Here is a 57,671-nt window from a genome sequence, read left to right as displayed (position 1 = left end):
GGGACTGTCCCGGCTTTCGGAACCGGAAAAGCAGGACGCCCCATTGCGCGAAGACGAAGATGCTCGTACCGTCGCGGCGCATCGCCCGCCGATCGAGAGCGAACGTCCCGCAGCGGCCCGGACAGTTTTCGCGGAAAGGCGTCCCGTAACCGAGACAATACCGGAGCAGGCAGACATGGCGGCCAGCCAGAAACCGCTCGTGGATCCGGTCGTGCTGTTTCGTACGGTCTGGCGGTGGCGTCTGCTGGTGGTTCTGACCACCATTATCGGCGGCGTTCTCGGCGCGATGATCGCCTTGTCGACGCCGCATCAATATCTTGCGATTTCCCAGTTCGTCTACGATCCGCGCGAATTGCGTCTGACCGAGACGGATTTCCTGCCGCCGTCCTATTCTTCGGAATCGACGCTCGCCCTCGTCGACAGCCAGGTGCGCATCGTCAGTTCGGTCCCGGTTCTGGAAACCGTTGTCGCGGATCTAGATCTGACGAGCGATCCTGAATTCAACGGCAAGGGCGCGCCCGGATTCGGAAGCGTGCTCGGAACGCTCAGCCAATTGCTGTCCGGCAGCGAGGCTGAAGACTCCGAAAGCATGGTGATCGCCGTTCAGAACCTGGCGTCAGCCGTGAACGTGTATCGCGTGCCCAACACGTTTATCATCCACATCGCCGTCACCACCGAGGACCCGGTGATATCCGCAAACATCGCGAACGCGATTCTCGACGTCTACATCGAGAAGCGGCAGAGCGCGCAATCCGCTCTGTTCGAGCGCACTGCCGAAGCGATGACAAAGCAACTCGCCGATCTGCGCCGCGACGTTGAAATCGCAGAGCAGAAGGTGGAGCAGTACAAGGCGGAGCACGACATCGTCGGCGCCGGCGGCAGCCTTATCAACGATGAGCAGCTGGTGAAGCTGAATGAGCAACTGGCCGACATCCGCGCCCAGAAGGTCGAAATCCAGGCAAAGGCCGAAACGGCGCGCAATCTCAATGTCGACGAAATCCTGTCAGGCACGTCGTCGGAAATCCTGGAATCATCCACGATCGGAGAATTGCGCGCGGCCTACGCCGCATCCAAACGCAGTTTCGACGCGCTGACGACAAGCCTCGGTCCGCGGCATCCGCGGCGCGTCGCCGCCGCCCAGACCCTGGAAACGGCGCGCTCCGAAGTCAGCAACGAATTGCGACGCATCGTCTCCTCGACCCAGACCGAATTGCGACGCATTGTCCAGTCCGAGCAGCAACTGGCGGCGGATCTCGCCGTTCTCAAAAGCCGCCAGATGGACACCTCGGAAGACCTGGTGCGATTGCGGGAACTCGAACGCGAGGCAAACGCCACATCCGCAATCTACGAATCTTCGCTGAAGCGAACGCGCGAGACCCGTGAGCAACAGAACCTCAACACGAGCAATATCCGCATCGTCGCCGAAGCGACAACGCCCATCGATCCCGTAGGCCCGTCGCGAAAGCTGATTGCGATCGGAGGCGCGATGGCGGGATTGATCTTCGGGCTTGGCGTTGCAGTGCTGATCGGGCTCTACCGGGGCCTCGTGGCCAACAACGCCGGTTTGTTCTCCAAACAACAGCCGCGCCCGCAGGAAAACCAGCCTGTTCCCGTCAGCCCCCCCGTGAGACGCTCTGAAAGGGAAGAAATTATCGAGGCATACCGCAGGCCGGCCGCTGCTTCCGAGCCGGATCCTGAGCCGCAAAGCGTTGCTACACCGACCTATCCTGAGCAGCGTTATGATGACGAACCCGTCCAGGATCGGCAGGTCTCGCAGCCGATCGGGCAGGAGGATTACGGCACGGACGATCCGGACAAGATCAGGGAAGACATACGCGACCTGAAGGAAACGGTAGAACGATTCCGCAAGGCGCGCGAGGAAGCCCGGCGCAATCGCCGCGTGGCGCTTTTCTGACGGGCGTCCGCCATGACCGTCAAGCGCATCGTCACGAACTTCTACTCCGCCGATCCCGCCCGGGCGCGCGCCTTTTATGAAGACGTGCTTGGCCTCACAATGGTGATGGACAAGGGCTGGATCGTGACTTTCGTCTCGGAGACTCAGGAGCGATCAATGCCGCAGCTGTCGGTCGCCAGCGAAGGAGGATCGGGGACAGAACTCCCCGATGTTTCAATCGAGGTGGACGACGTCGACGCGGTTCTCGCCAGGGCGATCGCCGGAGGGTTCGATATTTTGTATGGGCCGGTCGACGAACCCTGGGGCGTACGACGTTTCTTCGTGCGGGACCCGCACGGCAAGGTCCTGAATATTCTGGCTCACAGCGCGTGAGATAGCATCCCTTCTCTCAAATGCTTAGCCTTTTGGCTAAGTTTTTCTTGCATTTCACTCACGCAGGGTGATAGTTAGCCATATGGCTAAGCATGATCCAGACCTCTCCCTCCTTTTCCACGCCCTGGCGGACCCGACCCGTCGATCGATTCTCACTCGGCTCGCCGCCGGGCCGGCGCCGGTGAGCGATCTGGCGGAGCCCACTGGGCTGCGGCTACCCACGGTCATGCGTCATCTCTCCGTAATGGAGGAGGCGGGATTGATCTCCACCTCCAAGGACGGACGGATACGCACATGCGCCATCGTTCCCCAAGCCCTGGATCCCGCGAGATCATGGCTCGAGGAACAGCGCGCAATATGGGAATCCCGGTTGGATCGCTTCGATGCATTCGTAATGCGCGTAATGAAGGAACAGGAAAAATGACACGCAACATTCTGTCGGACAGCGTAACCCAAACTGGGTCCGATGAGGGGAATGGCCGCTTTGCGACTCTCACATTTGAACGGGAAGCGGCTGCGCCGGTTGATACATTGTGGGAAGTCTGGACTGCGCCGGCCGCCAGGGCCGTCTGGGCTGCGCCGTCTGATAAGGTCACCGTGGAATTCCTGGAGGCCGATTTGAGAGCGGGCGGACGCGAGGTTTCGCTCTGCAGGGAAGAGGGTCAGCCGGATATCCGCTGCGAGTGCGGCTGGCTCGCGTTGCAGCCGTCGCAGCGCAGCGTCAACTATGAGATGATATCGTCCGAAGGCGAGATGCTTTCCGCCGCCCTCGTGACGGCGGATTTCTCCGGCGCGAACGATCGCAGCCGGCTGGTCGTAACGGTTCAGTTATCCTCGATGGAGAGAGACATGGAAGCCGGATACCGGGACGGTTTCGGCGCCGGACTGGACAGCCTTTCCGGCGCGGCTGAGCGGACCATGATTTTGCAGCGGGTGATCAAGGCGCCGCGATCCATCGTGTGGGGCGCCTGGATGAACAATGAAACGCTGCCGCAATGGTGGGGTCCGGACGGTTTCTCCTGTCGAACCACGAGGATTGATCTGCGTGAGGGCGGAGAGTGGGTGTTCGACATGATCGGGCCCGACGGCACAGTCTTCGCGAACCATCATCTTTACAGTGAGGTTCGGCCCGAAGAGAGGCTCGGCTATTCGTTGCATTGGGGCGAAAACGGACCGAAACACGCCGATGCCTGGGCGTCGTTCGAGGTGCAGGGCGGGTACACGAAAGTCACGCTGGGAATGGTTTTCAGCACGGCGGCCGAGTTTCAGCAGGCCAAAGGCTTCGGCGCCGTGGAACTGGGATTGCAGACACTGGGCAAACTGGAGCGTTTCGTCCAGGACCAGTGAACTTCATAGTCCTTCAATTCGATCGGCGGCCGGTATTTCAAAGCGCCTTGTACATGATCGTGGTCGGATGCAGACGGTTTTCGATCGGGTCAACGCAGAAATCCGGGATAATTCCGACTGTCTGGTAGCCCAAGGAGGCGTAGAGCGGCTCCGCCTTGTCGCCGGTGCGGGTGTCGAGCGTGATGAGGCTTCGGCCAAGTCGCTGGGCTTCGGTTTCCAGTTCGGCCATCAACGCCTTCGCAAGGCCGCGCCGCCGGAAGTCCGGATGGACCAGAAGCTTGGTCACCTCGGCGCGATGCGGCTGGTTGGGCGGTGTGTCGTAGTCGAGCTGGACCGTCCCCGCGACCCGCTCGTTTTCCATCGCCGCCCAGAGGACGCGTTTGCCGTTTGCAAGCGCCGGCGCGACCTTGTCCATCCAGAAGGCCGCGCTGTCTTCACGGCTGAACGGCAGGACGAAGTTGACGTTGGCGCCAGCATGGACGCAGGCGTGCAGCACGGTCGCGAAATCGTCGATGCGCCTCTCGAAATCGTCGACGGTCATTCTGGTTATTGCAGCGGTTTGCGTGGTCATGGCTCTCACACGATAAAAAGAAGATACTTCGCGCCCTGGTCCTCAGGCGTCTCGAAGGCGTTCGGTCCGGAAAGCTGGAATCGCAGGCAATCGCCGGAAACCAGATGATGACGTATTCCTGCGACGACGACCTCCAGTCTGCCATCCAGCATTACGAGGTGGTGTTCCAGGCCAGGGCGGGGCGGCGCGTCGTACTCGATGCGCGCTCCCGGGTCGATCTCGCATTCCAGCACCTCGCCCGCCAGCGCGCCTGCCGGCGGCGACACGGATCGTCTGCGAAATCCGATCTCCGGGTCGCGCCAGACAGGCTGGTCCGATCGCGCAAGCAGGGCCGCAAAGTCATCCTCGATCATCAGCATCAGGCGCGACATGGTGATGCCGAAGGCTGAACACAGGCGTCCAAGCGCGCTGGTCGTCGGACTGACCTCCGCTTTTTCAAGTCTTGAAAGCGTGGCTCGGCTGACGCCGCTGCGCGAGGCAAGCTCGTCCAGCGACCAACCTTTTTCGGTCCTTAACCCTTTCAGCCGTTGCGCAATCCGCAGGTCCGTGGACGCGTCATCAATAACATCGCTCATATAAGGGAATATTTCTCTCAAATGAGAAATTGTCAATTGCGACGACGCCAATTTCTTCGACATTGGCGCGCCCTGCATTATACTCGTTCGCATGTCTCAGATCCCACCTCTTCGCGCCGGCCGGATCGGCGGATCGCTTCGTCGCTGGCGCGTGCTCAACAAGGTCAAGCAATCGGCGCTGGCCGCTGATGTCGGCGTTTCACAGACCACGATTTCCCGTTGGGAGAGCGGCGCGTTGCTGCCGGAGAAGCGCCATGTCGGCCGCATCGTCAGTCTGTTGACGGCGCGCCCGGTGTCGGCGGCTGACAGCGCGCTTCTCGAACTGGTGTCGACCAGCGCCGAGCGGGTGCATCTGGTGTGCGACGTAAGCCATCGCCTGCTTGCGGCGTCTCCATCGCGCGCCGAGGACTGGCGGGACGGCGTCGCCGGATTTCTCGGCAAGTCGCTGTGGCGCTATGCATCGAAGGACATTGTCACGGCGGAGCAAAGACTGGGCGAAGACGGATGGGACGAACTGATCGCCGACGATGTCGAATTCGCGACCGAACGGATCGAGCATCCGGAACTGGTCATCCGGGCGGGAAGAATTCGCTGGACCCGCATAGCGCTGTCCGACGGCAGCTTCGCGCGCCTGGTGCGCGATGGTCCGTGCAAACTCGACGCATAATTTATTCCGCCTGTCGCGCTGGGGCGCCGCCGGCGTTAATGTAATCGCGACATGACGGAAATGGATACTGCGCGCATCAGGGGGATTATCGATTTCCTCCACCAGGCGGAACGGCTGAAGGACACACTGCGCAGCGGCGTGACGTCCGGTGGACGCGCCGAAAGCACTGCCGAGCACAGCTGGCGCCTGTGCCTTCTGGTGATGCTGTTCGAGAAGGAATTGCATGACGTCGATCTGCATCGGCTGATCAAACTCTGCATCGTTCATGATCTCGGCGAGGCGATTTCCGGCGACGTGCCGGCGATCCATCAGCGCGAAGACGACGATCGGGCGGCGCGTGAACGACGCGACCTCGTCGTGTTGTGTTCGCCATTGCCGGAGGATTTGAAGGCGGAAATCATCGCGCTCTGGGATGAATACAATGAAGCGTCAACGCCGGAGGCGGTTATGGCCAAGGGCTTCGACAAGCTGGAGACCATGCTTCAGCATGTGGTCGGGAAGAATGCGCCTGATTTCGACTATGAGTTCAACCTGACCTACGGGCTTTCTGCGACCGATCGCCATCCGCTCCTGAAGCAGATCCGCGCCCTGGTTGACGACGCAACGCGCGCGCGACGGGACGAGCAGTCATCTTCAGGGCAGCGGAAAAGCATCTAGCCAGGTCGCGACGCGCGCTCTGTCACGGGCTTCATAGAGACGCATCGCCTCGGCGGGGTCGATCTCCGGCGCGACCTCTTCGTCTTCAGCCAATGCCGAGAGGCGCATCGTATACCAGGACGTGATCTCGCCGGGACCTGTCTTTCCAAATCTCGGAAATTGCGGATCGGCCGGTTCGGGTGTTTTCCAGCGATCTGCAAGATTGGGCGCCAGCGCGAAAGCGCGCGCCATGCCGACAAGATCGACCGCGCCGGATGCCACGGCGTCGATCGCCTGCTCTCTTGTCTTGAAGCCGCCGGTCGCCATCAGCGGCTTGTCCGTCAGTTTCCGCGCCTGCCTTGCAAATTCGAGAAAATACGGGCCGGATGCGGCGCTGTCGGAGCTGGCTTTAGCGCCCGGAAAATAGGTTCCGCCGCTGATATCGATCAGATCCAGCGATGTGGAATCAAGGCGTTCCACCACCTCCAGCGACTCCACGTCTGTCAGTCCCCCATCCAGCCCGTCGGTGGCGTTGAGCTTGACCGCCACGGGAAAATCCGGTCCGACCGCCTGTCGCGTGCTTTCAATGATGTCGACAAGGATGCGGCTACTGGCGCTGACCGATCCGCCGAATGCGTCGCTGCGGCGATTGAAAAGAGGTGAGAGGAACTGGCTGAGCAAAAACCCGTGCGCGGCGTGGATCTGCACGCCGCCGAATCCGAACGTCCTGGCAAGCGCCGCGGCCTGCGCAAATTCCTCCGGAAGCCGTCTGATCGCCGCACCGGACAGTTCGTCGCAGACCAGTCCCGGCAGGTCGAGAGCGCTCGGTCCCGCCGGTCGGCTGGTCGGGGGATACGCCAAGGCGCCAGCATGACCGAGTTGCAGCCATAGTTGCGCGTCGCACGTCTGCGCCCTTCGCGCCAGGTCGGCAAAAAGCCTGTTGTTTGATGCGGCGTTGAGCACGAGGTTGCCCGGCTTTTCCGCAAAATGCGGATTGATCTGGGCCTCGCCGACAATCGAGAGGCCAAGTCCGCCTTCAGCCCATCTCTCATAGAGCCGGACTTGTTGCGGCGTGGGGTCGCCGCGCCCGTCGCCGAGCGAATCGGACATGGCGGATTTCGCCAAACGGTTCTTGAGAATGCGTCCGCATGGCAGCGTGACGGGATCGAAGAGACAGGAAGGGGAAGGGCGCATAGGAGCACTCTATAGCCGGCGGGCGACTGTTTAGAAGTCGGGAAGGCGTGAAATCGTGCATGAAACGCCGTTTCTCGACCATTTTCCCGGCTGTAAATCTGCACACTGCGGCGGCGTGACGGCTTGCGCTTGCCGCGTCAGCGACGTAAGCGACAGGCGCGCCACAGCAAGTTGCAAGGGGAGAGCAGAATGGCCACGGTGATAGACGGCAAGGCGGTCGCGGCGGAAGTGATCGAAACGGTCAAGAACGCATCGCAGACGTTGCAGACAGAGACCGGCGTGACGCCGGGCATAGCGGTGGTGATTGTCGGCGAGGATCCGGCAAGCCAGGTCTATGTCGCCTCCAAGGGGCGCAAGGCGCGCGAGTGTGGATTCCATTCGGTGGAACACACGCTGCCGGAATCGACCAGCGAAGCTGACCTGCTCAGGCTCGTCGAGGATCTCAACAACGATCCGTCGATCCACGGTATTCTGGTTCAGCTCCCTCTGCCCTCGCATATCGACGAAAGCCTGGTGATCCAGAAAATCAGTCCCGAAAAGGATGTCGATGGCTTTCACGTCATCAATACAGGCAAATTGACAGTCGGCGACATCGATGAGGCTTTTGTGTCCTGTACGCCGGCCGGCTCCATGCTGCTGATCGAGCGCGTGCGGGGCGGGGACCTGTCCGGTCTCAACGCGATCGTCATCGGGCGGTCCAACATCGTCGGCAAGCCCATGGCGAGCCTGCTCCTCGCCGCCAATGCGACGGTCACCGTCGGACACAGCCGTACGCCGGATCTGCCGGCTGCCTGCCGCAACGCCGATATCGTGGTCGCGGCCGTCGGCCGACCCGAAATGGTGAAGAAGGACTGGATCAAGCCGGGCGCAACGATCATCGACGTCGGCATCAATCGCATCCCGGCGCCCGAGCGCGGCGAAGGCAAGACGCGCCTCGTCGGCGACGTCGCCTATGAGGAATGTTCGGAAGTCGCCGGCGCGATTACGCCAGTGCCGGGCGGGGTCGGACCGATGACGATCGCCATGCTGATGGCCAATACAGTCGTTTCCGCCTACCGTGCGGCCGGGCGCACGCCGCCGAAGTTCTGATACTCAGTACAGAACGCTGGCGCCCTGGTCGGCCGGACCTGCGGCGGCCCTGAGATTGGCGAACAGTTCCCGGCCCATGCCGTAGCTGCTTTCCGTCAGATCGGCGGTCTCAGGCGCGCGCTTGTCGAACTCCGCGTGATCGACAAGCACTTCCAGCGTGCCCGCGGTCGCGTCGAGCCGGATGATGTCGCCTTCGCGGATCCTCGCGATCGGGCCGCCGTCGACTGCTTCCGGCGTCAGGTGGATCGCCGCCGGAACCTTGCCGGAGGCGCCGGACATGCGTCCGTCGGTGACAAGCGCCACCTTGTGGCCGCGATCCTGCAGCACGCCGAGCGGCGGCGTCAGCTTGTGCAGTTCGGGCATGCCCATGGCCTTTGGTCCCTGGAAACGCACCACGGCGACGAAATCGCAATCCAGGTGGCCGGCCTTGAAGGCGTCCTGCAGGTCCTTCTGGCTGTCGAAGATTTTCGCAGGAGCCTCGATCACCCGGCGTTCGGGTTTCACGGCGGAAATCTTGATGACCGACTTGCCGAGATTGCCGCTCAGCATTTTCAGACCGCCATTCGGCTGAAACGGTTTGTCGATCGTAGAGAGCACCTTGTCGTCGCCGCTTTTCGCGGCGGCCGGTTCGCGCCGCACAGCGCCGTCTTCTGTTAGCCTTGGCTCGCTCGCATAGGCCGCCATGCCCTCTCCCCAGACGGTCCTGACGTCGTCGTGCAGCAGTCCGCCTGCCAGCAACTGTCCGATGAGGAACCCCATGCCGCCGGCGGCATGGAAATGGTTCACATCGGCCGGGCCATTGGGATAGACGCGGGCAAGCAGCGGCACGATGTCCGACAGCTCGGAAATATCTTCCCAGCTCAGGTGAATGCCCGCCGCGCGCGCCATGGCGATCAGATGCAGGGTGTGATTGGTGGATCCGCCCGTTGCGTGCAGGCCGACAAGACCGTTGACCACGCTGCGTTCGTCGAACATGACGCCCGCCGGCGTGTATTCGTTGCCGAGCGCGGTAATCGCCAGCGCCCGTTTTGCGGCTTCTTTCGTCAGGGCGTCGCGCAGCGGCGTGCCGGGATTGATGAAGGAGGCGCCGGGCAGGTGAAACCCCATGATCTCCATTAGCATCTGGTTGGAATTGGCGGTGCCGTAGAAGGTGCAGGTGCCCGGGCCGTGGTAGGATTGCGACTCGCATTCCAGCAGTTCCGCGCGACCCACCTTGCCTTCGGCGTAAAGTTGGCGAATGCGAACTTTCTCTTCGTTGGGAAGGCCTGACGTCATCGGCCCTGCGGGAATGAAGACGGCTGGAAGATGGCCAAAGGTCAGGGCCGCGATAACCAGACCCGGAACGATCTTGTCGCAGACGCCGAGAAAGGCGGCCGCGTCGAACATGTTGTGCGATAGCCCAACGGCCGCTGACATGGCGATCACATCGCGCGAAAACAGCGACAGATCCATGCCCGGCTGACCTTGCGTAACCCCGTCGCACATGGCGGGCACGCCGCCGGCGACCTGTGCGACGCCACCCGCGTCGCGCGCGGCGGCCCGGATCAGATCGGGAAAATGTTCGAATGGCTGATGCGCCGACAGCATGTCGTTGTAGGCGGTGATGATCCCGAGATTCGGCACGGCGTCGCCGGCAAGCGCGTCCTTGTCCGACAGGCCGCAGGCGGCGAATCCATGGGCGAGGTTGCCACAGGACAACTCGGTGCGGTGCGGCCCTTCGCGCCCGGCCTTTTCGATGCGTTCGAGATAGATTTCTCTGCTTGCGCGCGAGCGCTCGACAATTCGTTCAGTGATGCGCGTTATGTCGTTTCGTGCAGCCATTTCTGTCCTGCCAGGTTGGCGGTTAGAATTGTGGTTCCGGCCTATGGCGCCCAGTAAAGCTGGACTGAAGGCGCGTCTGAATTGAATATGGCGCGGATCGGCATCTCTTCCACCGCTTCGCCTGCAAGCGCCTGGTCGAGCGTCTCTTTTTTGTCAGCGCCTTCGATGTGCAACACCAGCAGACGCGCTCCGGCGATGCGGGGCAGCGTCAGCGTCAGTCGCGGCTCGGGCACGCCTGTGCCCTCGGCCGCCATGACCGGCTTTTCCTGGGTCGGCGACGTCAATTCGGGCAGGCCCTCATTTCCGGGAAACCATGAGGCCGTGTGTCCGTCGGCGCCCATCCCCAGTATCGCGACATCGATGGCGTCGCCCGCCTGTTCCAACTGCCGGGATGCTTGCCTTGCCGCTTCGACAGGCGTCTCCGCATTGTTGTAGAGCGGAATGAAGTGCGCCGGGGCGGCGGCGTTCTGCAGCAGGCACGCCGCCACAAGCCGGTGATTGGACCGGTCGTGTGAAGGCGGAACGAAGCGCTCGTCGACAAGCGTCACTGTGACCTTGCTCCAGTCGATCTCCTCGACGCTCAGCGCCTTGAACAGTTCGCGCGGCGTCGAGCCGCCGGAGACTGCAAGCAACGCCCGGCCTCTGAGTTCAATGGCGTCTGACAACGCCGTCGCAATACGGTTTGAAAGCGCCTGCGCAAGGGCCTCCCGGTCTTCAAATTCGTGCGGTTCTGGCTGGTTCATTGAATTCAGACGTCAGTTGCTCTCATGCCAGGTGCGGCCGTCTCTTTCTATCAGGGCGATGGATTGCGTTGGACCGGAGGTGCCCGCCGTATAGCTGTGGCTCGTCTGGGCGGTTTCCTCCCAGGCCTTCAATATCGGATCGATCCAGCGCCATGCCGCCTCGACCTCGTCGCGGCGCATGAACAGGGTCTGGTTGCAGCGTACGACATCCATGAGCAGGCGTTCATAGGCGTCCGGATTGCGGACGCCGAAGGCTTCGGCGAAGCTCATGTCCAGCGGCACGTGGCGCAACCGCATGCCGCCGGGCCCGGGATCCTTGATCATGATCCATTGCCGTACGCCTTCGTCCGGCTGCAATCGGATGACCAGCTGGTTGGCGATCACCCTGCCGGCGCTCTGGTCGAAGATGGAATGTGGTATCGGCTTGAAGGCGATGACGATTTCGGAAACGCGCTGGCCCAGGCGCTTGCCGGTTCTGAGATAAAACGGCACGCCGGCCCAGCGCCAGTTCAGGATCTCGGCCTTGATCGCGACGAATGTCTCCGTATTCGAGGTCTTGTCGCCGAGTTCGTCGAGATAACCCTTGACGGCGCCGCCGGCCGAGGCGCCCGCCCGATACTGGCCGCGCACCGTCAGCTTTTCGGCGTTGTTCTGATCGATCGGGCTCAACGCTCTCAGAACCTTGAGTTTCTCGTCCCGCACGGCCTCCGCGTCCATTGAAGGCGGCGCTTCCATGGCGACAAGGCAGAGCAGTTGCATCATGTGGTTCTGCACCATGTCGCGCAGGGCGCCCGCCTTGTCGTAATAGCCTGCCCGTCCTTCAAGGCCCACTTCCTCGGCGACGGTGATCTGGACGTGGTCGACATGCGCAGAGTTCCACAAAGGTTCGTAGAGCGCGTTGGCGAAACGAAGGGCCATGAGATTCTGGACCGTTTCCTTGCCCAGATAATGGTCGATGCGAAAAATCTGTTCTTCGTCGAAAACCCGGCCGATCGTGTCGTTGAGTTCGTGCGCCGACGCCAGGTCGCGGCCGATCGGTTTTTCCACCACAACGCGGGTTTGCGCGTTGACCAGCGCGTGCTTTGCGATCTGTTCGCAGATATCGCCAAAGAGTGATGGCGCGACGGCGAGATAAAAGGCGCGAATGCAGTTTTCACCGCCTTCGAGCACTTTGCCGAGTTTGTCCCAGCCCCGGTCGGAGTTTGCGTCGACAGAAACATATTGCAGCCGTTTCAGGAAGTCGCCGACCTCCTTGTCGTCGAATTCGCCGGGTTTGAGGTGCTTCGCCAGCGCCTCGCTGGCGAAATTGCGGTAGGCCTCGGTGTCCATTTCCGAGCGCGATGCCCCGATGATCCGGGTTGGTTCAGTCAGCTGACCGGCGATCTGGCGATGATAGAGCGCAGGCAGCAGCTTCCTCTCGGCCAGGTCGCCCGTGCCGCCAAACACGACGTAGTCAAAGGGATCAACGGGGATAGTCTGGCTGCTCATGACGAATTCCGACTGTTCGGGGGATATCCATGGTGCTTTAATCTAATCGATTTAAAAAGACCAGATCGAATTTGTGAACTCTCTGTGTCAGCGCCTCTAATCCAGGGCGGCCGGCGCTCGAATGAAGGCTCGCCGCATTGCTTCGAGGGTCGCCATGTCAGGCGTTGAGCAGCAAATATTGCCGCTCCCACGGGCTGATGACCCGCATGAACGTTTCGAACTCGCCGCGTTTGACGCCGGCATAGTTGCCGATGAACTCCGCGCCCAGGACTTCGGCGAAGGCGGGTTCGCTTTCCAGCAAGGCGACGGCCTCGAGAAGTCCTCTCGGCAGATCGACTGTCGTTCCCTCATTGGCGGTGTGCGACGTCGGGTTGCCGGGCTCCAGTTCCTGCATCATGCCGAGATAACCGCAGGCAAGCGATGCGGCGAGCGCCAGATACGGATTGGCGTCCGAAGACGGCAGGCGGTTTTCGACGCGCCGCGCCGCCGGTTCGGAGTTCGGAATCCGGAAAGCGGTGGTGCGGTTGTCGTATCCCCATGCGGTGTTGACCGGGCAGGCCATTTCAGGCGTGAGCCGCCGGTAGGAATTCACGTAGGGCGCCATCATTACCAGCGCTTTCGGGATGAAGTGCTGCATGCCGCCGATGAACGAGAAAAAGCGCGGTGAGGCAGACCCGTCCGGATTGCAGAAGATATTGGCGCCGCTTTTTGCGTCGATGATCGATTGGTGAATGTGCATCGCCGAGCCGGCCTGGCCCTGCATCGGCTTGGCCATGAAGGTTGCGTAGATGCCGTGCTTGAGGGCCGCCTCACGCAGTGTGCGCTTGAACATGAAGACCTGGTCGGCGAGCTCCACCGGATCGCCATGGCGCAGATTGATCTCGAGCTGGGCCGGGCCTTCCTCATGGATGAGCGTATCGATTTCGAGGCCCTGCGCTTCCGAGAAATGGTAGATGTCGTCGATGAGCTCGTCGAATTCATTGACGCCGGCGATGGAATAGGCCTGACCGCCGGCGATCGTCCGACCGGACCGTCCGACAGGCGGCTGAAGCGGATTGTCGGGATCGTTGTCGATCGCGATCAGATAGAACTCTATCTCGGGCGCGACGACGGGCTTCCAGCCCTGCTCATTGTAGAGGCGCAGCACGCGTTTGAGAACATTGCGCGGCGTATACTCGACAGCCTGGCCGTTGGTGTCGACGATGTCGCAGATCACCTGCGCTGTCGGGTCCGATTCCCAGGGAACGGCGGACAGGGTTGTCAGATCGGGCACAAGCTTGAGGTCGCCGTCGCGCGGATCGTAGCGGAAATTGCCGGTTTCCTCCGGATATTCGCCGGAAATCGTCTGTCGATAGAGCGCCGAGGGCAGCGACAGCGACGTATTGGACGTGAATTTGGACGACGGCATCATCTTTCCGCGCGGTATGCCGGCGAGATCGGGCGTGATGCATTCGATATCTTCTATTCCGCGCCAATTGAGCCATTCGCGAACCTGCTTCCAGCTCTTCACGCCGCGCACATTGTCCAGATAGCCTGGTTTGCTGCGGCTTTTTTTGGGTCTCAGTGAGCGTGGGTGGAGAGGGTCCTCCGAATTGTCGGGCAGATTCTGCTCGTTGGAAATGTTCTTCTTGTCCTCATGCCGCATGGGGTCCTCGACGGTATCGCTTTCCTTTGCCGAAACGGTTCAGGAATCTGATAACACGAAAAGGCCGCCGAGGAGAGGGGGCAGATAGCTTCCCTCATTCGGCGGCCTTTTCAGCAGTTCGCGAAGTGCGAAGCTGCCCTCCCAGATTATTTACCCTGCGTGACGATCACCGGAATAAGCAGGTCGCCCCAGTTGCCGTCGCCGCCATGATGACGGGCGGAGCGGACGAGTTCGACCGACACGCCTGCGTCCACGGCTTTCATCACGGACTGGTTGAGCCTGTGCAGGTCGTTGGCGACCATGCGGATCAGGGTCTGCTGATCTGCGCTCATGGCGGAAGACTGTTCTTCTGCCCGTTCCTTGACGCGTGTCTGCGGTGCCATTTCGGTACTCCTTTTCTGGCGTATGCAGATGACGGAAGCTCCGTCGGGGTGAAGGAGGGCGTTTCCCGCGCCCTCCGTGGTATTTATTCGGCGGCCGGCCGGAACTGCGCGGTTTCAGTCGATTCGCCCATGGCTGTGGTCGAGGACTGTCCTCCGGTGATGGCCATCGAGACTGCGTCGAAATAGCCGGTGCCGACTTCGCGCTGGTGCTTGGTCGCCGTGTAGCCATTGGCTTCGCCGGCGAATTCCGCTTCCTGCAGTTCCGAGTAGGCGGCCATCTGACGATCCTTGTAGCCGCGCGCCAGTTCGAACATGCCGTAGTTGAGCTGGTGGAAACCGGCGAGCGTGATGAACTGGAACTTGTAGCCCATGGCGCCCAGTTCGCGCTGGAATTTGGCGATCGTCGCGTCGTCCAGATTTTTCTTCCAGTTGAACGAAGGCGAGCAGTTATAGGCCAGCATCTTGCCCGGATGGGCTTTGTGAACGCCTTCGGCGAAGCGCTTTGCCTGCTCCAGGTCCGGCTTGGAGGTTTCACACCAGATCAGGTCGGCGTGCTCGGCATAGGCGATGGCGCGCGCGATGCAGGAATCCAGGCCGTTTTTGACGGTATAGAAGCCTTCCGCAGTGCGGCCGGCGTCGTAATCGACGAAAGGCTGGTCGCGCTCGTCGATGTCCGATGTCAGCAACTTCGCGGCTTCTGCGTCGGTGCGGGCGATCACCAGCGTCGGCGTTCCCATGACGTCGGCGGCCAGACGGGCTGCGTCGAGATTGCGAATGTGGGCTGCCGTCGGGATCAGGACCTTGCCGCCGAGATGGCCGCATTTCTTTTCCGAGGCGAGCTGATCTTCATAGTGTACGCCGGCGGCGCCTGCTTCGATATAAGCCTTCATCAGTTCGAAGCTGTTCAGGGGGCCTCCGAAGCCGGCTTCCGCGTCAGCGACGATCGGGGCGAACCAGGTGTCGACCGAAAGACCGTTGCCTTCGGACGTCTCGATCTGGTCGGCCCGCTGCAGGGTGCGGTTGATGCGCTTGGCCAGTTCCGGACCGGCGTTGGCCGGATAAAGCGACTGGTCGGGGTACATGGCGGACGCGGTGTTGGCGTCGGCGGCGACCTGCCAACCGGAGAGATAGATGGCCTTCAGGCCGGCGCGGACCATCTGCATGGCCTGGTTGCCGGAGAGGGCGCCCAGCGCATTGACGAAGTCTTCGTCCTGAATGAGCTGCCAAAGACGGTTTGCGCCCATTTCGGCCAGGGAATATTTGATCTGGACCGAACCGCGCAGCCGCTGCACATCGGCAACGGAGTATGGACGTTCGATGCCGTCGAAACGGCCTTCAGGCGCTGAAGGAACCAAGTTGTAAAAATCAGTCATAGCTTGCTCCGCTACTTCTTTGCTTCATCAGGTCTGGAGTGACCAGTGATCAATTTCGATGTGACTGCATTTACATCGCAACGCACAAAACGCCAGAAAATTCCCGGAAACGTGGGCGATAATCGGGTCACAGTGTTGATATTTTGACAAAGTACGATTGTAAATTTGTAAAAATTGTAATAGCGACAATGGGCGTCGGAACTGTCAAGTCTTGTAAAAAGGTGTAAAATTGGCAGAACAGAAGATATTCGCCGGTCCACGGCTGCGTCGCGTGCGCAACGAACTCGGCCTTACCCAGACGGCCATGGCCGAGGAACTCGGCATTTCGCCGTCCTATCTCAACCTGATTGAACGGAACCAGCGGCCGCTGACGGTCCAGCTGCTGATCAAATTGTCTTCCGTCTACAAGCTCGATCTGGAGGAGCTGCAGGGCGAAGCAACGGTGACCGTCACGGCGTTGAAGGAGGTCTTTACCGATCCCATGCTCGCCGATGAACTGCCGGGCGACCAGGAACTGATCGAAGTTGCGGACGCCGCGCCCAACGCGGCGTCGGGGTTCATCAAGCTCTATCGCGCCTACAAGGAATCGCAGTCGCGGCTTTCGGACCTGTCGGATCTTTTGGCGAGCGAGGGACGCTCCACATCTGTTTCAAGCGCCCGGCTGCCTGTGGACGAGGTGCGCGAAGCATTCGAGGGACGACCCAACTACTTCGAGAAGATCGAAGTTGCGGCGGAGGCCTTCGCCGCTGACAATATTTCCGGCGACGATCCGGGGTCGTCGCTGAAAGACTGGCTGAAGCGCGAACACGGTATTGTCGTCCGGCTGCTGCCTGTCCACACCATGCCCAACTGGCGAAGGCGGTTCGACCGGCATTCCATGCGGCTTTTCCTGTCCGAGCGGCTGTCTCCCCCGGACCAGCTTCGCGAAATGGCGGTCGAGGCCAGCCAGCTCGCCATGCGGGAAATCGTGCAAAAGGAACTCGACGATTTCGGTTTCGCCACGGACGAGGCGCGTCGCCTCGGACGCTTCGAGATCGCGCGTTATGCGGCGCATGCCCTACTGATGCCCTACAATGCGTTCCAGTCGGCGGCTGTTCGCGCGCGCTACGATATCGACGTCCTGTGCTCGCGCTTCCGGGTTTCCTGGGAGCAGGCGGCCAATCGCCTGACGATGCTGCAACGACCAGGCGCTGCAGCCATACCGTTTTTCATGCTGGAAATAGACAATGCCGGAAACCGGTTCAGGCGCGCCGGCGCGAGGGGGTTTCCACATTCAAGATTCGGCGGCGCTTGTCCGAAGCTCAACATCCACGCAGCCTTTAGCCAGCCGGGCCAGGTCTTCGTTGAGGCCGTCGAGATGCCGGACGGGGCGGAGTTCCTCACCGTTTCGAGAACGCTGGAAGGTCCGCGGGGCGCATTCAACGAGCGCGTGCGCCGGACCGCATTGATGATCGGCTGCGATATCGGTTTCAAGGACGATGTCGTCTACGGCGCTGCGGCGTCCGCTCCCGGCCTTCCGCCGATGCCGATCGGCCCGTCATGCAGGCTGTGCGAACGCCAGGCCTGCCCTGCGCGCGCCGAGCCGCCGCTCACGCGCCCCTCGGGGCTGGACGAGATGGTTACAGGGCTCAGCGCCTTCGATTACCAGTAAGGTGTTGCGTCTCTACGGCATGAAGATCGGCGAAATAACCGGCCTTGGCCAGGATCCGCCAACGAAGAAACGGGTCTCCGCCGGCGGATCGCCTGCTTCGGCGTTCTCTGACGCAGGCGGGCCTTCCGTCAACGTGCCGACCAGCGCCAGTCCGCCGCGCGCGTAAGGAATTACGCCGGTCAGTTCTATCGTGGCGTTGGCGGAAACGATTTGGCCGGATTTCACCAGCGCCTGCCCGTTGGAAAGATCGACATCGATCTCGGCCGTTTGAAAGGCCAGCGATCCGTCGGCCACCGTGCTGATGTCGAAAAACTGCTCGCTCGTGGCGCGCTTCTTGAATTCCTCCAGATTGAAGGCGGGAATGGCGCCGTTGGCGATTGAAAGCTTGAATTTGCCGTCAAGATCTGTGGCCGCCGTCGCCCAGGCCGGGTAGCGGGAGGCGAGGTTGATGTCGAAGGAAGCCTGCCCCTGCAGAATGGGGCCGCCATAGTTCAAGGCGTTCAGCGCCTGTTCGAGATTGATGTCTCGACCGGAAAACTTGATCCCGCCTCCGCCTTCGATGCCCTTTTCCGCGAGCATGATGCGGCCAAGCAGGCGGCCGCCATAGGCCGTCGCATCACCGACGTCGAAGGTGGCGCGACCGTCGGCGATGCGTCCGGCGGCGGCGACATTGGCGAGATTGAGCGGTCCAAGAGTGGCGGATTGCGCGGAAAGGCGCAGATCAAGCGAAAGCTGATGGAGAAAGGACGTGTCGATGGTGCTCGAAATGTCGTCGCCGGACTGTGGCAGCGGCGTGAACGCGCGCAGGAAGGACATGATGTCGAGCGTGCTGAAGGCCAGGGTGCCCGAGACGCCGGGTTTCTGCTCGTCGGAATATTCAATATCCAGCACGCCGATGCCGCGATTGCCCTCCAGTTCCAGGATCAGTTTGTCGAGGATGGACCGGCCGCGCTGTATCTGAACTTCCGCGTCCAGCGAAACTGCGCCCAGCGCCTCTCCGGGTTTGATCTTCGTGCCGGCCCATTCCAGCAGCAATCGCATCGACGTGCTCTGCATATTGAGCTTGCCGCCGAAAAACGGTTTGTCCGAAAGGTTGGCCGTGCCGTCGAATGAGAACGACAGAGGCGTGGAAACCATCTGCAGATCGATCGGCGCCGTCTGCCGCGAAAGCAGCGCCAGCGGCTTGTCGGATACGACGGTCAATGCAATCGCCTCGCCGCGGATGATGCCCTTGACGCTGCCGCGCAACTGGCTGTTAAGGCGAGGCCAGCTGATCGTTCCGTTGATCGCGGTTACCTTTTCCTCGACGCCAGCCGGACTGTTCGTCCAGGACAGGGTTCCGTCCTGGATCGTGACATCGCCGAGCCGGTAGTCGGGAACCGGCATGGATTTGGCGTCGACGTCGCCGGCCGCCGCCTCGCTTTTGGCGATCGTGGCGGCGACGGCTTCGGCTATGCGCCCTGTGCTGCTGTACCATGGCGTTCGCCCGTCGGGCAGCCTCTCGACCCGCATGACGGGTCGCACCATGATGAAGTTCGAGAAGCTTGGATCGCCGGTCAGAGCCGACAGGATGCTGAAATCCGCCTTGATCTCGTCGGCGTAGAGGATCGGTTCCGCGTCATTCGTCAGTTGCGATGTGATGCTGACCCGGTTCAGGTCGATATGGGGAACCGGCCAGAAACCGATCTCCGGCCTGTCGATGAGCTCGACCTGATGGCCGGTCCATTCGGAAATCTCTCTTTCCAGCCTGTCCTTCACCAGATCCGTCGAGATGGCGTATGGCAGCGCGATGCCGCTGACAATCGCCAGGATCACCGCAATGATGATTGCCGCGACGATCCAGCGAATCCAACCAGTACGGCGTGAACCGGTTTCTTCCAACTCGACGAGATCCTCCATACATGAATGAAATCAGGGGTAAAGCCTGCTGCAAGGAATTGCAAACACTCAATATTCACTCATGTGGCGGTTTTGCGATCCGAATGCGCGACGCCGGTTGCCAGAAATATTTCGACATATCGACCGGCTTTGGCGTGAAAATATGGCTGCAGTAAATTGATCTGCAGCCCGTCGCTGGAGTAAGCAACATTTTCGTAACAGTCCGTTTTCATCATCGGAGGGGTAGATGACCGATCAAAAACCATTGTGGGCGCCGTCAAGGGAAGCGATTGAAAGCGCAACGGTCACTGCATTTGCGCGTTATTGTGCACAGGCCACCGGTCAGGAACTCGCCGATTACGATGCGCTTTACGACTGGTCCGTGAATGATCGCGCGGCTTTCTGGTCGTGCGTCTGGGATTTCTGCGGCGTGACAGGCGAGAAGGGCGAGCGGATCCTTGCGAATGGCGACGCCATGCCGGGCGCGGCCTTCTTTCCCGACGCCCAATTGAACTTCGCCGAAAACCTTCTGTCGTGCAGCGGCGAAGGCGACGCCATCATTTTTCGGGGAGAAGACAAGGTCCGCTCGAGATTGAGTTGGGATGAATTGCGCAGTCTGGTCTCGCGCCTTCAGCAGGCGATGCGGGATCTGGGCGTGGAGCAAGGCGACCGCGTCGCCGCCATGATGCCGAACATGCCGGAAACGATTGCGGCGATGCTCGCCACAGCGTCCATAGGCGCCATCTGGTCGTCCTGTTCTCCTGATTTCGGCGACAAGGGGGTGCTTGACCGTTTCGGCCAGATCGAACCGAAACTGTTCATTTCCTGTGACGGCTACTGGTACAATGGCAAGAAGCAGGATGTTTCGGAAAAACTGAAGACGGTGGAAAAGGCGTTGAAGCCCTTGAAGACCGTTGTCATTCCCTATGCCGGCGAAGCCGCCGATCTCGCTGCTGCGCTCGACAATGCAGCCACGCTGTCGGATTTTATCGCGCCGTTCCAGAGCCGCGACGTCGTCTATACGCGGCTGCCGTTCAACCATCCGCTCTACATCCTGTTTTCCTCGGGCACCACGGGCATCCCGAAATGTATCGTCCATTCGGCCGGGGGCACGCTGCTGCAGCATCTGAAAGAGCAGCAGTTGCATTGCAGCCTGCGGCCAGACGAGCGGCTGTTCTATTTCACGACCTGCGGCTGGATGATGTGGAACTGGCTGGTGTCGGGCCTCGCCTCGAAGGCCGTGCTGTGCCTCTACGATGGGTCGCCATTCTATCCGGACGGAAACATCCTGTTCGACTATGCTGCGGAAGAGAAATTCACGATTTTCGGCACGTCGGCCAAGTTCATCGATGCGGTGCGCAAGGCGGGGCTCAAGCCCAAGACCTCGCATGATCTTTCGACCATGCGCATGATGACGTCCACGGGGTCGCCGCTTTCCCCGGAAGGCTTCAACTTCGTCTATGAGGGAATCAAGGACGACGTCCATCTTGCCTCGATTTCGGGCGGCACGGATATTGTTTCCTGCTTCGTGCTTGGCGTTCCCGTAAAGCCTGTCTGGTCAGGCGAAATCCAGGGCGCCGGTCTCGGCATGGCGGTCGACGTCTGGAACGAGTCTGGCGAACCGGTGCGTCTTGAGAAGGGCGAACTCGTCTGCACGCGGCCTTTCCCTTGCATGCCGGTCGGGTTCTGGAACGACGAGGACGGAAGCAAATACCACTCGGCCTATTTCGATCGCTTTGACAATATATGGTGCCATGGCGATTTCGCCGAGTGGACCGGGCACGGCGGAATGATCATACACGGGCGCTCGGACGCCACGCTCAATCCCGGCGGCGTGCGCATCGGCACTGCTGAAATCTACAACCAGGTCGAGCAGATGGACGAGGTTGTCGAGGCCATATGTATTGGCCAGGACTGGGACGATGATGTGCGGGTCGTTCTCTTCGTGCGCCTTTCCGACGGCGTCGAACTTGACGAGGATCTGGTGAGGAGGATCAAGAGCCGCATTCGCACCGGCGCGTCCCCGCGGCATGTCCCGGCCGTCGTGCTGGCGGTGAAGGATATTCCGAGAACCAAGTCGGGCAAGATCACTGAACTTGCCGTGCGCGACATCGTTCACGGTCGCGAGGTCAAGAACAAGGAAGCCCTTGCAAATCCCGAAGCGCTCGAGCTTTTCTCAGATCTGGAAGAACTGCGTTAGTTCAGGTTTCGCAAACCAGCATTCGGCGTGCAAGCGTCTTCATGGCGTCCACATAGGCCTCCTGCGTCCAGCCGCAGGCGACGGTAAGCTGTCGCCAGTTATGAACCATCAGAAGGGTCCATAAGAGGTCGGTCGCCTTGTCAGCGTCGAGTTCGGGCCTCAGTCGGCCGTCTCGATCGAGCGCCTTGACGGCTGCCTCGCACCCCTCGCGCACGGCCTGCATGCGGTTGCTCCAGGCCTCTTTCGCCGCCGGATCCTTGTCCTGCATCGCCAGCAAGGCCGCTGCGACCCCGAAAATCTCGGGAATATAGTTGCCCCAGGCCTCGATGAAGGCGTCCAGCCGCGTCAACCCTGTCGTCGCCGAGCGACTCGCGGCCAGACGCGCATCAATATTCTTGACCTCGTCCAGGTAGCGGGTCGTCGCGATCAGCAGATCGACCCTGTTCGGAAAATGCAGGTAGAGCGCCTGTCGGCTGACGCCGGCCTCTTTCGCAATGTCGGACATGCGCACGTCGTCGCCGGTCGTGCTTTCGAGCAGTCGCCAGGTGGATTCGAGAATTTTTGTGCGAGTATCGGGTTTATTCCTTGACATCATGTAAAGTTATCACTAATTGACACCATGTCAACTTTACATCGTGTCAAGTCAGGAGATCGTTATGAAAGTCATTCTATTCGGGGCGTCCGGAACCGTTGGCCGTCTTGCTGTCGATAAAATGCTTGCCGGAGGATGCGAGGTAACCGCTTTTGCGCGTCATCCCGAAAAGCTGAGGAATTCGAACCCGAACCTTACGCGTGTCGCCGGAGACGTCATGGATCCGGAGGCTGTGGCGAACGCAGTCCGCGGTCACGACGCCGTGGTCGTCACCCTTGGGTCGGGAATGTCTCGCAAGGGGGTCGTCCGGTCGCAGGGCACGCTGAACGTCATCCAGGCCATGCAGCGGAACGGGGTGCGGCGCCTGATCTGTCAGTCGACGCTCGGCGCGCACGAAAGCTGGGACAATCTCAACTTCTTCTGGAAACGCATTATGTTCGGACTGGTCCTGCGCCCGGTGTTTCGGGATCACGAATTGCAGGAGCAACTGGTTCGCGCCAGCGGCCTTGACTGGACCATCGTGCGCCCGAGCGCCTTTACGGACGATCCGGCGTCCGGACGGTACAGGGAGGGATTTTCAGCCGGCGAACGCAACCTCGCCCTTAAAATATCCCGCAGCGACGTCGCGGAATTCCTGAAGCGGCAGTTGAAGGACACAACCTATGTCAATCGTGCCGTCGGGATCTCCAACTGACCATGGGTATAATGGGGGTTCGCCTTCGCATCGCAATCGGCCCGGCGCGCCTACGCGTGGCGGGCGACAGCCTGATCGCCCGGGCCTGCCCCCTCGACAAGTTTCAGGCTGTCTCGTTCCTGACCGTGTGCGGCGAAAGTCGCCAGCTTCCGCGATCCACGAGCCACTCCGAGGCCTTCTTGATGCCGCCGAAGGGAAAGACGTGAATTTGCCGGATGGCGGTTTCAGGCCGCGAAAGAACATGGTTTTCGATCGGCGCAACCACGTCTTCAGGCGAGTGGCTTGTGGCGAGCATGGTCAGAGAGCGCGTATTGCGCTTGAAGAAGCTCAACGAATTGCCGACGCCGCACATCGCCGCATATTTGATGAGTGTGGTGATTTTGGCGGGGCCAGCGACGCCAAGATGCACGGGCAGATCGACGCCGTGATCCTTCAGGCTGTCCGCCCATTTGATAAACTTGTCGCCGTCGAATCCGAACTGCGTCACAATGCGGATTTTGGCGTCGGTTCGTTCGCCGAAGGATTTTTTCAAACGCAGCGCTTCCAGCGCCACTTCCTCGGAGAAGTCCGGGCTTCCCTCCGGATGGCCCGCAACCCCCATATTGGTCACGCCATATTTGTCGAAGAAACCGGTTTCCAGAACTTCCATGCTCGAAGAGAATTCGCCGGCCGGCTTTTCAAGCCCGCCGCCAATCACGAGCACGTCCTGTACGCCGGCCGACTCGGCCATCGCCTTGATGCGGTCTTCCAGCGCCTGCCGGGTTGTGAGGCGGCGCGAGGCGAAATGCGGGACCGGGGTGTAGCCGAGATCGTGCACGCGGCGCGCAGCGGCGACCAGTGTCTCGGTCGGATCTGATCCGACATCGGTGATATAGACTCGAACGCCTGCTGGAAAGAGCCCTGGTAGATCAGCCGATTCGACAGCCTGTCTCGGAGACACCTCGATTGATGCCTCTATTTTCTTCCCTGCGTTGGGCGTGGTCATATCGACTTCTCCTTTCATCTGCTGCAATCGGGCGCAACGGTTTATGACTGGGTCCTGTAGAATTTACGGCTTGCTTCGTGAATTGGCCATGGCTGTACGGTTGCCCGCACCGCCGTCTGCCGGTGCGGTTCGACATTGGGCTTGGCGCTGCCGCCGTCCGGTTCGCCCCACAGGACGCTGACTTCCGCGCCCGGTTGCGCGACCGCATCGTCCAGGATCGCAAGCGATATCCACGCGCGTTCGTTGGCCGAAAACACCGGACTGATCGAGACGCCGACATCCTTTCCCCCGTCCTGCACACGGTCATAGGGATGCGTGGCGTAATGGGCGGCCGGCATTTCCATGAGTTTGGCGGGAAGGTCCTCGTCATCCATCATGCCGGCGAACACCGACAGCACGTCGTCACGGTTCCATACCAGCGTCATCTTGCGACGGTGCGGGCCGTCCGCCATCTTTTCCAGCGCCTCGCGGCCGATGAAATCGTGGTCGAACTTGACGACGCGGCCGTAGTCGAGATCCCAGGGCGTCAGATAATAATCTTGGACATTGTCCGACATCAGGCTGCCGCCGAGCGATGAGACGCCTTCGAACCCGTTCGCAGGCAGCCATTCGCGATAGGCTTGCATGCCCTTGCCGGTAAAGATCGCCGGCAGCGGGGAGGGGATCCAGCCCGATTCCGCAGCGGCCGTGGAATAGGCGCGCGCGCCAACCTGCCTCAACCCGAACGCCTCACCGGCTTTCAGGATCGCCGCCCTGACTGCCGCGCCGTCCTCAAATGGCCCCCAGAGTTCCAGACCCTGTGCGCCGCCCATACCGTGCGACAAGGTGCGGGCTTTGCATCCGGCTATGGTGATTTCACCCATGTTGAAGAATTTCGTCGTCAGCGGTCCGCCTTCGTTCACCGTTTCCAGAAGCTTCAGGGCATTCGGTCCCTGCACCTCGAAGCGGTATGTCTTGCGGGGCTTGTCAGGGTTTTCCAGTGTCCGGATATCGCGTTCGACAGTGACGTCGTAGTCGCCCTTTTCGGCATGATACTGAACCCAGTTGGGCAGCACCGGACGGCCGACGATATTCACAGCGTCGTCTTCAAGGCCGAAGACGATGGCGTCGCCGATCACACAACCCTCATGATTGCAGCAGATCAGTTGCTTGGCCTTGTTGCGGCCGAAACCGGCGAAGCTGTTGACGCCGAGATCGGACAGAAGCCGGATCGTGTCCGCGCCCTGAACATAAAGATCCGTCATGTGAAAGGACTGGTCCATCAGCGCCGCTGTTTCCCGCCAGGCGCGCTGTTCCTCCATCCATGTGGAGAACTCCGGTGCGATCGGAAACTGGTAGCGGCCCGTCTGGGCGTTCTGCATCATCGTGGCCGGGTTGCCGAATTGCCTGATCCTGTCTTCCAGCGATTGTTGCGACATGGTCTCCTCCCGGATTTACCTTAGTTGATCATCGAGTTCGGCAGAAACAGAGATATCTGCGGAAACGCCGCCAAAAGAATCAGCGCCACCAACATCGCGCCCCAGAAGGGTAACACGCCTATGAAGATCTGCGAGAGGGGGACATCCCTGGCGACCGATTTCACGATGAAGACGTTGACGCCGACCGGCGGCGAAATCAGCCCCATTTCCAGCGTCAGAACCAGCAGAACGCCAAACCAGATCGGATCGATGCCGAGCTGCATGATGACCGGAAAGAAGATCGGCATCGTCAGCACCAGCATGGCGAAGCCCTCGAGAAAGCAGCCGAGCACCAGGTAGCAGGCGAGGATCAGCAGAAGGATCCCGAAAGGCGGCAGATCGAGCGCGCCGAGAAATGCGCCGACAGCCTGCGGAATGTGACTGAGCGCAAGGAACGGATTGATCATGTGGGCGGCGATCAGGATCAGCATGACGGTGGCTGTCGTCACGACCGAATCCTGCGTCGCGTCCCACAATGCGCGCAGCGTCAACCGACGCATGGCCGCGCCGGTCACGATGACCAGACCGGCGCCGACGGCCGCCGCCTCGACCGGCGAGAAGAACCCGCCATAGATGCCGCCGATCGTCAGGACGATGATTCCGAGTATCGGCGCCGCCCCGCCAAGGGCCTGAAATTTCTCCGAGACGCTGGTTTTTGGCCCGGCTGGTCCAAAGCCCGGCCGGATCCAGCAAAGCAGGCTGATGAGAAGGACAAAGATCGTCAGAAGCAGCAGTCCGGGCAGGACGCCGGCCAGAAACAGCCGGCCGATCGATTGCTGAGTGAGGATGGCGTAGATGACGAAACCGGTCGACGGCGGAATGAGGATGCCCAGCGTTCCGCCGGCCGCGACGGCGCCTGTTGAAAGGCGCGGGTCGTAGTTGAAGCGGTCCATCTCCGCCAGCGACACCTTGCCCATGGTGAGCGCCGAAGCCACCGACGACCCGGAAAGCGCTGCGAACCCGCCGCATCCGATGATTGTCGCGGACGCCAGGCCGCCGCGGATCGAGCCGATGATCGCATAGGCTGCGTCATAGAGACGGCGGCTCATGCCGGTCGCCGTCGCGACATTACCCATAAGAATGAACAGCGGCACCACCACGAGTTCCGCAGAGGAGGCGAGCGTAAATGTTTCCGAGGCCATCAGGCTCATGGCGGCCGGCAATCCGTTGAGAATGGCAATGCCGCCGAAGCCGATTGCGAACATGGCGAAGGCCACCGGCACGCGCAAAACCAGCAGCGCAAGCAGCAGCGCCATGCCGACTGCGCCAATGGCCCCTGCGCTCATAACAGGCCTTCCCGTTCTTGGCGTACATCCCGTCCGCTCAAGGAAAGTTCGATCGCGCGCAGCAGCATGGCCAGCGCCGTTATCGCTGCAAAGGCGCACAGCGACCATTGAAACCAGGCTTTGGGCAGGCTGATGATGTTCGTCTTCAGCCTGAGCATGAGCGAGAGTTGTGACGATTCCCAGACTGTCCAGGCGATGCCCGCGAAGATCGCGCAGCCGATCAGCGCGCCTGCGATATCGGTGACGCGATTGAGCCAGCCTGGAAAGGTATGTTCAAAGACATCGACAGCGATATGGCCGCCAAGCTTGTCGCACAGCGCCATGCCGCCGAACACAACGATCACCATCGCCATTTGGGACATGTCCTGAGCGCCGATCAGGGGATGTCCGAAATAGCGACCGGTGACGTCGACCAGTATCACGCAGACTTCGAATATGAGCCCAATAGAGCCGATCATTGCGGACAGGCTGATCAGCCTGTCCGCAATCTGCCTCACAATGTTCAGCAAGGAATTATTCTCCCCGCATTGCGGAAAGTACGTCTTGTGCGTTCATTTCGGCGATCAGCTTGTCGGTCACCGGCAGGGTCAGTTCTCCGAACGCCGCCGCCTCGTCGTCGGACAGGACGATCACAGTGTTGTCGCCCGCGTCCTTGATCGATTGCAGAACGTCGTCGGCGCGGGCGTTCCAGCCCTCTTCGCCACTCTTGGAGAGGCTGCGGCCGCTGTTCTTGTCGATGGCCGCCTTCAGGGCGTCCGGCAGGCTGTCATATTTGCCCTGGTTCATCACCAGATAGAAGGTGATATGGCCGAGCGGGGCGCCGAACGTGTAGCTGTTGGCCACTTCATCAAGCTTGAAGTCGCCCACGGCGCTCGTGCCGGTAATCACTCCGTCGATCAGCCCCGTCTGCAGGGCGTTGTAGATTTCGCCTGCAGGCATCTGCACCGGCGTTGCGCCCAGCGCTTCGACGGTGGCCGCGGCGGTGGAGCCGGAAACCCTGATCTTCAGTCCCTTGATGTCGTCGGGCGTGCGAACGTCATGATCCTTCATGATGAAGATGTTCGGTTCGGAAGCCCACAGGGCCAGCGGTTTGGTGCCGGGGAACTCGTCCTTAAGATGATCGTCATAGGCGTTCCAGATCATGTCGTAGCCGGTCATTCCGTCCATGGCGCCCGGCATTTCAACGATCATGCTTTTGGGAAACTGAGACGACGTATAGCCCTGCAGACCCCAGGTGATATCCGCCACGCCCTGAAGCGCGCGGACATATTGTTCCAGCGGGCCGGCTCCGAGCTCGCCGCCCGGATAGACCTGGATCTTCAACTCGCCGTTGGAATCCTGCTCAACGCCATTGGACAGCGGCTCGACCACAGACCGGGTGACGATATGCGCCGGCGGCACGAAGTGCGCGAGTTTCAGCGTTTCTTCCGCCTGCGATGGGATCGACAAGCCGGTAAGGGCGGCGGCGGCGATTGTCGCGGTGGCAAGACCACCGAAAATGCGATTGATACTCATCGTTATCCTCCTGTTTGATGATACTTGCCCCGCCGACAGGATCGAGGCTGCGCCTCGTTCACGCAGCGGGGTTATTCCTCCTCGTATCATTGCCGCCGGCCGTTTCCGGCCGGCGGTAGGCCTGGTGTTCCCGCGCCTATCAGTACGTCAGGCCGACTTTTTGGTGCGCCAGCTCTCAGCGTAGTTCTCGCGCGCTTCGCTGGCGTAGGGCGTCGGCGACACGCGCACCCTGATTTCCGTCTGCTTGTGCTTTTCCGTCGACGTCTTCTGGGTTTCCTCCGGTTCACCCCAGACGAGCGTCAGCACGTCGCCTTCCTGCACGTCGTCATCGACGACGCCCAGCGAGAGCAGACAGCGTTCGTTGAACGAATAGCCGTTGAACATCGACATGCCGACCATTTTGTCGCCATTCATGATCATGTCGGCGCTGGTGGATGCGTAGTTCGGCTGCGGGAAATCGATCCATTTGTAAGGCGTGCCGCCGTCAAAGCCGGATGCAATCACCTTGAGCACGTCATCGCGGTTCCATTCGAAGGTGACCTTCTTGCGGTTCTTGCCTTCCTTCATCCTGGTCAACGCGTCCTTGCCGATGAAGTCGGATTTCCACCCGATATAGAAGCCGTAGCCGAGTTCGAACGGATTGACGTAGTAGTCCTCGATATTGTCGCTGACAAAGCTGCCGCCAATGGAGCCGGCTGCTTCATAGCTGTCCGCGCCCAGCCATTCGCGATATTCCTTCATCATGCCGTCGCCCGTGTAGATGCCTGGCAGCGGCGACGGAATCCAGCCGGATTCCAGCGTGTTCGTCGAATAGGCGCGGCTGCCCACCTGGCGCAGGTCGACGCCGACGTCCCGCGCGGCTTCCAGGATCGTGGACTGAATGTAGTGTTTGTCGGCATAGGGCCCCCACACTTCGAGACCCGGCGCGCCGGCCATGCCGTGCCGCAGGGCCTGGACCCGTTTCGAACCGATATTGATCCAGTCGACATGGAAAAACTTCACGTCGGGAATGGCGCCGCCGTTGATCTTGTCGAAGATCTTGTTGGCGTCCGGACCCTGGATCTGGAAACGGTAGTGCGTGCGATAGATCGCCTTGCCGTCCGGGCGGCTGTCGGAACGCGGATCGTGGATCAGCCGCACTTTCCAATTGCCGATGGCTGCCTGGAACTTGACCCAGTTTGCCGTCGGTGCGCGGCCGACGAGGACGAACTTGTCTTCGCGCTCGCGAAAAATGATCATGTCGCCGATGACGTGGCCGGCCGGCGTGACCGGCACGAAATGCTTTGCCCGGTTCAGATCGAAATTGGCGAAGCTGTTGATGCCGACATGTTCAAGAAACGCCGCCGCATCCGGTCCTTCGACGATCAGTTCGTCCATGTGATGTGTCTGGTCGAACAGGACAGCCGTGTCTCGCCAGGCGCGCTGCTCGTCGCGCCAGTTGGAGAATTCCGGCGCTACGACCGGGTATACATACATTCCGATTTTCGAGTTGCGGAGATGATTTACGGTGTTGCCGCTTTCGCGCAGAACGTCTTCCAGACTGGATACAGTCATATCTCTTCCTCCCATATGGATGCTGCGTGTATACATAACTGCCCGATTTATGGATCGGACGCAAGCATAAATCGGCGCTGCCGGCCGGCGCTGTCAGTTGGTGACGATCGCCAGGCTCGGCACCTGGTCCCTGAGACTTGCTTCCTGTCTCAGCACGTAATCGAGATTGCGCCTTGCCGTGCGCGCATGCTCGCGCGCCAGATGTTCGGCGCGACTGCCCTCGCGCGCGGCGATGGCTGCGGCTATCGCGCGGTGCTGCTCCTGCGCCACCTGCAGGGAGCGACGGAACGCCACGATGTCGGACCGGTCGGGCAGGAAGGCCGAGGGGGATGCGAAAGGCAGGCGGCAAACACGCTCCACCTCCCGCTTGACCATATCGCTGCCGGACAGCGACGCCAGAACCTGGTGAAACTCGGCGTTCAGCTCTGAGTATCGCTCAAAATCCACGGTATCGCGGGATTCTCCGAAGCAATCGTCGAGTTCCGAAACCAGATGGTCCATGCGTGACTGGAGGTCCTGCCGGGCGCCGCGCTCTGCCGCCAGACGCGCCGCGGTGCCTTCCAGGACGCCGCGCAATTCAATGGCGTCGACGACGTCGTCCATCGTGAAGGTCCGGACGACGAAGCCGCCATTCTTGAGCCGTTCCAGAAGACCTTCCTCGGTCAATCTCGACATGGCGTCGCGCAGCGGCGTTCGCGATATCTGCAATTCTTCAGCAAGCGGCACTTCGAACAGGCGCGTTCCGCCGGTGAGTTGGCCGTTAATGATCTTCTCACGCAGTTCTATGACCGTTCGCGCGGCGTGGGTGGCTGCCGTGTTCTGGCTCATCCTCGCGGTTTCCTCTGTTGTCTGTTCTCTGCGAGTTTCAGAAGTTATGTATACACGAGTTATGGAAAAAGGAAAATCAGATGCCTAGTGGGACATAATCGCCTGACGACCCGAAGGCAGCAAATGTCAGGCAATCGAGGGCGGCGCTTTGCGGCGACGGAGCTTTTTATGGTTAATCGAAAGTAAACAAGAAATTAACCGTACCTTTACAGGGCGGCCCGTTGGTTACGATTTGATCAGCTTTGTTAAGGAATCGTTTACGGTCGCCTTCGTATGGTCCGCGTGGCTGACCCATCTTGGCGTTCAGTCACGAATTCAGGCGATGTTGGTCTTTTTGGCGAAGCCTGCTTTACATTTCAGCAAATTTCATAAGTGCGCTTCGGCGCACTTTTTTTTATTCTTCCGGGGAGGCTGGCGTTTCTGTCGACCCGGACAGCAGATAGGCGTCGATCGCATCCCGGTCATCGCCCGAAAGCAGGTCAGCTCCGAACAGCTTCAAGCTGTGCATTCCTTCGATCGCAAGGTAAGCCAGGAGCGTCCTTGTTCGATCGGCCGATCCAGCAAGCAGGCGTTGGAGAAGTTTGCGCCGGAAGTCGTTGAACGGATCGAGGAAGTCCGGATCTTCGGCCATGGCCGAGAAGATCCAGGAGGCGGGAGGCTGCTTTTCATCAAGCGATTTCAGGGACATGGCGACATAGGCCTTCATCAAGGCCTCTCCGGAATCGTCCCGCGTCACCGCCTCATCAAGGTTGGCTTCGAATTCGGCGATATAGTCTTCCACGAGGCCCGTCATCAGCGCGGCCTTGGATGGGAAATGGTAGAGAAGCCCGCCCTTGGAAACGCCGGCCCGCCCCGCGACCGCGTCGAGGGAAAGCTTGCCCGGACCGGCGTCGCGGGCAAGCGCCGCCGCCGCCGCCAGTATCCTGGATCTCGAACTCGGTCTGTTGCCGGACATTCAATTCCTCTCTATCTAGTGATAGTAAATCCATTTGACATTACCGTCCAGACGGTACAGTAAATATGGAGCTGGACACTATTCGCCTGTCACCGTCACGGGCCAATGTCATCTGATCTTCGTCCACGCAGAGGTTCCCGTGATCAAGCGTTTCATCATTGCCATCATCCTGCTTGCGATCGTCGTCGGCGGCATCGTCGGCTTCAACATGTTTCGCGATCAGGCGATCGAGCAGTTTTTTGCGAACATGCAGGCGCCTCCCGTGACCGTTTCGACCATGGAGGTCGAACCGGTTACCTGGAATCCGGGAATCATGGCCATAGGTACGGTCGGAGCGTCCAAGGGCGTCGATCTGACAGTCGAAACCACCGGCGTGGTGCGCGATATTCTTTTCGACGCAAACCAGCACGTAGAAAAGGGCACTGTGCTTGTCCAGCTTGACGACGACGTTCAGCGGGCGGACCTGAATTCGGTCGAGGCGCAAGCCGCTCTCGACAGGCAAACCCTGGAACGCGTCCAGCAATTGCGCGAACGCGGCGTCAATTCGCAAGTCAGCGTCACAAACGCCCAGGCCACAGCAGCAGTGTCGGCGGCTTTGTCGACAAAGGCCCAGGCCGTGCTCGACCAGAAACAGGTCAAGGCTCCGTTTTCCGGAACCACCGGTATCCCGCGCGTCGATCCAGGCCAATATGTATCGCCCGGCACGGTGATCGCGACGCTTCAGGATCTCGACACGATGCGGGTGGACTTCACTGTTCCCGAGCAGCGTTTCGACGATCTCGAGATCGGGCAGAATGTAGTCTTTGGAATAACCGCCGACGACATGCCGTTCACCGGTTCGATCACCGGCATCGATCCGAAAGTTGACCCCGTCACACGCATGGTTTCCGTGCGGGCAATCATCACCAATCCGGATGGAAAGCTCAATCCCGGTCAGTTCGTACAGGTCAGGGTCAAGCTTCCTGAAGAAGAGAATATTCTTGCCATTCCGCAGACGGCGCTGATCACAAGTCTTTATGGAGACTATGTCTATCGCGTCAGCAACGCCGAAGATGCAGACGGTGATGCGGCTGGGGCCGAAGGGGATGCGCCAGCCCGATTGATCGCCAAACAGATCTTTGTCAAACCCGGCCGTCGCAGTCGCGGCTGGGTCGAGATTGCAGAAGGCGTTTCAGCAGGCGACACGGTCGTCACGGCTGGGCAGAACCGGCTTTCCAACGGTGCAACGGTAACAGTGGACAACGCCATCAATCCCGGCGTAGTCGCTACCGGGAATACGGACGCCGAATGAATTTCTCGAACATATTCATACAGCGTCCGGTTCTCTCGACGGTTCTGGCGTTTCTCATCCTCATTCTCGGATTCCAGGGCATCTTCAACCTGCAGATCCGTGAATATCCCGAGGTCGAGGAAACCGTCATCACCATTACCACGGTCTATCCGGGCGCAAGTCCCGATCTCGTCCAGGGCTTCATCAGCGCCCCGGTCGCAGCCGCCGTCGCGACGACCGAAAACATCGACTACGTTACGTCTCAAAGCCTGCTGTCGACGAGCATCGTCACGGTGCACATGCGCCTCGGCTCAAATCCCGACGTCGCCCTTACGGAGGTGCTCTCCAAGGTGCAACAGGTGCGCGGCGATCTTCCAGCGGATGCGCGAGACCCGACGATTGTCAAGGGAACGGGCCAGACCTTCGCCCTGATGTATCTGTCCATGCAGAATCCGAACATGACTTCGGAACAGTTGACCGAGTACATCAAGCGGGTCATCAGGCCCCGAATGTCGACGGTCAGGGGCGTTGCGGACGTCCAGATCCTTGGCGCCGCGGACTATACGATGAGAGTCTGGATCGACCCCGTAAAACTCGCCGCCCACAGCATCACAGCTTCGGAAGTTCTCGCCGCCATCAACGCGTCTAATTTCCTTTCAGCGCCCGGCAAGACAGAAAATGAATATGTCGCCTATTCCATTACCCTGAGATCGACGTTGCAGACCGAGGAGGCCTTTTCCGAACTGCCGGTGAAGTCGGAAGACGGAAAGGTCGTACGGCTGCGCGATGTCGCCGAGGTCGAACTCGGCGCCGAAAGCAAAGACACCATCGTTAACATCAACGGTCAGGGCGGCACATTCATCGGCATCTACCAGACGCCGGCAGCCAATCCACTCGACACGGCGTCTGCAGTCATTGAAGAATTGCCGACGATTCAGGCAAGCCTGCCGGAAGGCATGTCGATCGCCCTGGTCTACGATTCGACCGAGACGATCAGCGCCTCGATCGAGGAGGTCTTCAAGACCATTGGCGAAGCCGTGATCATCGTGATCGTCGTAATCTTGCTGTTCCTGGGTTCATTCCGATCGGTGCTCATGCCGGTTGTGACCATTCCTCTGTCTCTCATCGGCGTTTGTTTCCTTCTTCTGATGATGGGTTATTCGCTCAACCTGCTTTCGTTGCTGGCCATGGTGCTGGCGATCGGCTTGGTGGTCGACGACGCGATCGTGGTGGTCGAGAACATTCATCGTCATATCGAAGAAGGCCTGTCGCCCATGCAGGCCGCCTTTACCGGCATGCAGGAGATTTCATCCGCCGTCATCGCCATGACGATCACGCTTGCCGCGGTGTTCGCGCCGCTGGCCTTCACAGGCGGTTTGACAGGCGCTCTGTTCCGGGAATTCGCCTTGACGCTTGCGGGCGCGGTGATCATTTCCGGCATCGTCGCCCTGACGATCACGCCGATGATGAGCGCGCGCCTTCTGAAAGCCGGACAACAGAGCAGGTTCGCCAATTTCGTCGACCGCTGTTTCGAATGGATTTCCGATCGCTATGAGCGGCTTGTCGACGGGTCTCTGAAATATCGTCCGGTCACGCTGCTCGTTGTCATTGCTCTGGTCGGCGTCACGGTCTTCATGTTCACCAAGACATCGAGCGAACTCGCGCCCGAAGAGGACGCCGGCGCCCTGTTCGCCCTGATCAACGCGCCGCGTTATGCAACGAGCGAATACACCGACCTCTACGCCGACCAGATTCGTGAACTGACGAAGGATATTCCAGAACTCGACAAGGACTTCCAGATCGTCGGCTTCTCCGGACAAACCAACAGCGCGATCGCCGTCTGGAGCTTCAAGGACTGGAGCGAACGCGAGCGGTCGCAAAAGGAGATCCAGGCCGATATTCAGGCGCGGCTGTCAAAGGTCGCCGGGGTCGAGGCTTTGGTCTTTTCACCACCGTCCCTGCCGGGATCAGGCGGCGGCCTGCCGATTTCCGTGGTGATCCAGTCGATCGGGGATCCGAGCCAGGTCTACGAGGTCGCCGAGCAGATCAAGCAGGAGGCGATGGCGTCCGGGCGTTTCATCGTCGTCCAGAACTCGCTGGCCTATGACGCACCGGAAGTCACGGTCACGATCGACCGGGACCGCGCGGCTTCGCTCAATCTTCCGATCAGCGACATCGGCACGACGCTCGGGCTGCTTGTTGGCGGCGGCTCGATTGCGCAGTTCGATCGCGAGTCCAACAGCTACGACATCATCATGCAGGTGCCCGAACGCTACCGAAACAATCCGGAAGCGGTCGGACAGTATTTTGTCCGCAGCATCACCGGCGACATGGTTCCGTTGTCGGCGGTCATCAAGGTTTCGACGAATGCGTCGCCGGCGGCGATCGAACAGTTCAACCAGCTGAATGCGGCGACGATTTCGGCCCTGCCGCTTCCGGGCGTTACCACCGGCGAAGGGTTGGCGTTGATCGAGGAGATCGCCCGGCCGCTGCTGCCGGAAGGCTTCTTTATCGACTATTCGGGCCAGTCCCGGTTGGAGAAAACGGAAGGCAACACGATCCTTATCGCTTTCGTTCTGGCCGTTATCATCATCTATCTGGTTCTGGCCGCGCAGTTCGAGAGTTTTCGAGATCCGTTCATCATCCTGATGTCGGTGCCGCTGTCGATATTCGGGGCGATCATCCCGCTCAATATCGGGCTTGGTACGCTCAACATCTACACGCAGGTGGGCCTCATCACGCTGGTCGGGTTGATCACCAAGCACGGAATCCTGCTCGTCGAGTTCGCCAATCAGCAGCGCCGGGAAAACGGCTTGTCGCGTCGCGAGGCGATCGTCGCCTCCGCGAAGGTGCGGCTGCGTCCGATTCTCATGACGACAGCCGCCATGGCGCTGGGCGTCGCGCCGCTGATAGTCGCCGAAGGCGCGGGGGCAGCGGCGCGTTATTCCATGGGACTGGTGATCTTCACGGGAATTCTCATCGGAACGGCATTCACCCTGTTCGTGGTGCCGATGTTCTACACCTTCATTTCACGCAAGGATTTCGGCGCTCCCGCCGAGACGCCTGAGGATCGGCGGGTCGCGGCGAAGGAAGAAACCGCTCAACCTCTGTAAAGCGGAGCGCCGGAAGGCCGCCTTATCGCCGTCCTGGAAATCAGGATGACGGGAAGGATGCCGACCAGCATAATGATCAGCGCCGCAGGCGCGGCGTCCTCAACGCGCGCCCTTGACGCATCTTCATAGACCAGTGTCGCCAGCGTGTTGAAGTTGAAGGGTCTGAGAAGCAGCGTTGCCGACAGTTCCTTCATCGTGTCGACGAACACCAGAAGCGCGGCGGTCATCGCCGCCGGACGCATCATCGGCAGGAGCACGGAAACAAATGTCTGGCTCCGGTTTCGCCCGAGGGTTCGCGCCGCCATGTCGAGATTGGGCGAGAGCTTCTGGAACCCTGCGTCCACCGATCCTTCCGCCATTGTCAGGAAACGGATGCTGCAGGCGTAGATGATGGCGGCGCCCGATCCCGTCAGAAGCAATCCGACATGCATGCCGAACATCCGTTCGGAAGCCAGATTGATCAGATTGTCCAGACCCGCCAGGGGAACCAGCACGCCGAGCGCCAGCACGGTTCCGGGAATGGCGTAGCCGAAGGAAGCGATACGGCCTGTATAGGCGACGATCCTGCTGCCGGATACGCGCGCCGCATAGGCGATGACGAACGCCATCGCAACGGTGATGAGCGTGGTGACAGTTGAGACGTAAAGACTGTCGAACAGTGCGGAGTAGAGGCGCTCGCCGGCAAACTGCTCCAGTCTTTTCAGGGCGAAACCGCCGAGCACGTAGACCGGAATTCCAAAGCCTGCAAGAACAGGCAGCGCGCAAGCGGCAGTCGCCGCCCACGCGGCGGGGCCTGTCAATTTTTGCGGAACCGTGTCGAAAACGGCTCCGGTGGTGCGCGTCACGCTGAAGCGCTGGCGTCTGCGCGCCCATCGTTCGAAGACGACGCATCCGAAGGCGATGATCAGCATCGCGCAGGCGATCTGGGCGGCGCCGGCGAGGCTGCCGCGATTAAGCCATGTGTCGTAGATCGAGAACGTAAGCGTGTTGACGCCCAGATACTCCACAGCGCCGATATCGTTCAGGGATTCCATGAGCGTGAGCGTTGTGCCGATAGCGAGCGCAGGGCGCGCCATCGGCAGTTGCACGCGAAAAAACGCGCCAAACCGCCCGACGCCCAAAGTCCGGGCGACGTCGACAGCGGCCTTGCCCTGCATAAGGAAGACGGCCCGGCAGGTCAGGTAGACATAGGGATACAGGACGAAAGAGAGGATCATCGCTGCACCCCAGAGCGATCGCGCTTCCGGAAAGCTGTACTCCGAGCCTGACGTGTATCCGAATATCGCCCGGATCGCGCTTTGGACGGGGCCTGTATAGTCGAGGAATTCGACATAGGCGTAAGCGGCGAGATAGGTCGGAACAGCAAACGGCAGGACGAGCGCCCAGGAAAGCAACCGGCGAAACGGGAAGTCGCAGGAGACGACGAGCCAGGCCGAAAGAATCCCCATCGAGCCCGACAGGACCGCGACGCCCGAGAGCAGAAGAACCGTCGTCCAGATCGACTGCGGAATTACATAACGGATCAGGTGCGGCCAGTCCTGTGACGATCCGGTCAGGGCGATGACGAACAGCGCGATGACGGGAATGAGGACGAAGACCGAAATGACAAACGCCAGAACGGGCAGGGCTGCGCCGCTGCGCGCGGATCGTGAAGCAGTCAACGGGAAATGAGCCATCTGTCTTTATCTTGCGCCAACGGATCCGGATGCGGCTTTCCGCGTCTTCTTCCACAAATCGGCGTTTAAGCGCAAGTGAGGCTTGTTGGCGGCTTGCTTCAAAATCGCGGCTGGCGGTGCAAAAACGCGCTTATACACGCAACAGCCTTCCGTTCATGTCTAAATCGGAACATGGTGAAACCAACTCAAATGTGGGCGCCGTCCTTACATGATTGCAAAAGTTCCGAAATTCACTCTGTTTTATATTCATGGAATACCTGTCAAAATCGATATCACTGTTCTGATTGTTCCACTGATATTGTACGGTCTTCCTGCTGCAGCAGGACTGGAGCCAGATCTCGCATTCATTGTTGCAGCGACTTTGGGCTTGCTATTTTCCTTGTTGCTCCATGAGCTTGGTCATGCATTGACGGGCAGGACATTTGGACTGCCAGTTAAACAAGTCGTTCTCGGTGGGTTGATTGGGTATGCTCAGTTGGGCAGGGGGCAGGCGTCACGCGGAAAGACACTGGCCATACTCGCGGCTGGCCCGGCGACGAATCTCCTGCTTTTTCTCTTGGTTTGGATCATTCACGCGACCCCGCCGCTTTCGCAGTTTGGAAAAGTCGATTTTTCGGACTCCTCGCGATGGCTCGCCAATTCTGTTGAATTCGTTGCCTACTGCAATCTGATCCTGTTCGTCGTGAATATTCTTCCAGTCCTGCCGTTGGACGGTGGTCGAATTCTTACAGTGTTACTACGATATGGATTGCCAGAATTAGCCACCGCCATCTTGGTCGCAGTCAGCGGTCTGCTTACAAGCGGCGCTGTTGTGATCTTGAATCCAGGTTACGGGTTTATTTTGACGTTGTTCGGGATCTGGCTGTTCTGGGTCAACTTGCGCCTTCTGCTGCAGATAATGTCTACACGGTTACGCAAGCGCGCCTGACCTACTCCGCCAGCACCCGCTGCGGGGGAAAGCGGATTTCCACGATGGTGCCGGCGCCGGGTTTTGAATCCATCGAGAACTGCGCCCGGTTGGCCTCGGTCATCGCCTTGGCGAGCGGCAGGCCGAGACCCGTGCCTTCTCCGCGCGGACGCGCGCTTTCCGAGACCTGGCGGAACGGCTTCATTGCGTCGGCGAGTTGCTGGTCCGACATCCCGACGCCTGTGTCGCGAATGCGTACGACGACGCCGCCGTCCTTTTCATAGGACGACGAGACGACCGCCTGCCCGCCGGCCGGCGTGAAACGCACCGCGTTCGAAAGAATATTGATCGCGATCTGCTTGATCGACCGCCGGTCCGCGACGACATCGGGCACAGCGGAGGACAGGCTGGTGCGGATGATGACGCGCTGCCTGTTCGCCTGCGGCTGGAGAATCGTGACGGCGTCGAGCAGCGTCTGATTGAGCGAGATGGCTGCGAAGTCCAGTTCCTGTTCGCCGGCCTCGATCTTGGAGATGTCCAGCAGATCATTGACGATCTCCAGCACATGTTTGCCGGAACGCCCTATGTCGTTTGCGTATTCCACGTATCGAGGGCTGCCGATAGGACCGAAGCGCTGTTCGGCCATCAGATCGGAAAAACCAATAATCGCGTTCAGCGGCGTGCGGATTTCGTGGCTGACCCGGGCCAGGAATTCCGACTTGTGGAGGCTGGCCGATTCTGCTTCGCGCTTGGCGCTCCTCAATTCCTCTTCGGCCCGTTTCCATTGGGTGATGTCGCGCATGACGGCGCAATGACCGTTCGAACCGGACAGATGGCCGATGGTCATGAAGAGCGGCAGGAAACGCCCGGACGCTTCGCGCCCGATAACCTCCCTGCCGTCATTGAGCACGCTGGCCACGCCATGATCGGAAAGACTGGCGAGATAGTCCCTGACGGCCCGCTGGCTTTCATGCGCGAACAAATAGGAGAACGGCTTGCCGCGAATTTCATCCTCGTCGTAGTCGAACAGCGCCGACGCCGACCGGTTGAGAGACCTGATCGTTCCGTCCTGGCCGAGCAGCACCACGCCGTCGGTTGCGGTTTCCAGGATCGAGCGCAGCTCGTTCACTTCCACTTCCAGCGCTGCAACTTTCCGGGCTTCGGCCGGGTCGCTCTCCGAGGCGAGGTCCGGTTCCTCTTCCAAAACAGGCGTCGGTTCTTCCGGGGGCTGCGCTACATCGGTCGCCAGCGGAACGAATGTCAGCATCAGCGCCTTTTTTCCTTCCCAGTTCACCGATCGCAATTTCGCATCGACCTCGACGGACTGGCCGTGCAGCGTATGCAATGTCATCGCCGCGTTTCCGGCGTCCAGATCGTCATCGTCCTCCACGCGGCCAAGGATGACGGGAAGACCGCCCGTCGCGTTGACTTCCTCCGCGCCATCGAAACCCGTCAGCGCCTTGAAGGAGTCATTGGCGAAATAGATGCTGGATCCATTGTGAATTACGGTTGGAACGTCGAGACGGTCGAGTTCGTTGGCGAACAGCTCGCGACCGGACGCGGGCAGTTCGTTGGCGAACAGCTCGCGACCGGACGCGGGCTCGGGCGAAGGGAATGCGGGAAGCTCTTCTTCCGGCGGCGGCGTTGTCTCGTCGCTGTCGTCAAAGGGCGTATCTGCATTGGCGACTGGCGTCTCCGGCTCTTCAGGGCTGACGGCTGGCTCCGGCTCGGTCGGCTCTTCGACATCCGAATTGCTTCTCTTTCCGAAAGCGGGCAGTTCGTCGGCCGCATGTCCGAGTTTCTCGGCAATCTCCCTGAAAGCCATTTTCTCGGCGTTGCTGAGGCCGGGCCTCGGCTTGGTGCGGCGATCTTCGAGTTGTATCACCTTTTCGGTTTCTGGCCGGTCCGCCGTTGCATCGCGGTCAGTGGTCTCGACTGGTTCCGCGGACAGGTCCGCGTCCTCATCCGAAACATCGGCGTCCGGTAAGGCCTGCGGATCGGGTGTCGCCGCCGGGATCGTCGTCGCTGCGGGTCTGGCGTCGTCGGCGAGAGCCAGGCCTATGCGCTCGGGGTCGTTGCGCGCATCGCCGCAGCGCACGATGCCGAAACCACGGAAGCCGTCAAATTCCCGTTCGCGCGAATAGGTCGGCAATGCCGCGAGATCCACAGGCACGCGCAATTCGGTTCCCTGAACGGGCCAGAACACAGTCTTGCCTGACCAGGTGTCTCGACGCTGCAGCAACTCGACGATCTCATGCTTCGGATCGATATTGAAGACCTGCGCGACATCGCTGAATTTGCGGCCGATGACATCGGCGGCGTTGGGGCCGACCACATCGGCGAATTCAGGAGATATTTCGGTGAACTGTCTTTCCGCGTCGATTTTCCACAGAAAGCGGACAGGGCGACCAGACGGGTTGAATACGAAGTTTTCCGCCGCCGCGGCCACGGTCTCCGCCGCTTCTGTTTCCGGCGTATCATCTGGTTCTGACGGCGCTTCCGAGGGATGCTTAATTTCGGAGCCTTCATCGGTAGACTCCGCGCTTTCGTCTCGAACAGGCTCCGCTTCGTCGTCCGTTTCCGACAAGGGCGGATCGATAGTGTTTTCTACCGGTTCTTCTGCCATGTCCGAAGGCGGAGCCGGGGCGATGATATCCGCGCCCGGTGTCTGCGCTGCGGTTGCGGACTGGTCCAGCTCCGTTTTGGGTGTATCCGTCTCGGTTTCCGAAGCCGCGTCGATGTTACCTTCATGCTCCGAAACATCCGGCAAGACCTCCGGTTCAGGCGCCGGGTCCAGATTGCCGATCGACATTTCGACTGCGAACATCAGGTGCAGTTCGTTGTCGTCGTCAATCCGGGCGACGGCGGCCGGGAGATAGCCGAGAGCGGTGCGCACCGGGTGTTTGACCAGCCTGTCCGTATCGCGGGCGACATCCTCGATCAGGCGCTTGCGGGTCGCGTCGTCCATTTCCAGTCGCTGGAATGATTGAGTGGAGGCGACGACACGCCCCTCTGCATCAAGAACCGCCGCATGCGTGCCGGTGTTCTCGAAGCCGCCGATCATGTGACCGGCCCGGTCCTCCGGCGTTTCGGATGCTGTCTCCTGTGAGCAGGTCAGCAAATAGGCGGGCTCTCCGCCGGAAAGCTGTATCCGCTCCATGCCGGCAGAAAGCATGGGGCGGCGAAAGCCCGAGCCGATGCGCATTGCAAATCGGTGTGGTTTCGACGGGCCGGAGCGATCGGCGGATCGGGCGGCGCTCTGAACCTGCCGAAACGTGGCCGATCCCGAAGCAAGGCCTTCTTCCAAAAAATCGTAGAGATTGGAGTAGCCGAAGAGATGAGCGCCGGCGCCGTTCACCCAAAGCAGATCCGTCAGGTTCTGCGCGAGCAGGACTTGTGCGTCGCCGCTGGCGAAACCCTCCCGGATCCGGTCATGAACCGCTATGTCGATGAAGGGATATTGCCGTGACGGCATTCTCTCACCTGCGTTTCAACTCGTCTGCAGCCAATTCGTGGATCTGCTGCGCGTATTCATATCAAAGGCCGCCACCGGCGCGCCGGTTCCGAAGCCTGCTTTATTATTAATAGTCTGTTAATAGGCCGCTTGAGGTTTCGGGTCCATATGAAGGCGGCTTTGAGAGGCCATTCAAGCCGGAATTAGTGCCAACAGGGTTAATGGAAATTTGTGCACTGCAAAAATATGTTGCAATGCACAATAAACTGTCCTATATAGGATCTGAAGCAAATGAAACCGGGCGCCTCTTGAGAGGGCCCAAGGAAGGAGCGCCAAAATGGCTACCAGAAAAACCACCACTGAAGATGTATTTGCATTCACCGCTTTCGATCCCGCCAAGTTCGGTGATTCCTATCGCGAATTCACCGAGAAGGGCATGAGCCAGTCGAAGGAAGCTTATGACAAGTTCAAGACTGCTGCCGAAGATGCTACCAAGACGGTTGAGCAGACTCTGGAATCCGCCCAGGCCGGAACCGTTGAGATGGGTCTCAAGGCCATCGACTCCGTTCGGTCAACCGCCGACAGCTCGCTGACTCACCTTGAGTCGCTGATGGGCGTCAAGTCGGTCGCCGAGTTCATTGAACTGCAGACCGCCTTCGTTCGCAGTCAGGCCGAAAGCGCCGTCAACCACGTCAAGGGTTTCCAGGACACAGCGCGCAAGGTCGCTGATGATGTCTCCAAGCCGGGCAAGGCCGCCTACGAAAAGGCAGCCAAGAGCTTCAAGGCGTAACAGTAGCCCTTGAACGGGAATGATTTTCAGGCCGGCGGTTCATCGCCGGCCTTTTGCTTTCTGGCGTTGGGGTCACCGTTTATCCAGCCGCCCTTGGGGGCGAAAAATGGCCTGATCAGACGAAGATCGATCAGCGTGGCGCCGGTCGCGGCGACCACGGCAATGCAAAGCCCCCATTTCGAAACGGTTTCCATTGCGCCTTCGATCTGAAGCGCATGGGTCACCGTCGCCGCAACGACGATCGCCGCCAGACCATTATGGACAAGACGCCACGTCGCATAGCGCAATCCCATGCGGTGACGCAGAATGACGAGCGCCACCGTCAGCACGATCCCCCACATCGCCAGCACGCCGTAAACGGAAAAGGCGGTGGGTGAGACAAGCAGAAGCGCGTCCTGCGTGTCGGGCGGGCTCGTCACATAAAGCCCTCCGACATGAAGACCTACGCAGACGACGATCGCCGTCCCGACCCATCGGTGCCATTTACGCCCGGTGATCGCCCTTGCGCCCGGAAGGTATCCTGCGGCGAGCAAAGGCTGGATCAACAGCAGCGACAAGCTGATGATTCCGGCGAAACCACCGATGATATATGCGGTGTTGCGGTAGGCCAGATAGGGGCTGGTTGTGGCGACCAGAACGGGCCCAATCATCACGGTCGCCAGAATGATCCATATTGCTGTGGCGACCGCGCCTCTTGCGGAATTTTGCATGGATGTGAGGTCTGCAGCGTCACACAGGCGCGAGCACAAACTCCGTGCTGACAGACGTATCGCTTGCGCTCGGCATCACGGGACGCAGGAACACGGTTTCATAAGCGCCGTCGTCATAGGCCAGATGCGCATGCGGTTGGCCGAAATTCGGAACGATCTGCTCCATTTCAAGCCGGAAACTTCCGTCGGCTGCAGTCAGCACGCTGCCGTGATTTCGCGGCTCCCGTTCTCCGCCGAGGGTCGTCGCGGCCCAGATCTGGATACGCACGCCTTCAAGCGGCGCGCCATCGCCGGCGCGGCGCACTCTGCCGGAGACCCAGAAACCCGATCCCAGGCGGTCGACCATGGGCGCATTCGGGCGGTAATTGTTGCTGCCGCCGCGCATCGACCGGGTCGGCGCCAGTCCGATGGCGCTTGCCGGCGAAAGCAACCCAAAGGGTTCCAGCGCCGTGAAGGCGCTCGCCAGGCCGGCGGAAAAAAGAAAGGAACGACGATTGTAGAAAGGAGATTTCATATTGGTTTCGCCCTTTAAGCCTGAATTATCATTCTCCATTTCCCCTTGATAAAGTTTACATGACCTGTCCGCGGTACGGAACATGACGGCGTCGCACAATTATGTGAGTGAACCAATCGCTCTCGGAGTTCGTAAATCACCTTCCTGCGGAGTGTTAAAGTCAGAGGCGGGATTTTACAGAAACCCGAGAGCTTTGCCGAGTTTGTGCGCGAACCCGATTTCCGGAACGGGCCATGAAGCGCCCAGATTGCTGTCGGCCACCCGCGATGGCGGATTCGTGTCAGGCTCATCTTTGAGGATCGGAGCCCTCATGCCTGAATAGGGATAGGGCGTCAGTTCCGTGCAATAGAGTTTTCCGTCGATATTGAACAAGTCGACCCGCAGGAACGGGGTCCTTGCTCCGAGCCGTTCTGCGGCCTCGATCATTGTATCCAGGTTTTTCGGAACAGGTATGTCTCCCTGCAGAACGATACGACCGTCCCGTGTCCACTTGTCCCAGGGCAATTGAATCCAGTCACGGTCGAAAAATCCCCGCAAACCGACCCGGTCGCCGTATCGCCCGGTGCTGTAATAGATCGCCGCGACCCGGCCGCCGGTCACGAACAGTTTGATGTCCGCCGGCGGCGCGCCTTCAACGGCGCCGGGAAGCATCTCCTCGATCACAATCTTCGTATCGACCTGGCCATATCCCCACTCGCCCATGTACTTGCCGTGGGAGTTGATATGCAGCCATTCATTACAGAAATCCTTGATCCGTTTCGGATCAACCTCCGTTTGGTTGCGAACGAAAAGGATGAGACCGGACCGGTTGTTGGGTTTGACGACAAATGGCGGCTGAAGCGTCTCGAAGGGTATCTTGTCGGGATCGCGTCCCGCCCAGAGCAGCTTTGCGAAAGAAACTTCAGGCGCAGTTTCTGCAACGATGTCGCGGGACGCCAGTTTGTCGCAATATATCGCCAGAGTCGGATCGCGATCGAAAATCTTTCGATGCAGAACCTTTTCCGTGAATGCCTGAGGATTCGCCATGTTCGGCAAACGACTGAACACCTGCCGATACTGAATGACCAGATGGTCGTACCGGAGACAAAGAAGGCTGTTCAGCAATTTGTTTCCAAACGATTCACGAATGCGAAAATAACTGAACGCCATTTTCAACTTCCGCCCGAGCGCGTCGATTCTGTCACTGGCGGATTTTGAAGGTTGCCGGCTGCCTCGCGCTTTCTGAGCACGCATCATATTCAGAACACCTGTTTTGCAATCATTGCAGATTGGAATCTTTCTAAAGTGAAGAGTAAGCTAAACATGATAAATATACTGATCCAGAGATCAAGTTCACCCATTCAGTATTCAGTGTGGTAATCGCGTTTCCGAAATACTTGCAGCCGGTTATACAATCAAGGTACGGATTCTTCACCGAAACAGAAGACAAGGAATTGTTGGTTAACCGAGGCTCGAAAACTGCCCGACTTGGTTGCATGAACTTGCGGGTTAAAGTAGAGGGCCGATGGGGATTTCATTGGAGGGACTTGTGAGAAAGAATGTATTGCGATGGCTTGCAGCCTCGATGCTCGCGATCACCAGCCTTGTGAATGGAGGCGGCGTTTTTGCTCAGGACGCCGGGTCCTTTTACGAAGGAAAATCGATAAAATGGATCGTGCCCTACAAACCGGGCGGCGGTTATGACGAATACAGCCGCTTGCTCGCGCCGTTCGTGAGCAAATACACCGGATCGCGGGTCGATATCGTAAATATGCCGGGTTCCGGTGGAATGCGGGGATCGGCGGAGATTTTCAAGGCCCCGGCGGATGGCCTGACAGTCGGGATCGTCCCGGGATCGGCGCTCGTCATGAACGAGATCGCCGGGCAGAAGGGCGCTGCTTACAAGATTGCCGAGTTTACCTATATCGGCCGTATCAGTACGGAACAGCGCGTCATGGTTGTCGGCGCCGAAAGCGGCATAGAGAATTTCGAAGAATTTGCCGATGGAAGCAAAACCATCGTCGTCGGCGCCGCGGGTCTGGGCGGCAACGCTTATGTCGATGCAGTCATAGCAGCGCATGTTTTCGGTCTCGATCAAAAATTGATCCACGGTTTCAACAATTCTCCGGATATCCGGCTGGCTCTCCTGCGTGGCGATATCGACGCCTGGTGGGGTTCCCTGGCTGAAGCCTTGAAAGGGGTTTCCGACAAGGAACTGACCATTGTGCTGCACGCCGAGAAGAATCCTCAAAAGGAACTGGAGAACATTCCAAGCGTGTATGACGTAATCGCCGGGTCTGAAGACGAGGCGGCGAAAGTAAAGATTCTGGACGCCTGGAAGGCGCTCTCCGTGGTCGGCCGACCGGTGGTCGGGCCTCCGGGCATACCCGAAGACCGATCGGATTTTCTTCGGGACGCGTTCCGCAAGGCAATGAGTGATCCGGAATTTGTTGAAACAGCCAAGGCCGCAGGGCGTCAGATTTCTTACGCTTCCGGCAGCGAGATGATCGAAATCATCCGCTCCGTGACCGGTATGGATCAGCAGACGCAGGAACTCTTTGCAGTTGCAATACGGGGCGAACTCTGAACCACCAGCCAGTCAGCAGCCGATTGAGCGGTGTCAGGAAATCCCCGACTCTGTCCTCGTCGGGAAGCGCCTGATGGGCATTCTCGAGGGGATTGCCAGTGGTTTCCTGCAGACGGTCAGCCTCGCCGTCCTGCCGTACCTGGTTATCGGTTCGCTATTTGGTCTGGTCGTGGGCGTAATTCCGGGACTGTCCGGTCACTTCGCGATGGCGATGGCCGTGACGTTCCTCTACTCCATGGAGCCGGGATCGGGGATCGCCTTTCTTCTCGGCGCCCACGCCACGGTCTCGCAGGGTGGCGGCATTACGGCGATCCTGTTCGGGATTCCCGGATCGCCTCAGAACGCGGCCACATTGCTGGACGGACCGGCGATGCGGGATAAGGGAGACCTCGGGATTGCTCTCGGGGCGGCCATGACCTCCTGCCTTCTGGGCGCGACTTTCGGCGCAGTCGCCCTGGCGCTTTTCATTCCGGTGCTTCAGGAAACCGTTCTTTTCTTTGGCCCACCGGAGATCGTCATCCTTGCCTTTCTGTCTCTGACATTTGTGGCGGTGCTCGGCAGGGAAGACATGATGCGCAGTCTGATTGCCGCATTGGCGGGCCTCCTTTTGGCGATGGTTGGTTTGGACAATGTCACCAACACCGAGCGATTCACCTTCGGGTTCGAGCGGCTTGCTGATGGCCTTTCGCTCGTGCCGGTTGTGCTGGGTTTGTTTGCGGTTGCAGAAATGATTGAGCTGTGGTCGATCGCCGGACCGCTTGCCAGGGGGCAGGCCAAGATCGAATCAAGCCGGCAAGTGCAGAAGCAGATATTCGAAGGCGTGCGCGCGGCCTTCGGAAAATGGTGGCTTGTTCTGCGATGTTCGGCGATCGGGACTCTTATGGGTCTCATCCCCGGTCTCGGTTCCGCGCCGGCGGCGTTCGTCGCCTACGGCCATGCAAAGCAGTCGTCGAAAAACAAGGAAAGCTTCGGAAAGGGCAATGTGGAAGGCGTCATCGGCCCCGAAGCCGCGAACGACGCTGTTGAGGGCGGAGCGCTCGCCTCGACGATCGCTTTCGGTATTCCCGGTTCGTCCTCAATGGCGATCCTGCTTTCCGGGCTGTTCATTCTCGGGCTCGAGACTGGGCCGCAAATGCTCAATCAGCATGTCGACATCGTCTTCATCATGATTTTCACGATCATTCTCGGAAATCTGATTGGGACCGTTTTCGGGATGTTTCTTGTCAATCCGCTCAGCCGGGTCACGACCATCCGCTCGTCGATGCTTGCACCTGCTCTGATGGCGGTCATTGTCAGCGGCGCATACGCTTCCAACGGTTCGTTGCTTGATATTGCGGTTGCACTGGTGTTTGGCGTTTTCGGCTACCTCATGAAGAGGTTCAATTACTCCCGGGCAGCGCTCCTGATCGGTTTCGTGCTCGGGTTCGTGGTCGAAAAAAATCTCTATCTGGCCTTGATGCTTGATGGCCCCTTGTTCATTGCTGAACCCTTGCCGTTTGGTCTCGCGATGATTGCAGTGGTTTTTCTCGCCTACAACGTCGTGTCAATTTACCGGAACAGAAATCGCGCGATGCCTGCGACGGCGAACGACGTCCCGGCTGCTTCGGGACGTCCGTCCGCGGAACCGCATGGTAGCCCGGCGACCGAAATCTGGTTTCTCGCATTTATCTGCGTTCTTGTGCTGGCGGCCTTCTTGGAAGCGTTTCGTTATGAAATGGTGTCTGCCCGAACGCCGTTCGTTATCATGACGCCGCTGCTGTTTCTGATGCTGCTGCAGGCTTGGCGAATTAGGAGCGCCAATCCGAAGGCTAGGACGGGCGATATTCCTGTGACAGGATCGACGACCGAAGGCGGCCCCGGCAAAATCGGCTCAATGCTGTTTTCGATGGCGGCGTTGTTTGCACTGATCGCATTGCTCGGTCACTTCCCCGGAATTCTGATCTACGGATTTCTTTCCATGTATCTTCTGGCCCGGGAGAGGCTGGTCCTATCGGCAATCGTCAGTATCTCGGTAACGGCGGCGTTGTTCGTCGTTTTCGAGTTGGCGTTCAATATCGAAATGTATGATGGGCTGGTCTTTCGCTATCTTCTGGGCTACCGCGATTTCTGAAGCCGCGGATCCTGTCCGATCAGCGTGAAGAATCTGCAATCTCTGCAGTCACGGACTGATAGGCTACTCCCAGTCTTCGAATTCCTTCCTCAAGGTCGCTTTCCGAAACGCCGCTATAGGCGAAACGCAGGAAGCTGTCCGATTCATGATTTGGAAACCAGTCCCAACCAGAAGCCACGCCGACGCCTTCCTCGCGCGCCCGGGCGGTGAGGTCTCGCGCCGAAAGCCCTTCAGGAAGACGGATCCAGAGATAGAAACTTCCCTCCGGCGTCCGAAATTGCACGTCAGGCAGTTCCCGCCGCACCGCAGCTATGGCGAGAGCGCACCGGTCGCGCATCGCTGAGCGAACAAGCTCGATTTGCTCGTCCATTCGGCCGCGTCGGATCATTTCGACGACGAGACGCTGGGTAAACGGGGAGCTTCCGCCATCGGCTTTGAGCATCGCCATTCGCTGCACGATGTCCGGCGCCCCGACCGCCCATCCGAGACGCATGCCAGGAGCAAGATTCTTCGAGAAGGTGCCGAGCATGACGACGACGCCCGAATCGTCAAATCCTTTCAGCGCTTTTACCGGGGCCTCTTCGAAGTGCATTCGCCGATAGGCCGAATCTTCCAGGATGACGAAACCGTAGTGTTTCGCGAGATCGATCAGGTGTCTCCGGCGCGCCTCGGGCATTGTGGAGCCGGTGGGATTGTTCAAGTCGACGATTTCGAAAAGAAGCTTTGGAAGCGGTTCGCCACGGGCCTCCAGGCTTGCGAGTTCCTTCTCCAGAAATGCGACGTCCATGCCGTCGTCGTCCTGCGGAATGACCAGGAACTTTGCGCCGTGCGACTGTATGATCTGTAATCCCGTCGCGAAGGTCGGAGCGCTGACGATGACCCGGTCGCCCGGATTGAGGAATACGCGGCATGCGAGCTCGATGGCCTGCTTGGCGCCATTTGTCACGAGCACCTCGTTCCGCGCGCATGCAACTCCGTCTGCTGCAACGAACTCGACAATGCTGTCTCGCAGTTCCGTCAAGCCCATTGCAGGGCCGGTCTGCAGCGTCTCCGCGCTCAGTTTCGAGGCAATTTGGCATTCTTCGCTGATGTCGGGCAGCAGCGGTGGGAAAATCTTTCCCTTGTTAACCACGATAATGCCGCTCTCGGCCTTGCGACTGGACTGGCGCAATGCTTCTGCGCGGTCTGCGAAACGGTATTCTGGCATGAATGGTTTCCGGTGAACGAACTGTCTAGCCGTGACATGGCGTTGGCTGGGATCTACGATCTACCTTGTCGACATGGTTGGCTGCAACCGCATTTTTGCAGTTCCGCTCCAAGTTGGTCTTGCCAAATTGATTCCGCCGCCGTATGTCACGCGTTCAGAACGGATGACCCCGCCATGCGGTTGTAGCTCAGTTGGTTAGAGCGCTGGATTGTGGATCCAGAGGTCGGTGGTTCGAGCCCACCCAACCGTACCATTTCCGAAATCCCTAAACCTCGCCCCAGATTGTCTTGGCCGTCTCCACGACAAGTTCAAGCTTGCGGCGCTGGTCGTCGAAGGTCACCGCGTTGCCTTCCTCGGTGGAGGCGAAACCGCATTGCGGCGCGATGCCCAACTGGTCGAGATCGGCGTATTGCGACGCCTCGTCGAACTTCCTCTTCAGGTCATCGATCGATTCGAGCTCACCGGTCTTCGTCGTGATGAAACCGGGCAGAACGCGCTGCTTGCCTTTGGACAGCAGGCGCAGCGGCTCCAGACCGCCGGCGCGGTCCGTGTCGTACTCCATGAAGAAGATGTCGACGCCCGTTTTGTTGAAGACGGCGTCGGCGGCGGGATCGTAGGCGCCTTCCGCCGCATAGGTCGATTTGAAATTGCCTCGGCACATGTGCATGCCGATCACCATGTCCGACGGCCGGTCCTTGATCGCCTCCTGCATCATCCAGGCGTAGCGGTCGATCAACCAGTCGGGGTCCTGACCCTGCGCCTTCTTTTCCTCGCGGTGCTTCGGATCGCAGAGATAGGCGAAAAAGATGTCGTCCATCTGCAGGTAGCGGCAGCCGGCGTCGTAGAAGGAGTGCACGGCCTTCCTGTATGTTGCGGCGATATCGCCAAACAGGACGTCGGCGTCCTTGTATTCTGCCGGCTTGATGTCCGCCGGCGCCGTGCGGAAATGACAGCAGCTCGGTCCGGGTATGGAGATTTTCGGCACGACATTGGTGTTGGCCGCCACGAACCGGAAGTGTTCGAGCATCGAATGATCGTCGGGAAAATCGAGCTTTCCGGAAATCGTCGGGAAAATCGGCCGGAGTTTTACACCGGCGAATTGAACGCCTTCGTCGCGTTCTTCCAGGTCGAATCCGGTCAGCATGCCCATGAAGTCGTAATGCCAGAACGACCGGCGGAATTCACCGTCGGTCACGGCCTTGAGCCCCACGTCCTCCTGCATGCGGATAACGTCCTTGATCGCCTCGTCCTCGACGGATTTCAGTTCGTCCGCGGTGATTGCGTTTTCCTGAAATTTCTTGCGCGCTTCGGCGACGCTCGCCGGGCGCAGCAGGCTGCCAACGTGATCGGCGCGAAACGGAGGGGTAAGATCGGACATTGATTTTTCCTTGCTTGGTCTGAACCGGTTCTGAATTAGCGCGTATTGCTTTAGCCGGGAAGGGTGGCGACTTCCACCAACGCTTGGCGGCGCTCGTTCTCGACCACGGCGATCGCCTCTTCGAGAACGCCGGGAAGGTCCTCTGCCTTCGAGACTTTCTTCGCCCAGCCGCGGCTTGCCGCCGCCGTCAAAGTGAAGTCGGGCGAGGGTTTCAGCGCGGTCAGCGGCATCTTGTTTGCTTTCGCAGCGTAACCGTCCGGATAGAGGCCCGCGACGGATGCGCGCACCGCGCCCCACTCCTCGTTGTTGAGGATGATGATAAGCACCGGCAGTTCCAGCGCCTCGGCGATCTGGTGGCAGACCGTGGGATTGGCGAACATGTACGACCCGTCGCCCATTGTGGCGACGCAGAGCCGGTCCGGATCGGCGAGCTGCGCGCCCATCGCGCAGGGAAAGCTCCAGCCCAGACCGCCCGAATGCGGCTCCTGGAACCAGGAGTTTCGCTCTGTCCTTTCCAATACGCCCAGTATCGCGCCCAGCTCGGAAAAGACGCTGGACGTCTTGTCCCGAAGAGCGTCGCCCAGACATTTGCTCGCCCAGGCCTTGGTGATTCCCTGCGCGTTTCTGGCGGCGGCGTCCTCGCGGATCGTCTTGCGGCGGGCAGCGGAGGCTTCCGCCAGCATGCTTCGTCTCTTTTCCAGCGCCTTCAGGTTTCTTTCGCGACGATCCATCGCCGCGATGAGCGCCGGCAACGTCTCGCTGTTTTCGCCTGCGATGGAAAGATCCGACCGGAAGTTTCGGACCGGGAAGCGGCTGAAAACCGGGTCAGGGCCGATATTGATCACGCGGGCCTTCGGATGAAGCCTGTGCATGTCCGGCCACCAGGGCGCGATACTGTCGAGGATGACGACGACGTCGGCCTTCTCCATCCATGAACCGGGATCGGCTCCCACGTGACATGGATGTTCGGTGGAAATGGCAAGATGCGTCGCCCACCAGGAACTGACGGCGATGCCCCATTCCTCCGCCCAGTCGGCGAACGCCTGGAAACTCGCCTCGTCTCCGGCGCCCCGCTGCGCGATCACGAGCGGGTTTTCGGCTGTCGCCAGCCAGTCGGCCGCGGTTTCGATATCGCTTGAATTGGGACCGCCGACGACCGGGACGATCGTCGTAGGCTGTTCGAGATCGTCGGCGGGAATCTGTTCGCACAGTGTTTCGCGCGGCAGAGACAGGTAGACAGGGCCTTTCGGCGTGGAATTGGAGATGGCGTGCGCCCTGTCCAGCAGCGAGGCGATCTGCTCCGGAAACTTCAGCTCGTATTCCCACTTGCAGGCCTCGCGCACCAGCGCGGCCTGATCGCGCATTTCCTGTCCCCATCCGATAGGCACCGTCCGCGCGCCGAAGCGATCGCCTTCCGTCACCGGCGTGCGTCCGGACATCATCAGCATGGGGATGTGTTCGCAGGCAGCGTTGATGGCGCCGGTTGCCCCGTTCGAAAGCCCGACATTGGTGTGCAGCATGACCGCCTGCGCCTTGCCGGAGATCAGGTAGTACCCGTGCGCCATGCCGACAGCGGCGTGTTCGTGCGGAATGGTCACAGCCTGCGGAAGCTCGATCGACCGGGCGGCCGCTTCCGCCAGCCCCTCGATGATCGGCGGAAAGTCCGTGCCGGAATTGGCGAAGACATAGTCCACGCCAAGCGCTTTCAGCCGCGTGAATATGGCGCCGCCGGCAGTGACGTCTTCTTGCGTTTTCGCATCCATTGTCAAATCCGTTTCGCGGTTCACCTGAGTATCTGGGGCAGCCACAGCGTCAACGCCGGGAACAGCAGGATGATGACCACTCGAATGATCTCGGCGAAGAAGAATGGCATGACGCCCTTGAAGGTCTCTATCATCGGAACATTCTTCGCCAGCGCTGAAATGACGAACACATTCATCCCGACCGGCGGCGTAATCAGCCCCAGTTCGACGACTATGAGAGCGAGGATACCGAACCAGATCTTCAGATCTTCCGTGCTCATGCCGTAGCCGGCGCCGTCGGCTCCCTGATAGATGCCGCCGTTGATCTCCATCAGCACCGGCCAGAAAAACGGGATCACCAGCAGGATCATCGACAGGCTGTCCATCAGGCAGCCGAGCAGGATCAGGGCGACCAACAGCAGCACCATCACCGTCATCGGCGTCAGACCGGACGTTGAAATCCATTCGGCCGTCGCCTGCGGAAGGTTGATCCGCGACATGAATATCTTCAGGAGTTCCGCGCCGAGCAGGATCAGATAGATCATGCCGCTGGTGCCGGCGGTTTCCTTCAAGGCGTCCTTCATGTCGCCGAGGCTGATCTTGCGCTGCAATGCCCCATAGAGCCAGACAAGCGTCACGCCAACGGCCGCAGCCGGCGTCGGGTTGAACAGGCCGGCGTAAATCCCGCCGATGACCAGTCCGAAGATAATCAGCACGGGAATGACGCCGAGCGTCGCGCGCACGAATTCGCGCCTGTCGCTGGCGCCGCCTGCAGGCCCGGAATCGGGAACGACCGTCACGTAGATCGCGATCGTCAAAAGAAACAGGATCACCGCCAGGATGCCGGGAATGAAGGCAGCCATGAACATCGTGACGATATTGGCCTCCACGATGATCGCGTAGATGATCAGAACAACGGAGGGTGGAATGAGGATGCCGAGAACGCCACCGGCGGCGAGCGTTCCCGTGGCCAGCGCGCCGGAATAATTGTAACGCTGCAGTTCCGGCAAGGCTACGCGGCCCATGGTGGACGCGGTTGCGAGCGACGAGCCGCAAACGGCGCCAAAGCCCGCGCAAGCAGCGATCGCAGCCATGGCGGTGCCGCCTCGTAATCGCCCGAGCCATGAGTTTGCTGCCCGGAACAGGGCCTGGCTCAACCCCGCCTTGGCGGCCAGCGCGCCCATCAGGACGAACATGGGCACCACCGAAAGATCGTAAATGGAGAATTGCCCGTAGGCCAGCGTCTTGAGCTGGTTCATCAGCAGCGACGGCCCGTTGACGATGGCGATGCCGACGCCGCCTACGAGGATCATCGCGTATGCGATCGGCATGCGGAGCGCAATCAGGGCGACAAGGACGACAAGGCTGCCGACGCCGAGAGAGATCGCCTCAGTCATCGGATTTATTTCCTATGAGCACCGCTGCGTTCTCGCCGAAAGTGATCAGGGCTGCGATGGCCAGCAGGGCCAGCGAGATCAGAAAGGGGATGAAGGCCATCCAGTGCGGGAATTGCAGTATGGCTGTCGTGTAGCCGTATTCCTTCTGATCGAGCATGCCGTCGAACATCCTCCAGCACAAAAGCAGGCTGAACAGAAGCGCGACGATCGAGGCGATGGCTGTCAGAAAGGCGATCGTGCGCGGTGAGGCGCGGGATGTGAAAATATCCGCGGTCACGTTGCTGTAGGTAAGTTGGCAGTAAGGCAGAAAGGAGAAAGCGGCTATCGCGACACCCACTTCGGTCATCTCGAAATCGCCCGGAAACGGCTTCCACACCACGCCGCCAATAACGGAAATCATGTTCATCGCGACGACGGCGAGAAGAACGCAACCGCCCAATAACGCCCAGCCATGAATGATTTTGCGAGCGGCGCCGATCGGGCCGGCGCCGCCTTTTTCGTCTGCCGTCACGCTAGTTCTGGCTGTGCTGGTCGATGAGTGTCCGGGCCTTCTCGACGAGGCCGGCGCCATCGATCCCTTGAGCGGTCACTTCCTCGACCCAGCGGTCGACGACCGGCTCCAGCTTTTCGCGGAAAGCATCGGTTTCCTCTTCTGTCAGCACGATATGCTCGTTGCCCGCATCGACGGCGATCTTGATGCCGGCGTCATCGGAAGCGCGCCAGATCTCTCCGACTTCGGCCCACCAGTCCGGTCCGGACGCATCCTTGAAGGCCTTCTTGATGTCGTCGGGAAGGCTGTCCCAGCGATCCTTGTTCATCGAGACCTGGAACGTCGTCGTTCCGAAACGCGCCATGTCCGCGCCTTCGACCTGATACTGGGTCTGGTCCTGGATCTTGAGCGGCGGAATGATTTCCCACGGAATGAATGCGCCGTCGACCACGCCCTTGGAGAGCGCCTGCGGCAGTTCCGGAACCGGCATTGCCGCCGGCGCAGCGCCCAGCGCCTCAATGATCCATGCGCCTGTCCGGGTCGGAATGCGCATCTTCATGCCTTCCAGATCCTCGGGCTTGCGCACTTCCTTGTCGCGCATGTGGATCGCCTGACCTGCATGGACATGCAGGAACATGACCTCAAGGCCCTTGTATTCCTCCTTCAGGTCATCCTCGAACATGTCGTAGAGCGCCAGATTGGCGGCGACCGGGTCGTTCACGTAAACGAAAGGCAATTCCATCACTTCCGTGCGCGGGAACAGCCCTGGCGTATAACCGTTGACCGTCCAGATCAGGTCGACAACGCCGTCGCGGGCCTGGCCGACAAGTTCCGGAGGACGACCGCCGAGCGACATGGCGGGATAGATCTCGATCTTGACCTTGCCGCCGGAATTTTCCTCGACCTGCTTGGCCCAGGGCTCAAGCATCTGGGTTTGCGCCGGCGCCTTGGCGCCGAGAAGATGGTGCAGTTTGAATGTGTATTCCTGCGCCATGGCTCCCGGAACCGCCATGATGGCGACAACGGACGCAGCGGCGAGTGTCTTGATCAAATTGGTCAATCGCATTGGTTTCCTCCCATTTTGACACTATGAACTTACGTTAGCAGAAGCGTATAAATCTTACATCCGGAAACAGTCGTGTTGACTCCCACTTTTTCACGACGCCGAAATTAACGAAATTGGACAAAAGTACAAATGTTTTTATACGTTGATCGAAACGCGCCTCAGGACGATGGTTTGCGCTCGAGAATGGTGTCCGCAAGAAATCGATAGTCATCGATTGGCATGGCGCTCGTGTCGAGCTCCAGATCGGCCGCGAGCTGTTCCCAGAACACCGTGGCCTCCGCCATCCTCGGGGAAAAGCCGAGTTCCTCGACGGTTTTCGCGACCTCGCGCATTTCCGACGCCCGGCGCTTTCCGTGGGTCAGCGCCCGCTCCATCATGTAAGCCGCCTTGCCCTTCCAGTCGAAGCCCGGATAGGTCACATCGAGCGAACTGAGCACCTCGTCGTCCACGCCCGCCTTGCGACCGGAAAGAACGCATTCGAGGACCAGCGCCTCCAGCCCCTTCATCATGATGCTTCGGATCATCTTGATGGAGGAGGCGCGTCCGACGTCGCCTTCGACCAGTTTTGGCGCCATGTCGAATTTTTCAAGGATCGCAAGTCCGTCGGCGGCGTGCGGACCGCTCACGAGTACCGGCGCCTTGTGAAGTTTCGGATGCACGGGCGACATCACCGCCGTGTCGACATAGCGGACGCCGCGCGCCTCCATGCGCGCCGCAGACTGCCGCTTGGCTCCAGGCGAACACGAATTGCAGTCGAAGAAATAGGCGCCTTCTCCAAGATGAGGCGCGGCGTCGGCGGCCGCTGTTTCAGACTGGTCGGCTGTGACGAGCGAAAAGATGATGCGCGCCTCGGCGAGCGCTGCGGGCAAATCGGCGAAGCCCTTTACCTGCCAGCGATCGTAGGCTTTCCACTTGTCGCGCGCGATTTTGGCGTCGTTTGACTGCGTCTTGATGTCGAAGGCGCGGATCTCCGCGTCGACGCCGTCGCCGCGCCAGCCTTCCGCAAAAGCCGCGCCCGCCTCTCCGAAGCCAATAAGCGTTATGGCCGGTCTCTTCTGTTCCTCGGTCATCGTGTCTGTCCGTCAATCGGAATTGTTCCGATCATGCCTATTCAATCACAACCCCGTCTTCAAGCGGTTGTCCGCGAGCCTTTCCCCATTTGATTTACGCCAGTGGCTGACACGCCGGCTAAGATTCTTGTAAGGAGATAGCAGTTCCAGCGAAACTTCGGAGCGGCAATGCAGGCAATCGCCAAAAGACGAAACCTTCTGCACGTCCTGACAGCCCTCGTCGCGATCTTTTTGATCGCATTCGCTTTCTATGTGCTGCACAGGTTTACCGAGAACGTTTCTCTGCAGCAGGTCATGGACGACATTCGTGAGACGCCGACGCGTTCGATCGTACTTGCGTTCCTGACCATGATGACCAGCTTTACCGCAATTGCCTGCTACGAGATGCTGGCCGTCAGGCTGGTTGCGCCGGGAAGGATTCGGCTGCGCACGGCCGCCTGGGCGGGCGTCGCCGGTTTCGCCTTGTCGGATGCGATCGGTTTTCACGTCCTGACCGGCGGCGCCTTGCGCTACCGCATCTACAGTCGCGGCGGAATAGAGTTTTCCTCCATCGGCCAGATCATTTTCCTTTCATGGATGTGTCTCTGGCTGGGCGTTGGATCGCTGATCGGCTGCGCGCTGGCGTTTGAGCCGCAAGGAGTCCATCAACTCGTGCCGATCCCGGCCTTCGTGTTGCGTGCGATCGGCGTCTTCATTCTGATCGTGTTCCTTGCTTATTTTGTGTGGATTGCAACGGGCTCACGCCGCATCGCGTTTCGCGGCATGCAGGTCACATTGCCGGGATTGCGCGTCGGCCT

48 protein-coding genes and 1 tRNA gene (2 of these 49 running past the window's edge) are annotated in these 57,671 nt (G+C 59.9%); 18 read left to right on the top strand and 31 right to left on the bottom strand.

Going from position 1 to position 57,671, the window contains the following annotated elements; genetic code table 11:
* The 4 genes from K1W69_RS09815 to K1W69_RS09800 form a co-directional block, all read left to right on the top strand.
* A protein-coding gene (locus K1W69_RS09815; protein ID WP_220228188.1) for a GumC family protein crosses the window boundary here: on the top strand, positions 1-1,915 show its 3' portion. 230 nt of this gene lie to the left of the window's left edge; only the last 1,915 of its 2,145 coding nucleotides appear in the window; its start codon lies off the left edge, out of view; its stop codon occupies positions 1,913-1,915.
* Between the two features lie 12 nt (positions 1,916-1,927).
* Complete coding sequence (locus tag K1W69_RS09810) at positions 1,928-2,287, top strand: VOC family protein (RefSeq protein WP_220228187.1); 360 nt, start codon at positions 1,928-1,930, stop codon at positions 2,285-2,287.
* A gap of 82 nt (positions 2,288-2,369) precedes the next feature.
* On the top strand, positions 2,370-2,711 hold the full coding sequence (locus K1W69_RS09805; RefSeq protein ID WP_220228186.1) for an ArsR/SmtB family transcription factor: 342 nt from the start codon (positions 2,370-2,372) through the stop codon (positions 2,709-2,711).
* Complete coding sequence (locus K1W69_RS09800; RefSeq protein ID WP_220228185.1) at positions 2,708-3,634, top strand: SRPBCC family protein; 927 nt, start codon at positions 2,708-2,710, stop codon at positions 3,632-3,634. Before K1W69_RS09805 ends, K1W69_RS09800 begins: the two co-directional genes overlap by 4 nt.
* Before the next feature lie 37 nt (positions 3,635-3,671).
* Here K1W69_RS09800 and K1W69_RS09795 read toward each other — a convergent pair whose 3' ends face one another.
* Both K1W69_RS09795 and K1W69_RS09790 read right to left on the bottom strand, forming a co-directional pair.
* On the bottom strand, positions 3,672-4,205 hold the full coding sequence (locus K1W69_RS09795) for a GNAT family N-acetyltransferase (RefSeq protein ID WP_220228184.1): 534 nt from the start codon (positions 4,203-4,205) through the stop codon (positions 3,672-3,674).
* A gap of 5 nt (positions 4,206-4,210) precedes the next feature.
* Entirely contained in the window at positions 4,211-4,780 is a 570-nt protein-coding gene (locus tag K1W69_RS09790) for a helix-turn-helix domain-containing protein (protein WP_220228183.1), read from the bottom strand.
* A 91-nt stretch (positions 4,781-4,871) separates the two neighbouring features.
* Between K1W69_RS09790 and K1W69_RS09785 the strand changes: the two genes are divergently transcribed.
* On the top strand, positions 4,872-5,447 hold the full coding sequence (locus K1W69_RS09785; RefSeq protein WP_220228182.1) for a helix-turn-helix transcriptional regulator: 576 nt from the start codon (positions 4,872-4,874) through the stop codon (positions 5,445-5,447).
* Positions 5,448-5,498: 51 nt separating this feature from the next.
* Positions 5,499-6,104, top strand: coding sequence for an HD domain-containing protein (locus tag K1W69_RS09780; protein ID WP_220228181.1), 606 nt, complete (start codon positions 5,499-5,501; stop codon positions 6,102-6,104).
* Here K1W69_RS09780 and K1W69_RS09775 read toward each other — a convergent pair.
* Positions 6,081-7,277 carry an oxidoreductase gene (locus K1W69_RS09775; protein ID WP_220228180.1) on the bottom strand — a complete coding sequence of 399 codons (1,197 nt, stop codon included), beginning with the start codon at positions 7,275-7,277 and terminating at the stop codon, positions 6,081-6,083. The two genes, K1W69_RS09780 and K1W69_RS09775, sit on opposite strands and share 24 nt — an antisense overlap.
* A gap of 189 nt (positions 7,278-7,466) precedes the next feature.
* On the opposite strand from K1W69_RS09775, the gene folD reads away from it, so the two are divergent.
* Positions 7,467-8,366, top strand: coding sequence for a bifunctional methylenetetrahydrofolate dehydrogenase/methenyltetrahydrofolate cyclohydrolase FolD (gene folD, locus K1W69_RS09770; RefSeq protein WP_220228179.1), 900 nt, complete (start codon positions 7,467-7,469; stop codon positions 8,364-8,366).
* Positions 8,367-8,369: 3 nt separating this feature from the next.
* Here the strand turns inward: folD and edd are convergent, their stop codons facing one another.
* The 6 genes from edd to aceA form a co-directional block, all read right to left on the bottom strand.
* The gene (edd, locus tag K1W69_RS09765; protein ID WP_220228178.1) at positions 8,370-10,187 is read right to left on the bottom strand and encodes a phosphogluconate dehydratase; all 1,818 of its coding nucleotides are present in this window, start codon (positions 10,185-10,187) and stop codon (positions 8,370-8,372) included.
* Between the two features lie 41 nt (positions 10,188-10,228).
* Positions 10,229-10,930 (bottom strand): 6-phosphogluconolactonase, encoded by a 702-nt coding sequence (gene pgl / locus K1W69_RS09760; RefSeq protein ID WP_220228177.1) that lies wholly within the window; start codon positions 10,928-10,930, stop codon positions 10,229-10,231.
* 12 nt (positions 10,931-10,942) lie between these two features.
* Entirely contained in the window at positions 10,943-12,418 is a 1,476-nt protein-coding gene (zwf, locus tag K1W69_RS09755; RefSeq protein ID WP_220228176.1) for a glucose-6-phosphate dehydrogenase, read from the bottom strand.
* 157 nt (positions 12,419-12,575) lie between these two features.
* Positions 12,576-14,063 carry a glutamine synthetase family protein gene (locus K1W69_RS09750; protein WP_220228175.1) on the bottom strand — a complete coding sequence of 496 codons (1,488 nt, stop codon included), beginning with the start codon at positions 14,061-14,063 and terminating at the stop codon, positions 12,576-12,578.
* A 146-nt stretch (positions 14,064-14,209) separates the two neighbouring features.
* Positions 14,210-14,446, bottom strand: coding sequence for an SMc00767 family acetate metabolism repressor (locus tag K1W69_RS09745; protein WP_220228174.1), 237 nt, complete (start codon positions 14,444-14,446; stop codon positions 14,210-14,212).
* An 83-nt stretch (positions 14,447-14,529) separates the two neighbouring features.
* Complete coding sequence (gene aceA, locus K1W69_RS09740) at positions 14,530-15,819, bottom strand: isocitrate lyase (protein WP_220228173.1); 1,290 nt, start codon at positions 15,817-15,819, stop codon at positions 14,530-14,532.
* Between the two features lie 229 nt (positions 15,820-16,048).
* On the opposite strand from aceA, the gene K1W69_RS09735 reads away from it, so the two are divergent.
* A complete protein-coding gene (locus K1W69_RS09735) occupies positions 16,049-17,470 on the top strand; it encodes a helix-turn-helix domain-containing protein (protein WP_220228172.1) in 1,422 nt (473 codons plus the stop codon).
* Positions 17,471-17,482: 12 nt separating this feature from the next.
* On the opposite strand, the gene K1W69_RS09730 is transcribed toward K1W69_RS09735, so the two are convergent.
* Complete coding sequence (locus K1W69_RS09730; RefSeq protein WP_220228171.1) at positions 17,483-19,369, bottom strand: AsmA family protein; 1,887 nt, start codon at positions 19,367-19,369, stop codon at positions 17,483-17,485.
* Positions 19,370-19,595: 226 nt separating this feature from the next.
* Here K1W69_RS09730 and K1W69_RS09725 point away from each other — a divergent pair, with 226 nt between their 5' ends.
* Positions 19,596-21,548 (top strand): acetoacetate--CoA ligase, encoded by a 1,953-nt coding sequence (locus K1W69_RS09725; RefSeq protein WP_220228170.1) that lies wholly within the window; start codon positions 19,596-19,598, stop codon positions 21,546-21,548.
* A gap of 1 nt (position 21,549) precedes the next feature.
* On the opposite strand, the gene K1W69_RS09720 is transcribed toward K1W69_RS09725, so the two are convergent.
* Positions 21,550-22,143 (bottom strand): TetR/AcrR family transcriptional regulator, encoded by a 594-nt coding sequence (locus K1W69_RS09720; protein WP_220228169.1) that lies wholly within the window; start codon positions 22,141-22,143, stop codon positions 21,550-21,552.
* Between the two features lie 61 nt (positions 22,144-22,204).
* Here K1W69_RS09720 and K1W69_RS09715 point away from each other — a divergent pair, with 61 nt between their 5' ends.
* Positions 22,205-22,834, top strand: a complete 630-nt coding sequence (locus K1W69_RS09715; protein ID WP_220228168.1) for an NAD(P)-dependent oxidoreductase — start codon at positions 22,205-22,207, stop codon at positions 22,832-22,834.
* A 103-nt stretch (positions 22,835-22,937) separates the two neighbouring features.
* On the opposite strand, the gene K1W69_RS09710 is transcribed toward K1W69_RS09715, so the two are convergent.
* From K1W69_RS09710 to K1W69_RS09675, 8 genes are all read right to left on the bottom strand, one after another.
* A complete protein-coding gene (locus K1W69_RS09710) occupies positions 22,938-23,819 on the bottom strand; it encodes a methylenetetrahydrofolate reductase (protein ID WP_258570971.1) in 882 nt (293 codons plus the stop codon).
* Between the two features lie 41 nt (positions 23,820-23,860).
* Positions 23,861-25,237: an aminomethyl transferase family protein gene (locus K1W69_RS09705; protein ID WP_220228166.1), complete on the bottom strand. Its 1,377-nt coding sequence runs from the start codon at positions 25,235-25,237 to the stop codon at positions 23,861-23,863.
* A gap of 20 nt (positions 25,238-25,257) precedes the next feature.
* Positions 25,258-26,562, bottom strand: coding sequence for a TRAP transporter large permease (locus K1W69_RS09700; protein ID WP_220228165.1), 1,305 nt, complete (start codon positions 26,560-26,562; stop codon positions 25,258-25,260).
* Positions 26,559-27,071, bottom strand: a complete 513-nt coding sequence (locus K1W69_RS09695; protein WP_220228164.1) for a TRAP transporter small permease — start codon at positions 27,069-27,071, stop codon at positions 26,559-26,561. The genes K1W69_RS09700 and K1W69_RS09695 overlap by 4 nt, the downstream gene beginning before the upstream one ends.
* A gap of 4 nt (positions 27,072-27,075) precedes the next feature.
* Positions 27,076-28,077, bottom strand: coding sequence for a TRAP transporter substrate-binding protein (locus K1W69_RS09690; RefSeq protein ID WP_220228163.1), 1,002 nt, complete (start codon positions 28,075-28,077; stop codon positions 27,076-27,078).
* A 147-nt stretch (positions 28,078-28,224) separates the two neighbouring features.
* Entirely contained in the window at positions 28,225-29,631 is a 1,407-nt protein-coding gene (gene ligM / locus K1W69_RS09685) for a vanillate/3-O-methylgallate O-demethylase (RefSeq protein ID WP_220228162.1), read from the bottom strand.
* Between the two features lie 93 nt (positions 29,632-29,724).
* Positions 29,725-30,459 (bottom strand): GntR family transcriptional regulator, encoded by a 735-nt coding sequence (locus K1W69_RS09680; protein WP_220228161.1) that lies wholly within the window; start codon positions 30,457-30,459, stop codon positions 29,725-29,727.
* Positions 30,460-30,853: 394 nt separating this feature from the next.
* Positions 30,854-31,414, bottom strand: a complete 561-nt coding sequence (locus K1W69_RS09675; protein ID WP_220228160.1) for a TetR/AcrR family transcriptional regulator — start codon at positions 31,412-31,414, stop codon at positions 30,854-30,856.
* A 139-nt stretch (positions 31,415-31,553) separates the two neighbouring features.
* Between K1W69_RS09675 and K1W69_RS09670 the strand changes: the two genes are divergently transcribed.
* Positions 31,554-32,705 carry an efflux RND transporter periplasmic adaptor subunit gene (locus K1W69_RS09670; RefSeq protein WP_220228159.1) on the top strand — a complete coding sequence of 384 codons (1,152 nt, stop codon included), beginning with the start codon at positions 31,554-31,556 and terminating at the stop codon, positions 32,703-32,705.
* Complete coding sequence (locus K1W69_RS09665; RefSeq protein ID WP_220228158.1) at positions 32,702-35,797, top strand: efflux RND transporter permease subunit; 3,096 nt, start codon at positions 32,702-32,704, stop codon at positions 35,795-35,797. Before K1W69_RS09670 ends, K1W69_RS09665 begins: the two co-directional genes overlap by 4 nt.
* Here the strand turns inward: K1W69_RS09665 and K1W69_RS09660 are convergent.
* Positions 35,785-37,473, bottom strand: a complete 1,689-nt coding sequence (locus tag K1W69_RS09660; protein ID WP_220228157.1) for an ABC transporter permease — start codon at positions 37,471-37,473, stop codon at positions 35,785-35,787. The genes K1W69_RS09665 and K1W69_RS09660 overlap by 13 nt on opposite strands.
* Positions 37,474-37,681: 208 nt before the next feature.
* On the opposite strand from K1W69_RS09660, the gene K1W69_RS09655 reads away from it, so the two are divergent.
* Positions 37,682-38,401: a site-2 protease family protein gene (locus K1W69_RS09655; protein WP_220228156.1), complete on the top strand. Its 720-nt coding sequence runs from the start codon at positions 37,682-37,684 to the stop codon at positions 38,399-38,401.
* A gap of 1 nt (position 38,402) precedes the next feature.
* On the opposite strand, the gene K1W69_RS09650 is transcribed toward K1W69_RS09655, so the two are convergent.
* Entirely contained in the window at positions 38,403-41,855 is a 3,453-nt protein-coding gene (locus K1W69_RS09650; RefSeq protein ID WP_220228155.1) for a PAS domain S-box protein, read from the bottom strand.
* 316 nt (positions 41,856-42,171) lie between these two features.
* Here K1W69_RS09650 and K1W69_RS09645 point away from each other — a divergent pair, with 316 nt between their 5' ends.
* Positions 42,172-42,624, top strand: coding sequence for a phasin family protein (locus K1W69_RS09645; protein WP_220228154.1), 453 nt, complete (start codon positions 42,172-42,174; stop codon positions 42,622-42,624).
* A gap of 26 nt (positions 42,625-42,650) precedes the next feature.
* Here K1W69_RS09645 and K1W69_RS09640 read toward each other — a convergent pair whose 3' ends face one another.
* The 3 genes from K1W69_RS09640 to K1W69_RS09630 all read right to left on the bottom strand — a co-directional run bounded on the left by K1W69_RS09640 (position 42,651) and on the right by K1W69_RS09630 (position 44,952).
* Positions 42,651-43,334 (bottom strand): ferric reductase-like transmembrane domain-containing protein, encoded by a 684-nt coding sequence (locus tag K1W69_RS09640; RefSeq protein ID WP_220228153.1) that lies wholly within the window; start codon positions 43,332-43,334, stop codon positions 42,651-42,653.
* Between the two features lie 19 nt (positions 43,335-43,353).
* A complete protein-coding gene (locus tag K1W69_RS09635; RefSeq protein ID WP_220228152.1) occupies positions 43,354-43,848 on the bottom strand; it encodes a peptidase associated/transthyretin-like domain-containing protein in 495 nt (164 codons plus the stop codon).
* A gap of 174 nt (positions 43,849-44,022) precedes the next feature.
* Positions 44,023-44,952 (bottom strand): ATP-grasp fold amidoligase family protein, encoded by a 930-nt coding sequence (locus tag K1W69_RS09630; RefSeq protein WP_220228151.1) that lies wholly within the window; start codon positions 44,950-44,952, stop codon positions 44,023-44,025.
* A gap of 424 nt (positions 44,953-45,376) precedes the next feature.
* Here K1W69_RS09630 and K1W69_RS09625 point away from each other — a divergent pair, with 424 nt between their 5' ends.
* Together K1W69_RS09625 and K1W69_RS09620 are read left to right on the top strand one after the other, a co-directional pair.
* On the top strand, positions 45,377-46,414 hold the full coding sequence (locus K1W69_RS09625) for a Bug family tripartite tricarboxylate transporter substrate binding protein (RefSeq protein ID WP_220228150.1): 1,038 nt from the start codon (positions 45,377-45,379) through the stop codon (positions 46,412-46,414).
* 73 nt (positions 46,415-46,487) lie between these two features.
* Positions 46,488-48,524, top strand: coding sequence for a tripartite tricarboxylate transporter permease (locus K1W69_RS09620; protein WP_220228149.1), 2,037 nt, complete (start codon positions 46,488-46,490; stop codon positions 48,522-48,524).
* 19 nt (positions 48,525-48,543) lie between these two features.
* On the opposite strand, the gene K1W69_RS09615 is transcribed toward K1W69_RS09620, so the two are convergent.
* The gene (locus K1W69_RS09615; protein WP_220228148.1) at positions 48,544-49,731 is read right to left on the bottom strand and encodes an aminotransferase-like domain-containing protein; all 1,188 of its coding nucleotides are present in this window, start codon (positions 49,729-49,731) and stop codon (positions 48,544-48,546) included.
* Between the two features lie 176 nt (positions 49,732-49,907).
* Between K1W69_RS09615 and K1W69_RS09610 the strand changes: the two genes are divergently transcribed.
* Positions 49,908-49,984 (top strand) — tRNA-His (locus K1W69_RS09610).
* A gap of 12 nt (positions 49,985-49,996) precedes the next feature.
* Here the strand turns inward: K1W69_RS09610 and K1W69_RS09605 are convergent.
* The 6 genes from K1W69_RS09605 to K1W69_RS09580 all read right to left on the bottom strand — a co-directional run bounded on the left by K1W69_RS09605 (position 49,997) and on the right by K1W69_RS09580 (position 56,874).
* Positions 49,997-51,109 carry a 5-methyltetrahydropteroyltriglutamate--homocysteine S-methyltransferase gene (locus K1W69_RS09605; protein ID WP_220228147.1) on the bottom strand — a complete coding sequence of 371 codons (1,113 nt, stop codon included), beginning with the start codon at positions 51,107-51,109 and terminating at the stop codon, positions 49,997-49,999.
* 50 nt (positions 51,110-51,159) lie between these two features.
* Positions 51,160-52,872, bottom strand: coding sequence for a thiamine pyrophosphate-requiring protein (locus tag K1W69_RS09600; RefSeq protein WP_220228146.1), 1,713 nt, complete (start codon positions 52,870-52,872; stop codon positions 51,160-51,162).
* A 20-nt stretch (positions 52,873-52,892) separates the two neighbouring features.
* On the bottom strand, positions 52,893-54,248 hold the full coding sequence (locus K1W69_RS09595; RefSeq protein WP_220228145.1) for a TRAP transporter large permease: 1,356 nt from the start codon (positions 54,246-54,248) through the stop codon (positions 52,893-52,895).
* The gene (locus K1W69_RS09590) at positions 54,241-54,759 is read right to left on the bottom strand and encodes a TRAP transporter small permease (protein WP_370688224.1); all 519 of its coding nucleotides are present in this window, start codon (positions 54,757-54,759) and stop codon (positions 54,241-54,243) included. The genes K1W69_RS09595 and K1W69_RS09590 overlap by 8 nt, the downstream gene beginning before the upstream one ends.
* 1 nt (position 54,760) lies before the next feature.
* Positions 54,761-55,750, bottom strand: a complete 990-nt coding sequence (locus K1W69_RS09585; protein WP_370688252.1) for a TRAP transporter substrate-binding protein — start codon at positions 55,748-55,750, stop codon at positions 54,761-54,763.
* A 212-nt stretch (positions 55,751-55,962) separates the two neighbouring features.
* Positions 55,963-56,874, bottom strand: a complete 912-nt coding sequence (locus K1W69_RS09580) for a DUF1932 domain-containing protein (protein WP_220228142.1) — start codon at positions 56,872-56,874, stop codon at positions 55,963-55,965.
* 168 nt (positions 56,875-57,042) lie between these two features.
* Here K1W69_RS09580 and mprF point away from each other — a divergent pair, with 168 nt between their 5' ends.
* Positions 57,043-57,671 carry the beginning of a bifunctional lysylphosphatidylglycerol flippase/synthetase MprF gene (mprF, locus tag K1W69_RS09575; protein ID WP_220228141.1) on the top strand. The gene runs 1,939 nt beyond the window's last position, so 629 of the gene's 2,568 nt are visible here — the first part of the coding sequence; the start codon lies at positions 57,043-57,045; its stop codon lies off the right edge, out of view.

This window comes from Flavimaribacter sediminis, assembly GCF_019492055.1.
Taxonomy (GTDB): Bacteria; Pseudomonadota; Alphaproteobacteria; order Rhizobiales; family Rhizobiaceae; genus Flavimaribacter; species Flavimaribacter sediminis.
Note: the sequence above shows the minus strand (reverse complement) of the source record. Positions and strands in the feature narration are given on the sequence as shown.

Coding starts and splice junctions, on each gene's coding strand:
- K1W69_RS09810 (WP_220228187.1), top strand. CDS start 1,928: ATGACCGTCAAGCGCATCGTCACGAACTTCTACTCCGCCGATCCCGCC.
- K1W69_RS09805 (WP_220228186.1), top strand. CDS start 2,370: ATGGCTAAGCATGATCCAGACCTCTCCCTCCTTTTCCACGCCCTGGCG.
- K1W69_RS09800 (WP_220228185.1), top strand. CDS start 2,708: ATGACACGCAACATTCTGTCGGACAGCGTAACCCAAACTGGGTCCGAT.
- K1W69_RS09795 (WP_220228184.1), bottom strand. CDS start 4,205: ATGACCACGCAAACCGCTGCAATAACCAGAATGACCGTCGACGATTTC.
- K1W69_RS09790 (WP_220228183.1), bottom strand. CDS start 4,780: ATGAGCGATGTTATTGATGACGCGTCCACGGACCTGCGGATTGCGCAA.
- K1W69_RS09785 (WP_220228182.1), top strand. CDS start 4,872: ATGTCTCAGATCCCACCTCTTCGCGCCGGCCGGATCGGCGGATCGCTT.
- K1W69_RS09780 (WP_220228181.1), top strand. CDS start 5,499: ATGACGGAAATGGATACTGCGCGCATCAGGGGGATTATCGATTTCCTC.
- K1W69_RS09775 (WP_220228180.1), bottom strand. CDS start 7,277: ATGCGCCCTTCCCCTTCCTGTCTCTTCGATCCCGTCACGCTGCCATGC.
- folD (WP_220228179.1), top strand. CDS start 7,467: ATGGCCACGGTGATAGACGGCAAGGCGGTCGCGGCGGAAGTGATCGAA.
- edd (WP_220228178.1), bottom strand. CDS start 10,187: ATGGCTGCACGAAACGACATAACGCGCATCACTGAACGAATTGTCGAG.
- pgl (WP_220228177.1), bottom strand. CDS start 10,930: ATGAACCAGCCAGAACCGCACGAATTTGAAGACCGGGAGGCCCTTGCG.
- zwf (WP_220228176.1), bottom strand. CDS start 12,418: ATGAGCAGCCAGACTATCCCCGTTGATCCCTTTGACTACGTCGTGTTT.
- K1W69_RS09750 (WP_220228175.1), bottom strand. CDS start 14,063: ATGCGGCATGAGGACAAGAAGAACATTTCCAACGAGCAGAATCTGCCC.
- K1W69_RS09745 (WP_220228174.1), bottom strand. CDS start 14,446: ATGGCACCGCAGACACGCGTCAAGGAACGGGCAGAAGAACAGTCTTCC.
- aceA (WP_220228173.1), bottom strand. CDS start 15,819: ATGACTGATTTTTACAACTTGGTTCCTTCAGCGCCTGAAGGCCGTTTC.
- K1W69_RS09730 (WP_220228171.1), bottom strand. CDS start 19,369: ATGGAGGATCTCGTCGAGTTGGAAGAAACCGGTTCACGCCGTACTGGT.
- K1W69_RS09725 (WP_220228170.1), top strand. CDS start 19,596: ATGACCGATCAAAAACCATTGTGGGCGCCGTCAAGGGAAGCGATTGAA.
- K1W69_RS09720 (WP_220228169.1), bottom strand. CDS start 22,143: ATGATGTCAAGGAATAAACCCGATACTCGCACAAAAATTCTCGAATCC.
- K1W69_RS09715 (WP_220228168.1), top strand. CDS start 22,205: ATGAAAGTCATTCTATTCGGGGCGTCCGGAACCGTTGGCCGTCTTGCT.
- K1W69_RS09710 (WP_258570971.1), bottom strand. CDS start 23,819: ATGACCACGCCCAACGCAGGGAAGAAAATAGAGGCATCAATCGAGGTG.
- K1W69_RS09705 (WP_220228166.1), bottom strand. CDS start 25,237: ATGTCGCAACAATCGCTGGAAGACAGGATCAGGCAATTCGGCAACCCG.
- K1W69_RS09700 (WP_220228165.1), bottom strand. CDS start 26,562: ATGAGCGCAGGGGCCATTGGCGCAGTCGGCATGGCGCTGCTGCTTGCG.
- K1W69_RS09690 (WP_220228163.1), bottom strand. CDS start 28,077: ATGAGTATCAATCGCATTTTCGGTGGTCTTGCCACCGCGACAATCGCC.
- ligM (WP_220228162.1), bottom strand. CDS start 29,631: ATGACTGTATCCAGTCTGGAAGACGTTCTGCGCGAAAGCGGCAACACC.
- K1W69_RS09680 (WP_220228161.1), bottom strand. CDS start 30,459: ATGAGCCAGAACACGGCAGCCACCCACGCCGCGCGAACGGTCATAGAA.
- K1W69_RS09675 (WP_220228160.1), bottom strand. CDS start 31,414: ATGTCCGGCAACAGACCGAGTTCGAGATCCAGGATACTGGCGGCGGCG.
- K1W69_RS09665 (WP_220228158.1), top strand. CDS start 32,702: ATGAATTTCTCGAACATATTCATACAGCGTCCGGTTCTCTCGACGGTT.
- K1W69_RS09660 (WP_220228157.1), bottom strand. CDS start 37,473: ATGGCTCATTTCCCGTTGACTGCTTCACGATCCGCGCGCAGCGGCGCA.
- K1W69_RS09655 (WP_220228156.1), top strand. CDS start 37,682: ATGATTGCAAAAGTTCCGAAATTCACTCTGTTTTATATTCATGGAATA.
- K1W69_RS09650 (WP_220228155.1), bottom strand. CDS start 41,855: ATGCCGTCACGGCAATATCCCTTCATCGACATAGCGGTTCATGACCGG.
- K1W69_RS09645 (WP_220228154.1), top strand. CDS start 42,172: ATGGCTACCAGAAAAACCACCACTGAAGATGTATTTGCATTCACCGCT.
- K1W69_RS09640 (WP_220228153.1), bottom strand. CDS start 43,334: ATGCAAAATTCCGCAAGAGGCGCGGTCGCCACAGCAATATGGATCATT.
- K1W69_RS09635 (WP_220228152.1), bottom strand. CDS start 43,848: ATGAAATCTCCTTTCTACAATCGTCGTTCCTTTCTTTTTTCCGCCGGC.
- K1W69_RS09620 (WP_220228149.1), top strand. CDS start 46,488: ATGGGCATTCTCGAGGGGATTGCCAGTGGTTTCCTGCAGACGGTCAGC.
- K1W69_RS09615 (WP_220228148.1), bottom strand. CDS start 49,731: ATGCCAGAATACCGTTTCGCAGACCGCGCAGAAGCATTGCGCCAGTCC.
- K1W69_RS09605 (WP_220228147.1), bottom strand. CDS start 51,109: ATGTCCGATCTTACCCCTCCGTTTCGCGCCGATCACGTTGGCAGCCTG.
- K1W69_RS09600 (WP_220228146.1), bottom strand. CDS start 52,872: ATGGATGCGAAAACGCAAGAAGACGTCACTGCCGGCGGCGCCATATTC.
- K1W69_RS09595 (WP_220228145.1), bottom strand. CDS start 54,248: ATGACTGAGGCGATCTCTCTCGGCGTCGGCAGCCTTGTCGTCCTTGTC.
- K1W69_RS09585 (WP_370688252.1), bottom strand. CDS start 55,750: ATGGCGGTTCCGGGAGCCATGGCGCAGGAATACACATTCAAACTGCAC.
- K1W69_RS09580 (WP_220228142.1), bottom strand. CDS start 56,874: ATGACCGAGGAACAGAAGAGACCGGCCATAACGCTTATTGGCTTCGGA.